The sequence below is a fragment of the Rhizobium sp. CECT 9324 genome (genome assembly GCF_918741265.1).
GTDB lineage: Bacteria > Pseudomonadota > Alphaproteobacteria > Rhizobiales > Rhizobiaceae > Allorhizobium.
This window is the reverse complement of the sequence record NZ_CAKKMZ010000001.1, coordinates 1225004-1279168: the sequence shown is the minus strand read 5'-3', so window position 1 is coordinate 1279168 and position 54165 is coordinate 1225004. Positions and strand designations below refer to the sequence as shown.

The 54165-nt window shown below is 61.3% G+C and carries 59 protein-coding genes, 1 tRNA gene and 1 riboswitch (1 of these 61 running past the window's edge); of the genes, 46 read left to right on the top strand and 14 right to left on the bottom strand.

Annotated elements, in window-relative coordinates; genetic code table 11:
• The 13 genes from LQ231_RS06170 to LQ231_RS06110 form a co-directional block, all read left to right on the top strand.
• Nucleotides 1-255, top strand: partial view of a hypothetical protein gene (locus LQ231_RS06170; protein ID WP_230170675.1) — the 3' portion only. The gene continues 144 nt to the left of window position 1, outside the view; 255 of the gene's 399 nt are visible here — the last part of the coding sequence; its start codon lies beyond the left edge, outside the window; it ends in the stop codon at nucleotides 253-255.
• Between the two features lie 83 nt (nucleotides 256-338).
• Nucleotides 339-1040 (top strand): N-acetylmuramoyl-L-alanine amidase, encoded by a 702-nt coding sequence (locus LQ231_RS06165; protein WP_230170674.1) that lies wholly within the window; start codon nucleotides 339-341, stop codon nucleotides 1038-1040.
• Nucleotides 1037-1216, top strand: a complete 180-nt coding sequence (locus LQ231_RS06160; protein WP_230170673.1) for a hypothetical protein — start codon at nucleotides 1037-1039, stop codon at nucleotides 1214-1216. Before LQ231_RS06165 ends, LQ231_RS06160 begins: the two co-directional genes overlap by 4 nt.
• Nucleotides 1209-1460: an NAD(P)+ transhydrogenase beta chain gene (locus tag LQ231_RS06155; RefSeq protein WP_230170672.1), complete on the top strand. Its 252-nt coding sequence runs from the start codon at nucleotides 1209-1211 to the stop codon at nucleotides 1458-1460. Before LQ231_RS06160 ends, LQ231_RS06155 begins: the two co-directional genes overlap by 8 nt.
• Entirely contained in the window at nucleotides 1457-1816 is a 360-nt protein-coding gene (locus LQ231_RS06150; RefSeq protein ID WP_230170671.1) for a hypothetical protein, read from the top strand. Before LQ231_RS06155 ends, LQ231_RS06150 begins: the two co-directional genes overlap by 4 nt.
• Before the next feature lie 10 nt (nucleotides 1817-1826).
• Nucleotides 1827-2015, top strand: coding sequence for a hypothetical protein (locus tag LQ231_RS06145; protein ID WP_230170670.1), 189 nt, complete (start codon nucleotides 1827-1829; stop codon nucleotides 2013-2015).
• On the top strand, nucleotides 2005-2223 hold the full coding sequence (locus tag LQ231_RS06140) for a TraR/DksA C4-type zinc finger protein (RefSeq protein WP_230170669.1): 219 nt from the start codon (nucleotides 2005-2007) through the stop codon (nucleotides 2221-2223). The genes LQ231_RS06145 and LQ231_RS06140 overlap by 11 nt, the downstream gene beginning before the upstream one ends.
• A complete protein-coding gene (locus LQ231_RS06135; protein WP_230170668.1) occupies nucleotides 2220-2567 on the top strand; it encodes a DUF2730 family protein in 348 nt (115 codons plus the stop codon). The genes LQ231_RS06140 and LQ231_RS06135 overlap by 4 nt, the downstream gene beginning before the upstream one ends.
• The gene (locus LQ231_RS06130; RefSeq protein ID WP_230170667.1) at nucleotides 2567-2881 is read left to right on the top strand and encodes a hypothetical protein; all 315 of its coding nucleotides are present in this window, start codon (nucleotides 2567-2569) and stop codon (nucleotides 2879-2881) included. Before LQ231_RS06135 ends, LQ231_RS06130 begins: the two co-directional genes overlap by 1 nt.
• 2 nt (nucleotides 2882-2883) lie before the next feature.
• Nucleotides 2884-3465: a phage protein Gp27 family protein gene (locus LQ231_RS06125; protein ID WP_230170666.1), complete on the top strand. Its 582-nt coding sequence runs from the start codon at nucleotides 2884-2886 to the stop codon at nucleotides 3463-3465.
• The gene (locus tag LQ231_RS06120) at nucleotides 3462-5105 is read left to right on the top strand and encodes a hypothetical protein (RefSeq protein WP_230170665.1); all 1644 of its coding nucleotides are present in this window, start codon (nucleotides 3462-3464) and stop codon (nucleotides 5103-5105) included. The genes LQ231_RS06125 and LQ231_RS06120 overlap by 4 nt, the downstream gene beginning before the upstream one ends.
• Nucleotides 5099-6769: a DUF935 domain-containing protein gene (locus LQ231_RS06115; RefSeq protein ID WP_230170664.1), complete on the top strand. Its 1671-nt coding sequence runs from the start codon at nucleotides 5099-5101 to the stop codon at nucleotides 6767-6769. Before LQ231_RS06120 ends, LQ231_RS06115 begins: the two co-directional genes overlap by 7 nt.
• 2 nt (nucleotides 6770-6771) lie before the next feature.
• A complete protein-coding gene (locus LQ231_RS06110) occupies nucleotides 6772-8001 on the top strand; it encodes a phage minor head protein (protein WP_230170663.1) in 1230 nt (409 codons plus the stop codon).
• A 113-nt stretch (nucleotides 8002-8114) separates the two neighbouring features.
• Here the strand turns inward: LQ231_RS06110 and LQ231_RS06105 are convergent, their stop codons facing one another.
• The gene (locus tag LQ231_RS06105) at nucleotides 8115-8540 is read right to left on the bottom strand and encodes a hypothetical protein (protein ID WP_230170662.1); all 426 of its coding nucleotides are present in this window, start codon (nucleotides 8538-8540) and stop codon (nucleotides 8115-8117) included.
• 256 nt (nucleotides 8541-8796) lie between these two features.
• Between LQ231_RS06105 and LQ231_RS06100 the strand changes: the two genes are divergently transcribed.
• The 25 genes from LQ231_RS06100 (at nucleotide 8797) to LQ231_RS05980 (ending at nucleotide 29863) form a co-directional block, all read left to right on the top strand.
• A complete protein-coding gene (locus LQ231_RS06100; RefSeq protein ID WP_230170661.1) occupies nucleotides 8797-9810 on the top strand; it encodes a phage protease in 1014 nt (337 codons plus the stop codon).
• Between the two features lie 25 nt (nucleotides 9811-9835).
• Nucleotides 9836-10237: a hypothetical protein gene (locus tag LQ231_RS06095; protein ID WP_230170660.1), complete on the top strand. Its 402-nt coding sequence runs from the start codon at nucleotides 9836-9838 to the stop codon at nucleotides 10235-10237.
• Nucleotides 10238-10263: 26 nt separating this feature from the next.
• Nucleotides 10264-11154, top strand: a complete 891-nt coding sequence (locus LQ231_RS06090) for a Mu-like prophage major head subunit gpT family protein (RefSeq protein ID WP_230170659.1) — start codon at nucleotides 10264-10266, stop codon at nucleotides 11152-11154.
• A 116-nt stretch (nucleotides 11155-11270) separates the two neighbouring features.
• A complete protein-coding gene (locus LQ231_RS06085; RefSeq protein WP_230170658.1) occupies nucleotides 11271-11522 on the top strand; it encodes a hypothetical protein in 252 nt (83 codons plus the stop codon).
• Nucleotides 11523-11623: 101 nt separating this feature from the next.
• Entirely contained in the window at nucleotides 11624-12187 is a 564-nt protein-coding gene (locus LQ231_RS06080) for a hypothetical protein (protein ID WP_230170657.1), read from the top strand.
• Between the two features lie 134 nt (nucleotides 12188-12321).
• The gene (locus tag LQ231_RS06075) at nucleotides 12322-12789 is read left to right on the top strand and encodes a phage protein Gp36 family protein (protein ID WP_230170656.1); all 468 of its coding nucleotides are present in this window, start codon (nucleotides 12322-12324) and stop codon (nucleotides 12787-12789) included.
• On the top strand, nucleotides 12786-13262 hold the full coding sequence (locus LQ231_RS06070) for a phage virion morphogenesis protein (protein ID WP_230170655.1): 477 nt from the start codon (nucleotides 12786-12788) through the stop codon (nucleotides 13260-13262). The genes LQ231_RS06075 and LQ231_RS06070 overlap by 4 nt, the downstream gene beginning before the upstream one ends.
• A complete protein-coding gene (locus tag LQ231_RS06065; protein ID WP_230170654.1) occupies nucleotides 13259-13900 on the top strand; it encodes a hypothetical protein in 642 nt (213 codons plus the stop codon). Before LQ231_RS06070 ends, LQ231_RS06065 begins: the two co-directional genes overlap by 4 nt.
• Nucleotides 13893-14447 carry a phage baseplate protein gene (locus LQ231_RS06060; RefSeq protein WP_230170653.1) on the top strand — a complete coding sequence of 185 codons (555 nt, stop codon included), beginning with the start codon at nucleotides 13893-13895 and terminating at the stop codon, nucleotides 14445-14447. The genes LQ231_RS06065 and LQ231_RS06060 overlap by 8 nt, the downstream gene beginning before the upstream one ends.
• Nucleotides 14448-14459: 12 nt before the next feature.
• Nucleotides 14460-14687, top strand: a complete 228-nt coding sequence (locus LQ231_RS06055) for a hypothetical protein (protein WP_230170652.1) — start codon at nucleotides 14460-14462, stop codon at nucleotides 14685-14687.
• 26 nt (nucleotides 14688-14713) lie between these two features.
• Nucleotides 14714-15112 carry a GPW/gp25 family protein gene (locus tag LQ231_RS06050; protein WP_230170651.1) on the top strand — a complete coding sequence of 133 codons (399 nt, stop codon included), beginning with the start codon at nucleotides 14714-14716 and terminating at the stop codon, nucleotides 15110-15112.
• Nucleotides 15112-15984, top strand: a complete 873-nt coding sequence (locus LQ231_RS06045; RefSeq protein WP_230170650.1) for a baseplate J/gp47 family protein — start codon at nucleotides 15112-15114, stop codon at nucleotides 15982-15984. Before LQ231_RS06050 ends, LQ231_RS06045 begins: the two co-directional genes overlap by 1 nt.
• Nucleotides 15981-17099: a phage tail protein gene (locus tag LQ231_RS06040; RefSeq protein WP_230170649.1), complete on the top strand. Its 1119-nt coding sequence runs from the start codon at nucleotides 15981-15983 to the stop codon at nucleotides 17097-17099. The genes LQ231_RS06045 and LQ231_RS06040 overlap by 4 nt, the downstream gene beginning before the upstream one ends.
• A complete protein-coding gene (locus LQ231_RS06035) occupies nucleotides 17099-20287 on the top strand; it encodes a DUF4815 domain-containing protein (protein ID WP_230170648.1) in 3189 nt (1062 codons plus the stop codon). The genes LQ231_RS06040 and LQ231_RS06035 overlap by 1 nt, the downstream gene beginning before the upstream one ends.
• Nucleotides 20288-20298: 11 nt before the next feature.
• A complete protein-coding gene (locus LQ231_RS06030) occupies nucleotides 20299-21510 on the top strand; it encodes a hypothetical protein (RefSeq protein ID WP_230170647.1) in 1212 nt (403 codons plus the stop codon).
• Between the two features lies 1 nt (nucleotide 21511).
• On the top strand, nucleotides 21512-21886 hold the full coding sequence (locus LQ231_RS06025) for a hypothetical protein (protein WP_230170646.1): 375 nt from the start codon (nucleotides 21512-21514) through the stop codon (nucleotides 21884-21886).
• Nucleotides 21887-22037: 151 nt separating this feature from the next.
• Nucleotides 22038-23294, top strand: coding sequence for a phage tail sheath family protein (locus LQ231_RS06020; protein WP_230170645.1), 1257 nt, complete (start codon nucleotides 22038-22040; stop codon nucleotides 23292-23294).
• 12 nt (nucleotides 23295-23306) lie between these two features.
• A complete protein-coding gene (locus tag LQ231_RS06015) occupies nucleotides 23307-23852 on the top strand; it encodes a phage major tail tube protein (protein ID WP_230170644.1) in 546 nt (181 codons plus the stop codon).
• A 140-nt stretch (nucleotides 23853-23992) separates the two neighbouring features.
• Nucleotides 23993-24430 (top strand): hypothetical protein, encoded by a 438-nt coding sequence (locus tag LQ231_RS06010; RefSeq protein WP_230170643.1) that lies wholly within the window; start codon nucleotides 23993-23995, stop codon nucleotides 24428-24430.
• A 178-nt stretch (nucleotides 24431-24608) separates the two neighbouring features.
• Complete coding sequence (locus LQ231_RS06005; protein WP_230170642.1) at nucleotides 24609-26708, top strand: phage tail tape measure protein; 2100 nt, start codon at nucleotides 24609-24611, stop codon at nucleotides 26706-26708.
• Nucleotides 26705-27172 (top strand): phage tail protein, encoded by a 468-nt coding sequence (locus LQ231_RS06000; RefSeq protein ID WP_230170641.1) that lies wholly within the window; start codon nucleotides 26705-26707, stop codon nucleotides 27170-27172. The genes LQ231_RS06005 and LQ231_RS06000 overlap by 4 nt, the downstream gene beginning before the upstream one ends.
• Nucleotides 27169-27387, top strand: a complete 219-nt coding sequence (locus LQ231_RS05995; protein ID WP_230170640.1) for a tail protein X — start codon at nucleotides 27169-27171, stop codon at nucleotides 27385-27387. Before LQ231_RS06000 ends, LQ231_RS05995 begins: the two co-directional genes overlap by 4 nt.
• 3 nt (nucleotides 27388-27390) lie before the next feature.
• Entirely contained in the window at nucleotides 27391-28401 is a 1011-nt protein-coding gene (locus tag LQ231_RS05990) for a contractile injection system protein, VgrG/Pvc8 family (RefSeq protein ID WP_230170639.1), read from the top strand.
• Between the two features lie 138 nt (nucleotides 28402-28539).
• The gene (locus tag LQ231_RS05985) at nucleotides 28540-29376 is read left to right on the top strand and encodes a DNA adenine methylase (RefSeq protein WP_230170638.1); all 837 of its coding nucleotides are present in this window, start codon (nucleotides 28540-28542) and stop codon (nucleotides 29374-29376) included.
• Nucleotides 29348-29863 carry a hypothetical protein gene (locus tag LQ231_RS05980; protein WP_230170637.1) on the top strand — a complete coding sequence of 172 codons (516 nt, stop codon included), beginning with the start codon at nucleotides 29348-29350 and terminating at the stop codon, nucleotides 29861-29863. Before LQ231_RS05985 ends, LQ231_RS05980 begins: the two co-directional genes overlap by 29 nt.
• 239 nt (nucleotides 29864-30102) lie before the next feature.
• On the opposite strand, the gene LQ231_RS05975 is transcribed toward LQ231_RS05980, so the two are convergent.
• From LQ231_RS05975 to LQ231_RS05965, 3 genes are all read right to left on the bottom strand, one after another.
• The gene (locus LQ231_RS05975; RefSeq protein ID WP_230170636.1) at nucleotides 30103-30324 is read right to left on the bottom strand and encodes a hypothetical protein; all 222 of its coding nucleotides are present in this window, start codon (nucleotides 30322-30324) and stop codon (nucleotides 30103-30105) included.
• A 240-nt stretch (nucleotides 30325-30564) separates the two neighbouring features.
• A tRNA-His gene (locus tag LQ231_RS05970) sits at nucleotides 30565-30641 on the bottom strand.
• Nucleotides 30642-30824: 183 nt separating this feature from the next.
• A complete protein-coding gene (locus LQ231_RS05965) occupies nucleotides 30825-31262 on the bottom strand; it encodes a phasin (RefSeq protein WP_113140368.1) in 438 nt (145 codons plus the stop codon).
• A gap of 227 nt (nucleotides 31263-31489) precedes the next feature.
• Here LQ231_RS05965 and LQ231_RS05960 point away from each other — a divergent pair, with 227 nt between their 5' ends.
• The 3 genes from LQ231_RS05960 (at nucleotide 31490) to LQ231_RS05950 (ending at nucleotide 38484) form a co-directional block, all read left to right on the top strand.
• A complete protein-coding gene (locus tag LQ231_RS05960) occupies nucleotides 31490-35911 on the top strand; it encodes an ATP-binding protein (RefSeq protein ID WP_230170635.1) in 4422 nt (1473 codons plus the stop codon).
• 42 nt (nucleotides 35912-35953) lie between these two features.
• Nucleotides 35954-36038, top strand: a riboswitch (ZMP/ZTP riboswitch).
• A gap of 20 nt (nucleotides 36039-36058) precedes the next feature.
• Nucleotides 36059-36706 (top strand): LysE family transporter, encoded by a 648-nt coding sequence (locus tag LQ231_RS05955; protein ID WP_230170634.1) that lies wholly within the window; start codon nucleotides 36059-36061, stop codon nucleotides 36704-36706.
• Between the two features lie 134 nt (nucleotides 36707-36840).
• Nucleotides 36841-38484 (top strand): iron ABC transporter permease, encoded by a 1644-nt coding sequence (locus tag LQ231_RS05950; RefSeq protein ID WP_230173250.1) that lies wholly within the window; start codon nucleotides 36841-36843, stop codon nucleotides 38482-38484.
• A 267-nt stretch (nucleotides 38485-38751) separates the two neighbouring features.
• On the opposite strand, the gene LQ231_RS05945 is transcribed toward LQ231_RS05950, so the two are convergent.
• On the bottom strand, nucleotides 38752-40704 hold the full coding sequence (locus LQ231_RS05945) for an acetoacetate--CoA ligase (protein ID WP_230170633.1): 1953 nt from the start codon (nucleotides 40702-40704) through the stop codon (nucleotides 38752-38754).
• Between the two features lie 150 nt (nucleotides 40705-40854).
• On the opposite strand from LQ231_RS05945, the gene LQ231_RS05940 reads away from it, so the two are divergent.
• Together LQ231_RS05940 and LQ231_RS05935 are read left to right on the top strand one after the other, a co-directional pair.
• Nucleotides 40855-42765, top strand: coding sequence for an AsmA family protein (locus LQ231_RS05940; RefSeq protein WP_230170632.1), 1911 nt, complete (start codon nucleotides 40855-40857; stop codon nucleotides 42763-42765).
• Nucleotides 42766-42843: 78 nt separating this feature from the next.
• Nucleotides 42844-43086, top strand: a complete 243-nt coding sequence (locus tag LQ231_RS05935; protein WP_230170631.1) for a DUF6460 domain-containing protein — start codon at nucleotides 42844-42846, stop codon at nucleotides 43084-43086.
• A gap of 39 nt (nucleotides 43087-43125) precedes the next feature.
• Here LQ231_RS05935 and LQ231_RS05930 read toward each other — a convergent pair whose 3' ends face one another.
• From LQ231_RS05930 to LQ231_RS05910, 5 genes are all read right to left on the bottom strand, one after another.
• The gene (locus tag LQ231_RS05930; protein WP_113140362.1) at nucleotides 43126-43944 is read right to left on the bottom strand and encodes an ABC transporter permease; all 819 of its coding nucleotides are present in this window, start codon (nucleotides 43942-43944) and stop codon (nucleotides 43126-43128) included.
• A 15-nt stretch (nucleotides 43945-43959) separates the two neighbouring features.
• Nucleotides 43960-44865, bottom strand: a complete 906-nt coding sequence (locus tag LQ231_RS05925; protein ID WP_230170630.1) for an ABC transporter permease subunit — start codon at nucleotides 44863-44865, stop codon at nucleotides 43960-43962.
• A 10-nt stretch (nucleotides 44866-44875) separates the two neighbouring features.
• Complete coding sequence (locus tag LQ231_RS05920; RefSeq protein WP_230170629.1) at nucleotides 44876-46030, bottom strand: ABC transporter ATP-binding protein; 1155 nt, start codon at nucleotides 46028-46030, stop codon at nucleotides 44876-44878.
• A gap of 135 nt (nucleotides 46031-46165) precedes the next feature.
• Nucleotides 46166-47266 carry a polyamine ABC transporter substrate-binding protein gene (locus LQ231_RS05915; protein WP_230170628.1) on the bottom strand — a complete coding sequence of 367 codons (1101 nt, stop codon included), beginning with the start codon at nucleotides 47264-47266 and terminating at the stop codon, nucleotides 46166-46168.
• Nucleotides 47267-47404: 138 nt separating this feature from the next.
• The gene (locus LQ231_RS05910) at nucleotides 47405-48832 is read right to left on the bottom strand and encodes an XRE family transcriptional regulator (RefSeq protein WP_230170627.1); all 1428 of its coding nucleotides are present in this window, start codon (nucleotides 48830-48832) and stop codon (nucleotides 47405-47407) included.
• Between the two features lie 228 nt (nucleotides 48833-49060).
• On the opposite strand from LQ231_RS05910, the gene aceA reads away from it, so the two are divergent.
• Together aceA and LQ231_RS05900 are read left to right on the top strand one after the other, a co-directional pair.
• Nucleotides 49061-50350: an isocitrate lyase gene (gene aceA / locus LQ231_RS05905; protein ID WP_007597205.1), complete on the top strand. Its 1290-nt coding sequence runs from the start codon at nucleotides 49061-49063 to the stop codon at nucleotides 50348-50350.
• Nucleotides 50351-50534: 184 nt separating this feature from the next.
• Nucleotides 50535-50780, top strand: coding sequence for a hypothetical protein (locus LQ231_RS05900; RefSeq protein WP_007597203.1), 246 nt, complete (start codon nucleotides 50535-50537; stop codon nucleotides 50778-50780).
• A gap of 116 nt (nucleotides 50781-50896) precedes the next feature.
• On the opposite strand, the gene LQ231_RS05895 is transcribed toward LQ231_RS05900, so the two are convergent.
• The gene (locus LQ231_RS05895) at nucleotides 50897-51769 is read right to left on the bottom strand and encodes a LysR family transcriptional regulator (protein WP_230170626.1); all 873 of its coding nucleotides are present in this window, start codon (nucleotides 51767-51769) and stop codon (nucleotides 50897-50899) included.
• 89 nt (nucleotides 51770-51858) lie between these two features.
• Between LQ231_RS05895 and LQ231_RS05890 the strand changes: the two genes are divergently transcribed.
• Nucleotides 51859-52065, top strand: a complete 207-nt coding sequence (locus tag LQ231_RS05890) for a hypothetical protein (RefSeq protein ID WP_230170625.1) — start codon at nucleotides 51859-51861, stop codon at nucleotides 52063-52065.
• A gap of 90 nt (nucleotides 52066-52155) precedes the next feature.
• On the opposite strand, the gene LQ231_RS05885 is transcribed toward LQ231_RS05890, so the two are convergent.
• The 3 genes from LQ231_RS05885 to LQ231_RS05875 all read right to left on the bottom strand — a co-directional run bounded on the left by LQ231_RS05885 (nucleotide 52156) and on the right by LQ231_RS05875 (nucleotide 53976).
• A complete protein-coding gene (locus LQ231_RS05885) occupies nucleotides 52156-52314 on the bottom strand; it encodes a hypothetical protein (protein ID WP_230170624.1) in 159 nt (52 codons plus the stop codon).
• Nucleotides 52315-52562: 248 nt separating this feature from the next.
• On the bottom strand, nucleotides 52563-53597 hold the full coding sequence (rsgA, locus tag LQ231_RS05880) for a ribosome small subunit-dependent GTPase A (RefSeq protein ID WP_230170623.1): 1035 nt from the start codon (nucleotides 53595-53597) through the stop codon (nucleotides 52563-52565).
• 169 nt (nucleotides 53598-53766) lie between these two features.
• Entirely contained in the window at nucleotides 53767-53976 is a 210-nt protein-coding gene (locus tag LQ231_RS05875; protein ID WP_007597196.1) for a cold-shock protein, read from the bottom strand.
• Nucleotides 53977-54165 lie beyond the last annotated feature (189 nt).

Here is a 54165-nt window from a genome sequence, read left to right as displayed (position 1 = left end):
CTCGGTTTCGAGAAGGCTGATAAGATCTGCCAGGGATTGGCAACGCTGGATCCCGATGGAAAGCTTCGCGGCGTCCAGAATGAGATGATCCCTCGCGGGCCTGCCTCCATGCAAGCAGCCGCTCGCCGCGTGGCCCAGGACGCTCTCGACAACGGCACCAGCGCCCGCGAAACCGCGAGACTTGCAGGCTTGCACGAGCGCACTATTTGGCGCATGAAAGCAAAAGGCGATCCCGACCAGGGAAGTCTCTTCTAGACGGCTGACACCTGTCAGCCTCTGAATTCTCCACCAGATTGCATAGTCGCTCCAACCGGTGATCACCGGATCAGGAGCACGTCATGCGACCCATCAATGAAATCATTGTCCATTGCACCGCGACCCCGGAAGGTCGGCAGGTCACGGTTGCCGAGATCGATCGCTGGCACCGCGAGCGTGGTTGGTCGGGCATTGGCTACCATCGTGTCATCGGCCTGAATGGCGAGCGCTGGGCGGGCCGGCCGCTCGACAAGATCGGGGCGCATTGCGAGGGTCACAATGAACGATCCCTCGGCGTCGTCTACGCCGGAGGCGTTGCCCGCGACGGCAAAACCCCAAAGGATACGCGCAACGCAGCCCAGGCAAACGCGCTCCTGGTCGAACTGACGGAGCTGCGCGACCGTTTCGGCATCAAGAAGCTATCCGGCCACAACGAGTATGCTAACAAAGCATGCCCGAGCTTCGATGCTTCGAAGGCCTATGACTACCTCTTTGAAGGTCGTTCGAAGGGCTTTAATCCGATCCTCGACGCGGTTCTGAAGCGCGGCGACTTCGGTCCTGAAGTTGCCGACTGGAAAGACCGGCTGAAAGCTTGGCGCAGCACGGTGGGCATGGGGTCGCCGTTGATGACCGGCGACGTGTTCGACCACAATGCCGAACTCGAAACCATCCTTTTCCAGAAGACCCGCAAGATCGTGGCAGACGGCAAGGTCGGCCCGCAGACGCGGTCTGAGATGGATCTGGCACTCGCAGGCAAGCCGCCGTTCCAGGCGCTTGACCGATGATCAGACTGTTTGTGTCCTGCCTGATCGTCCTCACCGTCGTGTTCCTCTTTGCCTTCCTGGTCTTTGAGACCTGGGAGCCAAAGCCACCGCACCTGTTGTTCTATTCGGAAGCCGCGTTGGGCATCAGCAGCGGCGCGTTGCTGGCGCTGGTCGCGACGGAGGTGCCCGGTGAATAAGCCCTCCTATTCCACCTCACGGCTGTACATCTGGGCATCCTTTGTACTGGCTTGGACCGTCATCCTGGTGTTGGCGATCGGGGCCATGCGCGGCTCCGAGCAGGCGGTAGCATTCGGTGCCACGGCCGTGCCTTCCATGGTGATGCTGATTGCCTCGACCCTCGGCATCCACCGGTTTTCAGGATCGATGGATTTCAGGAACGCCGCCCTGGCGAAATCGACTGATCCGGAGGGCGGAGTATGAACCGGGCCTATCTGCTGATCGCGGGCGTGCTTGCCGCTGTCGTTGCCATTGCCGCTCTTGGTTTCGGCACAGTGTCGAAGATCGAAGGCATGGTGACCGATGCGACCACGCTCGCCCGCTCCGAGCGTGACCACTACTGGCGTGCCCAGGTCGAGACCCTGAATGCGCAGGCGCAGGCCAAGATCGCGACCAACCTCAGAGAAACCATGGCAGCGCAGAACGCAGCCCGCGACCAGATCGCGGACGCTGAAGCGCGTGCCGTTGAACTGGAGAAACAGAATGCGGCTTTGCCGAATAGCAGCGGTCCTGGCCGTGGTCTTGATCGCGAGCGGGTCCGCCTGCTCAACAAGCGATAGGGAGCCGATCTTGGTTCAGACCGTTGTGGAAAGAGAATTGCCGGCTGAGGCAAAAAAGCCGTGCCCCGATCCCGTCGTCCTCCCTGATCGCGATCTCACCGAAGCCGAGATCGCGACCAATTGGGGCGCCGATCGCACCGCGCTGCGCGTTTGCGAAACCCGCCGCTCGGCAAGCGTCGGAGGCTCGAATGTACAGTGAGTTTGACCGGGAAATCGGCGAGGAGCGCGTGGAGCAGGAGAAGGCTGCTCAGGTCGATGCCGCCCGCAAGGCGCTGAAGCAGATGGGCACGGAGGAGTGTGTCGATTGCGGCTGCACGATCTCGATCGCTCGCCGGCACGTCTATCCATCAGCCACCCGTTGCCTGGAATGCCAAGAGATCGCCGAGAAGGAAGCATACCTAAGATGACGACGTCCGAAATCTATCAATATCTCGGGCTCGCGCTCGCAGTGATCGCGCTCCTCGGCCACGCCAAGGGGTACTTCTCAAGTGGCGAAAAGACGTTGCTCGCCCGCATCGATAAGGCTGAGGCCAAGGTCGAGAAAGTTGAAACCAAGCTGGTCGAGTACGATCGCCGCATCCAGTCGATCGAAGGCGAGATCAAGCATCTGCCTGATCGCGAGACAACCCATCGCATGGAACTGGCGATGACGGAAATCAGCGGCAAGCTGAATGTCATGGCCGAGCGCCTCAAGCCGATCGAAGCGATAGGCGAACGGCTACAAGAGACTTTAATGGAGCGAGCACGCTGATGAGCGACCTGGCAACCGACTTTGCACAGATCACACGGGAAGAAGCCCGCTTGATCATTTTGAAAGCGCTCGGCGAGCAGACGAACGAGAGCCTCAACTCTTCGATCATGGAGCCGGTGCTGGCGCGCTTCGCGATCCATATGCCACGCGCCTGGATCCACCAGCAGATCGACTATCTGGAATCGATGAACGCTGTGACGGTCGTCAGCGCCGGCACGGTGAAGATTGCCACCCTGACGGATCTCGGCCGTCGCCACATTGATCGCCACTATGCGATCGAAGGTGTCAAACGTCCTTCTCGGCCGGGAGCTTGACGATGGCGGGACGCGGCCGGCTAAACCATATCGACCTGTTGCCCGAAGAGTGCGGCCCGATCGTATCCTGGGCGGCGGACCAATTGCAGGACCGCGACCGCACGCAAACCGAGATCTATTCGGAGTTCGTCACCCAGTTGCAGGCGCTCGATCGAGAGTATCGTGGCGAGCTGGAGATCAAGATCCCGAGCTTCAGTGCCTTCAACCGCTATTCCATCAAGCTTGCCAACCTGACCCGCCGGCTTGACGAGACGCGCGAGATCGCCAACGCCATTGCCGGCAAGTTCGATCCTCAGGCTTCCGACAATCTGACCCTGATCGCGGCCGAGGCGATCAAGTCCCTCGTCTTCGAAATGATGACCAACCCCAAGGGCATCGACCCGAAGGGCGCGATGGCGCTCGCCCAGGCACTGCGATCGGCCACCCAGGCGCAGACCGTCTCCAGCGATCGACGCAAGAAAATCGAAGCCGAGTTCAAAGCCCAGGCCGAGGATGCCGTTGCCAAGGTCGCCAAGGCCAAGGGCCTGACCACTGAGACAACGCAGGAAATTCTCTCCCAGATCCTTGGTGTCAAAACGACATGAGCGCTCCGATCACAGAAGCACAATGGGCCGAGGCCCGGCGGACTGCCACCGAAGTCCTGCCGGGCCTTGTCGATCAGGTCGGCCTGCCAAAGGCTTTGATCTCCTATCAGGCGACCACGCTGCAGCTGCTCGAAAGCGCTGGCTGCCGCGTGCTGTTCATCGAGAAGAGCCGGCGTATCGGTCTGACCTTCGGCTTTGCGTCCTACGCCGCTTTGCGCGCCGGCCGCGCCAAGGAAGCCGGCGGCATGGACGTGATGTATATCTCCTATTCCCAGGAGATGACCCGCGAGTTCATCGACGCCTGCGCCATGTGGGCACGCGCCTTCTCGAATGCAGCACTTGCGGTTGACGAGTTCCTGTTCGACGACAGCGACAAGACCGGTGACCGATCCATCCAGGCATTCCGGATCCGGTTTGCTTCCGGCTTCGAAATCCTTGCCTTGTCATCTGCACCGCGCACACTGCGCGGCAAGCAGGGCGTCGTCATGATCGACGAAGCGGCCTTCGTTGATAGCCTGCCGGAACTGCTGAAGGCGGCGCTCGCGTTCCTGATGTGGGGCGGCCAGGTCGTGGTCTGCTCGACCCACAACGGCACCGAAAACGAGTTCAACAAGCAAATCCAGAACATTCTGGCCGGCCGCTCGAAGTATCAGCACCTGCGGATCGATTTCGACCAGGCACTGAAGGAAGGTCTCTACGAGCGCATCTGCCTGGTCAACGGCCTCACCTGGACGGCCGAGGCCGAGGCCAAGTGGCGGCAGGAGATCATCGACTTCTATGGCGATGGCGCGGACGAAGAGCTGTTCTGCATTCCGACCGCCGGTACCGGTGCCTGGTTGCCGGCACCGCTGATCGAAGCGCGCATGACCGTTTCCAACCCGATCATCCGTATCGAGCTGCCGGCGAACTTCCTGCATATTTCCCGCCTCGAGCGCGCCATGCTGATGGCCGAGCCAATCCGCCTGGTGCTGGAGGCCGTGGCGAAGCTCAACAAGGATCGCCGCCATGCATTCGGTTTCGACTTCGCCCGCGTGGCCGACTTGTCGGTCGGCACGCTGCTGGCGATCGACAACCTCCTGAAGCGCGAGGAGGTGCTGACGATCGAGATGCGCAACGTGCCGGGTGACGAACAGAAGCAGCTTGTCGGCATGATCCTCAAAGGTGCACCGCGTCTGGTCGGTGCCGCCTTCGACGCCACCGGCATGGGCTGGACCGTCGCCGAAGACATGGGCCGCATCTTCGGTTTCCGCACCGAGGAAAACGACGGCGGTCTGATCGCGCCGGTGAAGTTCTCGACCGACTGGTACCGTTTCAACATGCCGCCCCTGAAGCTTGCCTTCGAAGACGAGGGCATGATCGCCCTGACCAAGGATGACGACCACCTGGCCGACGTGCGCCTGGTGCGCGTCGTCAACGGCGTGCCGAAGGTGCCGGACGTGCGGACAGGCGATGGTTCCAAGAAGCGCCACGGCGACTTTGCCATTGCCCTGGCGCTCGCCCATTGGGCCAGCCGCCAGCAGTGGTTCCAATACGAATATACGTCGATCCGCGACCTCTATCAGCAGATGGCCGGCCACAACGGCGGACCCTCGCTCGATGATGATGACGGCGACGGTCACTACGGGAGACAGCATTGGTAGAGCGCACATCATCCATTCTCGGACCGGATGGCCGGCCGATCATCATCAAGACGCTGTCGGAAGAGGTCGCGACACCGACGATCGCTGGCGTTCGACGCACCCATGAAGACCGCGTTGCATCCGGCCTGACACCGGAGCGCCTAGGAACCATCCTGCGCGATGCAGCCGAGGGCAATGCCCGGTCATACCTTACGCTCGCCGAGGAGATGGAAGAGCGCTATCTGCATTATGCTTCCCAGCTACAGACGCGGCGGCTGGCGATCGAGGGCATTGATGTCACGATCGAGGCCGGCCAAGCCGACACCAAGATCGTTGATGCCGTCACCGAGCTGGTCAACGACGCGGAGTTTTCCGAGGCACTCGGCAACCTGACCGATGGTATCTCGAAGGGCTATGCCGCCGTCGAGATGATGTGGGAATATGAGCGCAAGATGCTCCGCCCTGTCGAATACAAGGCGCGTGATCCTCGGTTCTTCCAGTTGGACCGGCTGACCCTTTCTTCACTTCGTCTGGCCGTGGACGGCTCGATCGAGGGGGAAGAACTGCCCCCGGCAAAGTTCCTGCGGCATATGCCGCGCACCAAGATGGGTCTGCCCCTGCGTCGCGGCATGGCGCGTCCTGCTGCGTGGGGCTATCTCATTCAGCAGTTTACCCTGCAGGACTGGGCGGCGTTCTCCGAGGTCTACGGCATGCCGCTGCGGGTTGGTAAATACAACGCCAGCGCCAGCGCCTCCGACAAGCGTACCCTGCTGAAGGCCGTGGCCTCGATCGCAAATGATGCTGCGGCAATCATCCCGGCCGGCATGGAGATCGAGTTTCATGAGGTCAATGGGGCCAACGGCGCTGCCGTGTTCGGTGGCCTGCTGGACTACGTCGACAAGCAGGTGTCGAAACTGGTCGTTGGTCAGACAATGACGAGCGACAATGGTTCTTCACTCGGTCAGGCCAAGATCCATAACGAAGTGCGCCTGGACATCCTTCGTGCCGATGGGAAGCAGCTTGCCCGGACGGCAAATCGCGACTTGATCAAAGCCTTCGTGGATCTGAATTTCGGGCCGCAGGACCACTATCCGCAAGTGCAATTGCTAGTCGCGGATCCCGAAGACGTTGATGCACTGACGCAGGCGGTGGAACGTATGGTCCCGCTTGGCCTGCGAGTAAAACAGTCGGAGATCCGGGAGAAGATCGGTCTGTCCGATCCGGGTGACGATGACGAGCTGTTGAGGCCTGCGGCATCGCCGATCGCTGACGCGGCGACCACGAAACCCAACGAAAAGCCAAATGCCAAACCTGAGGTCAAGCCTGCCGCCGGAAAGGACTCACAGTCCGAGGACGTGAAGACTAAGGTCGCGGCCCTGTCGGCGATGGTATCGGACCACAAGCGCGCCTGCCGCTGCGTTGTCTGCACGTCGCTTCTCGCGGCCGAGGCCGGCGAGCCGGATGCACTTGACCAGGTCGAGGCGCTGTTTGCCAATGCGCTCGATGACTGGGAGGCCATGGCCAATCCGATCGTCATGCCGATCGCCGAGATCATCGACAAGGCCGGTTCATTTGAAGAGGCTTTGAGCATGCTTCAAACCCGGTTCCCCGATGCCTCCAAACTGGCAACCAGCCTCGGCAATCTGACGGCGATCGCGCGTGGCATCGGCGATATCGCAGACTGACCATGGCCAAGATCGCAACCAAGACCTTCAAGGTGCCGAGCGAGGTCACCAGCTACTTCAACGGCAAGGCCAGCACGCCTGCCTTCTCCTGGCTTGATGTCTGGGCCGAGGAGCATGCCTACAAGTTCACCGTGGCGAAGACGCTTGAGCTGGACGTGCTGAATTCGTTTCGCTCGACGATCTCCCAGGCGATCACAGAGGGCAAAGGTTTCGAGAGCTGGAAGCCGCTGATCGAAAAGGAGCTGGTCAAGCAGGGCTGGTGGGGACCACGCCTGGTCGAAGACCCAACGGGCCTTCAGCCGGCGCGCATGGTCAACTTCTCCAGCGATCGGCGGCTGAAGACCATCTTCTGGTCGAACATGAACTCGGCACGCTCGGCCGGTCAGTGGGAACGCGCCCAGCGATCGAAGAGGGCGCTGCCCTATGCCCTCTATCTGAGGACCACCTCGGGCGATCCACGGCCGGAGCATCTTGCCTGGGTCGGCACCATCCTGCCGATCGACCATCCGTTCTGGAAGACGCACTGGCCGCCGAATGGATGGCTGTGCAAATGCCAGGTGCGGATGATTTCGGCGCGCGAGGCCAACACACTGATCGGCACCAAGCGGGTAGTCGGCAAAAACCCGGACGGCACGGATATCGAGGTCTGGTACACGGACCAACTCCCGGAGCTTGGGCCGGACATCACCCACAGAAACAGACGCACCGGAGAGATCACCACCGTGCCTCCGGGCATCGATCCCGGCTGGCATACAAACCCCGGTCAGGCGCGCGCCTCGACCCTGATCCAGAACCTTGAGACCAAGCTTCAGGTCGCAGCACCGGAAGACGCCAACCGTGTGCTGAAGGAACTGTGGCAGGATCCATACCTGAAGATCGCGCCACGCCTGGCCGAGAAGGTCTGGTTGCCGGCAGCACACAGCGCACCACTCGCGGCCGAGCTGGGCGCGATCTCGCCGGTCGTCTCGATCACCAGCGAGGCCATTGCCGAACGCCTGGTCAAGCACAAGCTGTCGGTGGATGACTTCGCGTTGCTGCCGCAGATCCTGTCCGAAGGCGCGGTGTTCGCAGATCCACGCGGCAACGCTTCAGTGCGTGCCGTGCTGCTCAAACTTGGGAAGGCATGGTGGCGGTCGTTCGTCACCGTCTCAGGCAACGGCTATCTGCGCGCGACATCGCTGCATCAGATCCGGGAAGTCCAGGCGAAGGCCATTCGTGAAGGAAAGAAGTGAGCGCGGCAGGGAGGGCGACATTCCCGGACTTTACCGGGCATCCTCCAACGGGCATCGGGGCCAATCGATTTCACTGCCGCGCTTAAATCCTATAGTACATGAAGGCGTTCAGTTCAATTATTGTCGGCCAGAAGCTTTCTGATTTGATCTGCCTGCGCGCGAGCAGCAGTCACCCCGGCGCTGTCGACGAATTGCGGTCCGCAATAGAGGTTGAAGTTCGCCACGTCGGTGTCGTCCATCGTCAGGTGGCCACTTTCCAAGATCACCATTCTCCATGCGCAGCCCAGCACCTTGTTTTGGCGAATGGCGAGATCACAGCCCGTGGTGAGGCAGAACGAAACGTTTCGTTGCTCCTGGTAGTCACCCTTGATCGCCGAACCGTAGGTACTTTCCCAGGTCTGCAGAGTGTAAGCGCACGAACTCTTGGGATCGTTGCAGCCCATCGCGTTGGTGTAAGTGTCGGCCGGCGGCCATCCTGCCGCCAAGGACGAGCCTGCGGCCAAGACCGACGAAAAAATGAACGCTAAAAGTGTCTTCAAGGTATCCTCCGATAAAATTGCTGGAGCCACAATAGGAGGGCCACAGACGCGCGCAAGGCCCTTTGGACGGACCGTGAGGCGCACCTGACCCCCGAAGCGCACCCAAGGGCTTCAAAACGGCTTCAAAAATCGAACGGGGCTTGATCCTCGGACCGGGTAGCGGTTAGATGCGCGTGTAGGCGCGTTACGACCGCAAGTTCAGTGGCTGACAGGTGTCAGCCGTCTGCCGGGTTCAGGCAGTGGCACAACTGCTGCCATGATGACGAACCGCCAAACACTCACCCTTTCCTGCCTTGCGCCAGACGCCGGCCTGTCCGACACAATGACGGGCCTGACCGTTCTCGACGCCTACCTGGCAGATCCGGCTGCAGCCGCCACCAAGACTGGTCCGGAGTGGATCAAGGTCGCGCCGCGCGGCAAATTTACTGCCCGCGACGGTCGCCAGTTCGACGTTGATCCCGAGCTGCTCGCTGCTCGCTTCGTCACCGATGGCGTAGATCTTCCGATCGATGTCGATCACGCGACCGTCAAGAAGGCGATGTTCGGCGAAAGCGCTCCGGCGGTTGGCTGGATTTCCAAGCTGGAAGCCCGCGCCGATGGTCTCTACGCCAAGGTCGAATGGCTGCAGGCCGGTCTCGATGTCCTGACGGCGCGCACGCATCGCTACATTTCCCCAACCCTGAAGCATGACGACAACGGCAAGGCCTACTGGATCCACTCCGCTGCCCTCGTTGCAGCGCCTGCGGCATCCATGCCGGCCGTCGCTTCGGCCGATCTCACCTCACAAACCACCCAACTCCGGGAGAAACCCATGCTGAAAGCAATTGCTGCCGCCCTCGGCCTGTCCGAGGACGCTTCCGAGGCTTCGTGCCTGTCTGCCCTTACCGGCCTGAAATCCCGCATCGATCCTGCCATTCACCAGGAGGCGCTGACCAAGGTCCAGACACTCTCCTCCGAGCTGGAGGCCCGCAACAAGGCGGATCACCAGGGCAAGGTTGAAGTGCTGCTCGAAAGCGCACTCGCAGCGAAGAAGATCGTGCCGGCACAGCGAGACCAGTATGCGGCGCTTTGTGCCACGAATGATGGCCTTGCTCAGGTAACGGCGCTGTTCGGCACGATGACTGCCACGCTCGCCGCTTCTGGACTCGACGGCAAGAAGGATCCGGCCGGCCAGTTGGCCACGCTCTCGGCCGAGGACCGTGAGGTCATGAAGATGATGGGCCAGACGGAGGAAGAATTCCGCAAGGCTAATGGCCTGACCGCCGCCTAATCCCACGCCAACTCTGGAGATTGACATGACTGCAATGAGCCAGGCCCGCTCGATCATCGAGACCGAAGGCCATCGTTCGAACCCGCCTATGAAAGGCGCAACCACCATCTTTCAGGGCGCGCTCGTCGTCATGGATGCTGGCGTCGCCATCCCTGGCAAGACAGGGCTGAACCTGATCGCTGTCGGCGTGTCCGAGCAGACTGTGGTCAATTCGGGCGCTGATGGCGCGAAAACCGTCCCGGTTAAGCGCACCACGCTGAAGCTGTTCAATCATGGCGCCGACGCGGTCACCGCCGCCGATATCGGCAAGGATTGCTACATCGTCGATGACCAGACCGTGGCCAAGACCTCCGGCACCAACACTCGCTCAGTTGCCGGCAAGGTCATGTCCGTCGAAGCGGATGGTGTCTTCGTCCGCATTCCCTAACCCCCTCACCAAAAGAAGGATCGACCATGGCAAGGGTCATCACACCAGAACTGATCGCTGCAGCCCAGCGCGGTTTCAAGACTTCATTCCAACTGGGTCTGGCCGAGACGACCAGCCTGTACACTCAGGTCGCCACGGTCATCAATTCCAACTCATCCGAGGAAACTTACGGCTGGCTCGGCGATTTTCCGAAGCTTCGCAAGTGGATTGGCGACCGCCAGATCAAATCGCTTCAGTCGCACGGCTATTCGATCAAGAACGAAAAGTTCGAATCGACGATCGGTGTGGAGCGCGACGACATCGAGGACGACAAGCTCGGTCTCTATGCGCCTCGCTTCAAGATGATGGGCAACTCTGCTGCCGCCCACCCGGACGAAATCGCGTTCGAACTGATGGCAGCGGGCGCGTCGTCCGCGTGCTTCGACGGCCAGAACTTCTTCGATACGGACCATCCAGTCGGCATGCCCGGTGCAGTAACATCGGTTTCCAACTATGCAGCCGGCTCTGGCAGTTTGTGGATGTTGGCTGACCTGTCCAAGCCGCTGAAGCCCTGGATTTTCCAGAAGCGCCGCGACTACAGCTTCGTCAGCAAGGACGATCCGAACACGTCGGATACGGTCTTCCTGCGCGATCAGTATCTCTACGGTGTTGACGCACGTGTCGCTGCCGGCTTTGGCTTCTGGCAGATGGCCTTCGGCTCGACCGATACGCTTGACGCACAGAACCTCCGCGAAGCGTTCACGGCCATGACCTCGCTTACTGATGACGAAGGTCGCAAGCTTAAGATCCGGCCGACCCATCTGATCGTCGGCAGCACGGATCTTTTCAAGGCGCGCGACATCCTGATGTCCGAGAACATTGACGGTTCGACCAATACCGACCGCAACCTCGTCCAGATCCTCGAAGCTCCACTGTAACGCGTCGGAGCCTGGCACCGGCGGCCCGATCCTCTCCGGGTCGCCGGGGCACTCCGGCAAGCTGTCTGCGACCGTTTCCCGGAATGCCCCAACGTCAACAGCCAAAGGAAACCGGAATGTCCCGTTCTTACTTCTACCGCACGATTTCTGGCCTGATCGCTTTCGTCATCCTCTGCATCGAGCGCAGCCTCGGTTTCTTCGTTTCGGTTGCATCCTTCGCGATCCACAAGACGGCCGTCGCGCCGGCCTGGGCATGGCAGACGCTGCAGCGCTTCGGCGTTGAAGCCTACCGGATCATCAAGCGCCTGAAGCCGATCTACCGCGAGAGCTACGAGACCCACGGCATGAACTTCTACCTTCGCTGCTGATGTGCGGATCAGCAGCCGACCTCGGCCGCTGCCTCCCGGCGGCCGGGGTTTTCCGGAAAGCGGCAGCTTGCCTCTTTCCCGAGAACCCAAAGGAGCAACCCATGGCAAAGCAGTCCACCCCAAAGCCAACCACGAAGCCTGTCGAGGCGCTTTCCGAGAACGAAACGCTGAACGGTTCGAACACGCTGCCGGCGTCGATCGAGATCGCGGAAGGCCACACCGTCCAGCTCGGCGATGTCGTCATGGCGGCGCACCAGAAATCCGGCCTTTCGGTCGATGCCTGGAATGCTCTGTCCGAGGAAGAACGCGACGGACTGCTGAACAAGGTGATCGCCGACTTCAAGGCTGAGGTGGCCCTTGCCTCCCTGCCGGCTGACTTCAAGGCCGATCTCGCCGATGCGGCAACAGCCATTGCCCAGGGAACTGCCGAGGCGCTCCAGGAGCGCCCTGTCGAGGGCCAGTGGATGATTGCCTCGCCCGTGTTGCTTGTCTCGGCTCCTGGTGGCCCTCGCCGTCGCGCCGGTCTCGCCTTCGGTCCCGTCGCAATCGAGCTTCGCTATGAGGAGCTCGGCCCGGATCCGGACGCAACGTTGGAAGCGTTGCGCGCCGACCCGTTCCTGAAAATCGACAGTCGCTACGAAGATCGCCCGGCCGACAACGACTGACCATTCCAAAGGGGAGCGCCGCGAGGAAGCGGATGGCCTGATCAGCGCGCAGGCCTGATCCTTCCGAAGCCCATGGACGCAGCAGAAACCCAAAACGGGGCGTCTGAACAGCGGCACTATTTGAAGAGGACACCATGCAGCCCTACGCCACCATCGCAGACATCGAAGCCCGGTTCCGCGAACAGCTCACGCTGGTGGCGGCGGACGAACAGACCGGCCTGCGCGACGACACCCGCATCGAAGCCGGCCTCGGCGATGCCTCGATCGAGATCCGCGCCATCCTTGCCGCCCGCTATTCAGCCGCGGACCTGAGCGCCCTCGATGCCGACAGCCTCGCTCTCCTGAAGATTTACGCGATCGACATCGCCTTCTACCGCATCGCGCTCGATTTCAGCCGATCGACCGAAAACATAAAGGAACGCTACGACCAGGCCGTGAAGCGCCTGGAGGCAATCGCCGCCGGCAAGGGTGCCTTGACGACGACGGTGCCAGCACCTGGTGGCGATGATGCCAACGTCGATGTCGGCGATATCGGCCAGAACGAAGTTGTGCTGACTGCGCCCGAGCGCGTGTTCACGCGCGAGAGGCTCGGCCGCATATGAGCACCTCGATCACCATTGACGTATCCGACCTCGACAGCGCGCTCCTGAAGCTGCGCCCGATCTTCGAATTCGAGGCCGGAGAACTGATGACGGCGATTGCCGCACTCGGCGACAGCCAGACGCGCCGGCGCATCGAAGAGGAAAAGACCGCTCCGGACGGCACGGCCTGGCAACCGAACAGCAAGGGCACGTCGATCCTGATGGAAACCGGCCAGCACCTGCTGTCGTCGCTCGCCTGGACCTCCTCGGCCGAAGAGGCCGAATGGGGTGCCACATGGGAATATGCGCACGTCCACCAGGACGGCATGGTCATCGTGCCGAAGTCGGCCGAGGCGCTCGTCTTCCAAATCGGCGGCCAGACCATTCACGCCAAGAAGGTCACGGTGCCGGCGCGTCCGTTCGTCGGGATCTCGTCCGACAATGAACGCGAAATCATCGACCTGGTCACCGACATATTCGGAGTGGCGCAATGATCGCTCCCAAGACCATCGAGCAGCTGCTCGCCTTCGATCCGCTGGCACCACTGCAGTCCGCGATCGTTGCCACCATCACCACGCTCAATCCCGGCCTCAATGTCGTGAAGCATCCGGGCAAGGTCGATCTGTCGGAGCTGATCGGCAAGACCGTTGTCAAAGCTCCGGGCGTTGGCATTGGCTGGAGCCGTATCCGTGAAGCCCAGATGGCGGACGGCCACTTCAACCTCCTGGTCGACTGGGTCGCCTACATCGTCTGCGAAGCGAAGTCGGTGAACAATCGTAGGGTCGAGAAAGAAGCCATGGCGCTCGCGATCGGCGCGCGCCTGCTGACCATCCTCGCCGATGACATAGCCGCCACCTGGAACCGGACGGGCGTCTATCCTCCGGAGAGCACGCCGCCTGCCGAGATGAAGCCGCTGTTCACCGTGCGCGACCAGGCGCAGGGCATGGCCTATTACACCGTGACCTGGACACAGATCGTCGCGGACCTCGGCGAAAGCGTCTTCCCGGAGCATGTCGGCCGCTACACCGAAGAAGGCGGCGTGACCGGTGTCATCGGTTACGATGACGCTGCCGATATCGACGATCTCGCGCCCTGGATCCCCGCGCAGGAGGAGGAGCCGGACAATGGCTGATCCCGTTTCGCGCGAACTGAGCCGGCAGGCCGCCCGGATCGAAGCGGCCGAGCGCCGCCTCGCGATGATGGTCATGTCCGGCAAGGTCGGCCCGGTTTCCGCCGATCGCCGCCGGCTGCGTCTGAAGCTCGGCACCAATTCCAAGGGCGAGGACGTGCTTGGTCCGTGGATCCGCTGGCAGGAAGCCGGCGTCGGCGCACTGTCGATCCACAGTGAGCCGGAAGAAGGCGAGCAGATGATCATGGTGTCGATGTCCGGCACGATCGGCGCTGGCTCGATCGCGGTGCCAGGATCTTTCGACCAGGACCACGCGGCCCCTTCCACATCGAGCGACACCACGTTCATCGCACGCGGCAATACCCGCATCGAGATGAAGGACGGGCAGCTTGTGCTGTCGTCGAATGGCGTCTCGGCAACGTTGACCGGCGACGGCTTTGACTTCCAAGGCGGCAAGCTGTCCCACGACGGCAAGAACATCGGCTCCGGCCACACACACGGCGGCATCGAGCGCGGCGGCGAAGACACCTACGGACCCAACCCAGCCTGAACAGGAGACACTATGGCCAAGGCAACAAAGACCACCACCAAATCCGAAGAGCAGGCAGCGCCGATCGACGACGGCAAGCTCGACTATGTGGTCACTGATCGCGCACCCATGAAGGTCGCCGGCCGGCGCGTGAAGGCGGGCGAAACACTTCGCCTTTCCGAAGACGAGGCACGCGGCGAGCTGCTCGCGCTCCACATCACGCCGAAGGTCGCCACCAGCGAACCTTCAACCGCCGAATAAGCGTCACTTAAAGGGCCTTTGAAACCATGGCAGGCGAGATCCGATATCGGACTGGAATAGATGCACGGACCGGCAAGCTGCTTGTCGGCCCGAAGCACCTTGCCCAGTCGCTGACCAAGATCTGGCACACCCGGATCGAGACCCGCGTCATGCGCCTGTCCTTCGGTTCGGACTTGCGGTCGCTGCTGTCGGAAGATCTGACTCCGTCGATCGCGCTGCTGATTTACAATGAGATGGTGGCCAGCGCTGCCCGTTGGGAGCCGGAATACGCCATCACCCAACTGCAGCTCGTGACGCTGAAGGACACCGGCAAGCTCGGCATTCGCTATGGCGGCCTCTACTTCCCGGAAGGCCGCTTCGGCAATTACAACATCGCCGTCGATCTCGGCCTGCGCGCCACCACTCCAGCAGCACTTGGTGTCTAATGACCACGATTGACCTCAACACTTTACCGAAGCCGCAGGTCATCCAGGAGATTGACTACGAGGCGATTGTCGAGCGGCAGAAGCAGACCTTCCTGGGCAAGTGGGCCGCAAAGCGCGTCCTCTATCCGGATCTGCCGATGTACAGCGTCGAGGATCTGCTGACCGATCCCTTCACGATCGACAATGAAGCCGAGAGCACGCGCGAGATGATCCTGCGCGCCGAGATCAATGACGTTTTCCGGGCAACGCTTCTGTATTTCGCAAGGGGTGGCAACCTCGACCATCTCGCAGCCCAGAACGATGTGGTGCGTTTGCCAGGCGAACTGGACGATCGGCTGCTCACCCGCGTCCTGCTCGCCATCACCGGTCGGTCGACCGGCGGGCCAAAGGAACGCTATCAATATCTCGCCATGACGGCCGACCTTCGCGTCGAATGGGCCGAACCCTACCGCATCGGCCGCAGCCCGGTCATCTATGTGGCGATCTTTTCGACCGAGGTGGACGGCGTAGCCAGTCCGGATCTGCTGACCAAAGTCCGCGCCGCGCTGAATGCTGCCGGTGCGCAGCTCGTCAACGACACGATCATCGTCCAGGCCGCAGTGCGCAAGGTTGCCAACCTAGCCGCCGATATCTGGTTGCTGCCGGATGCAGACGAGGCGACGGTTGCCCGCGCCGAGGCAAATCTTCGCAGTGCCTGGGAGATCGAGCAGAAGCTCGGCCGGGACTTGGTTACGGCCTGGTGGGTGTCCAGGCTGATGATTTCCGGCGTGCACAAGGTCACGCCCACTTCGACGGCCGATGAGACCGCCCAGCCAACAGAAGCGATCTCGATCGGCACCGTCGCGCTGACGCTGAAGGGGAGAGCCTATTGACCTCCCTGCAGCCTGAGAGCGCCGACATCTACGAACTGGTTGCCGAGGAAAGCCGCACGGAACGGTGGGCAGCGCTGAAGGCTGCTGTGCCCGCGATCCGCACCGGCAAGCGCATTTCGCCGGCCCCTGATGTCCTGCCGTTCCTCGTCTTCGAAGACGGCCTCGGCATGCTCACGCCCTATGTCTCGAATGTCTATGAGCTGCTCGACGGTCGCGGCCGTCGCTGGCTGTCGGTGCGTGGCACCTATGAGGCCATTGCCCGAGGCTTGGCCTTTCTCGATCTGGCTGGCACTGTCGAGTCGGCGTGGCATGGCCGCGTCTGGTGGAACTCCAGCCAGATCCGCTTTGCGGCACTTCCCGCCAACGACAATCCTCTCCTCGATCGCATCGAAGGCATCACACGCCTATCGCTTGCCCAGCGGTCGGATCTGCGTCGTGGCGTGTTCGACTATGATGTCGGGCCGCTTCTGGCTGACGGGGCCCGCCTGGACAATAGTCTCCTCGAGCACGAGAGCGGCACGCGGCTTCGGGCTGACGGCACGCTCTGGTCATTCGGCCGAACGACGGAAGTCGAGCACACCCTGACCGAGGCCGAGGGCCTGGCGATCGGCAACTGGATCGAGCTTCCGGACGAAGACGGCCTGCCGTGGATCGAGATGACCTATCCGTGGGTGACCGCAGACTTTGCCTGGGGCGACAGTCCGGCGATCCAGCGCCGCGCCCTGATGGCCGCCTGGTTCGCTGCCCGCACCTTTTATCTGCGCCTGAAAGATGGTGCCGGCGACGTGGTCGGATATCGGCGCTGCCGCGCCTGCCATCCGGTTTCCCCGGTTCTCGGTGGTCCATACCAGATCGACGGACAGGGTTATCAGCCGGCCTCCGGTGGCCAGCAGGTCTATATCGAGGCGATGACCGGCTTCAACGACGCCGATGGCATCCAGGCCGAAACCGCCGAGCTGATTTCAGGCGCAACGCTTGCGGCCGGCATCCCGTCTGGGCAGCTCTGGCTGGAGCCGGACGACATGATCGCCGGCACGGCCTTCGCCACCACCGCCATCTCCATCCCACTGCGGAAGACAGTCCGCGACCGCTTCAAATTCCTTGTGAGGTTCTAATGGCTTTCGAACATCCGAGCGCCCTTCCTAATTGCTATGACCGCGCGCTCTCGCAGGTGTCTTGGCAGGGCGTCGTTCACTACGGCGCAAACTCCTATGTCCAGGCGGCCGAGCTGAACGAGGCGCAGCGCATCATCCGCAATCGCGCGGCCCGTGTCGGCCGCATCTATGCCAATGACGGCGACCGCATTGAGCATGGTGCTGCGATCGTCGATATCGAGGCCGAAACCGTCATCATTGAGGCCGGCAAGGTTTACGCCGCCGGTGACCTCTGGAGCGTGCCCGAAGCGATCCTGACCGACGTGCCGATGTCTGGCCGCGTGGAAGTCGGTATTCGCTTGGTAACCAGCTACATCACCCACGAGGACGATGCGACCTTGCTCGGTCTCGTTGCCGGTTCGGATTCGGAAGGAGAGCCAGGCGCTGCTCGTGAAGTTGGCACTGTCACCTGGGCTTGGGAGGGCGATGACGGTGACGGCACGTTCTTCACGAGCTACATCCTTCAGGACGGCACAATCCTTGACCAAGTTGGCCCCAACATTCTCGCACCTGCGCTACAGGCGATAGGTGAATATGACAAGCCGAACGGCAACTACGTCGTCAAGGGCAACCGGGTGACGGCTCTCGGCGCCAATGCTGGCGCGCAGATTTTCTCGATCAGCGAAGGTGAGGCGAACATTAACGGCTCCAAGCGCACTCGGCTTGCAGCCCTTCGCCATTCTGAACCGGAAGACTGGGACGAGCTGGCAATCCCAGGCGAAACCCACACCTATCCCGGCGGCGCATCCTACACCTTCACCGTTGCCCAGGGTCCGATCGGCGTCATCAACTCGATCCTCCTGACCAAGGAAAAGACCGTCACCGTCACCCGTGGCGCGATCGCCAATGGCGCTGACGGCCTTCCCGACACCAGCGTCATCGAGCTGGTCGAGGTCAAGCAAGGTGCAACGACCTACGTGGCCGGAACTGCCTTTAACCGCGTCAACAACACGGTTGACTGGTCGCCGGCTGGCCCTGAACCGACCGCCGGCTCAACCTACACAGTTAAGTATCGCTACCGCGCATCCGTCGCGGCCGACGCTTTCACCGATTACACGATCACGGTCTCCGGCGGCGCGACGGGTGGCGATATTATCGCCGCCTATACGTCGAAGCTGCAGCGCATCGATCTGCTCTGCCTGGCTGAAGACGGTTCGCCGGTTTACATCAAGGGTATCTCGGCGTTGAGCAATCCAAGAGCGCCGATCGTGCCGTCGAATGTGCTCAAGCTTGCCCGCATCGAGAACGCCTGGGTGGGAACGCCGTCTGTCGTGAACGATGCCACATACTTCCACTCCCAGGACGAAATCCAGCGGGTGATCGACAGGCTGGTTGACCTTGATCGCCTGCTGCAGCTGGAGCGCCTGAAGAGCGGTATTGACGCCCGCGAACCGGTGGCCAAGCTGAACACGTTCGTCGACCCGTTCATCGACGATACCTATCGCGACCAGGGCGTTGCCCAGAGCGGTTCGATTGTCGACGGCATGCTGACGCTCTCGATCGAGCCGACCTTCTTTGTCGCCGACCTGACGGCACCCGTCATGCTCGACTACACTGAGGAAGTTCTGATCTCGCAGCCGCTGAAAACATTCTGCGAGAAGATCAATCCCTATGCCAATTTCACCCTGCTGCCCGGCTCTCTGAAGTTGTCGCCGGCTGTGGACTTCTGGACCGTGAGCGCAAACCAGTGGCTTTCGTCTGTCACTCAGGAGTTCAATCGCGGTACCACCACGGCGAACGGCCCGCTGCAGGCCAGCTCGTCCGAGACCCGCATCGAAGACCGTCGCGTCGAGCAGCTGCAGTTCCTGCGCCAGATCTCGCTTGCCTTCACCATCTCCGGCTTTGGCCCTGGCGAGATCCTGTCCGAGCTGACTTTCGACGGCGTGAACGTGAAGCCGGCCGGCGTCCAGGCCGCCAACGGTGCCGGCGTGATCTCCGGCAGCTTCACGATCCCGGCCAATGTGACCGCCGGAACCAAGGCCGTCTTTGCCAAGGGCATGGGTGGTACCGAGGCGACCTCGCTTTTCGTCGGTCAGGGCACGATCGAGATCAATGTCATGCGGCAGGTGACGACAATCGACACCTGGACGCGGGCGCGTACGACGGCGGCCAGGGAGAGCAGCCGTGACCGCAGTTCGGACCCGCAGGCGCAATTGTTCGCAGTCTCCGAGACCCGTCAGATCCTCGGCATCGACTTCCATCTCTGCGCGATCGGCGATACCGCGAAGGATATCGTCGTCAATCAGGTGACCACGGACAACGGCTACCCGACCTCCGATATTGTCGCTGAAGGCTTCGTATCGATGATTGGCGCGACCGTCGGCTGGAAGGCGGCGCGCTACAGCCTGCCGATCACCACGTCGCCGGAGACCCGGCATGCGCATGTCATCAAGACCGATGACAACAACCATTCGATTTCGTTTGCCAAGCTGAGCGGCTTCGACGCCGATTTGCAGCGCTATGTCACGTCGCATCCTTATGTCGTCGGGCCGCGCTTCTCCTCGGTCAACGCCGAGACCTGGTCGGCACACCAGGACGAGGCAATGGTCTGGCGCACGATCGCCGCCGAATATCCGGTGACGACGAAGACGGTCGCGCTTGGCAGCTTCGACCTGGTCGATTGCTCCGACCTTCAGGTTCGCGCCTCGGTCGAGCTGCCGTCAGCCGGCTGCTCTGTCGAGTTCGAGATCGAGCGTACGAACGGCACGATCTATCGTCTGGCACCATACCAGGTGCTGCAGCTCACCGAATACATCACCGAGACCGTCGAGCTTCGCGCCGTCCTCAAAGGCACTTCAAAGCTGTCTCCAATCCTCTTTGCGCCGGTTGAGCTGATTGCCGGCGAGATCGCCCAGGAACTGGTCTACGTCACCCGCGCCTTCAAGCTCGGCACGGCGGTGCGGATCGCGAACTGGCTGAAGGCCTATCTGCCAGGTGGTTCCACATTGGCGGTCGCCATCTCCAAGGATGGCGGTGCCTGGACGAACATGCCGCTCGAAGAGAACGAGGCCCTGGCATACCCGCTCTGGACCGAGCGGAAATACGAACTGTCCGGGCAGACCGCCGATCTGGTCCGGTTGAAAGTCACGGGCACCGGTGGACCTGCCTCGCGCCTGGTCGTCGGTGACTTCGGCGCAAGTGTAATGTGAGGGATTGAACGATGAACGAGACAGAACACCTCAATATCCCGATCCCCAATCCGGCCGCCGACCCGCCAACGCACGTCAACGCCGAATTCGAGCGTCTGCGCCTGGCATGGCAGATGGTCGATCTGATCCTCTATAATCTGCAAATCGCGCTGGCGGACAAGGCTGATGTCGATCACATCCAAGCCATGGAGACGGTAACGGGCCTGGTGGACGCGCTTGCTGGAAAGATGGCCGCGAGCCGGACATTCAAGCTTGACGACCTGACCGACGTTGCCGGCGCTGACGAGGCGGCACCAAACTATGTGCTGGTGAAAACACCAGGGGGCTGGGTGCCATCAACGGCGATCGCGGCACTCGGTCTGCACAACCACCTGATCGACGAAGTCTCGGGACTGGTGGAAGCGCTGCTTGCAAAGGCTGATCAGGCAACGACGTACACGAAGACTGAAGTCAGCAATCTGCTCTCCCTGCAGGTGCCAAGCTACGTCAAGGGCCTCATCACATCCAAATCCTCCGCCTACGTCATCAGCGTGGCAGCGGGCGATATCAAGGGGAATGGCATACGGGTAGTGAATGCGGGGGCCTTTACCAAGACCCTCAATGCTGTTTGGGCAGCGGGCTCTGGGAATGGTGGTAGGCTAGATGCAGCGGCCGTCACGGCGAACACCACTTACCATCTACAGGCCCTCCGCAAGGACAGCGACGGCTCCTTCGATTGGGGCTATTCGTTACTTCCGATCCCGGCAAGCGTGCCTGCTGGTTACACTTGGGTAGGGCGCTTCGACTGGTGTTACACCAACGCCACACCGAACGCGATCTGGGATTACACGCAGACTGACAGCATAAAAGCGTTTCCGCCTACAGCGTGGATTAATACGACAGGCGCAGTCGCGGATGCCTTGTATACTATCCCCGCCGTGATCCCTGCACCGAATGGCGTTAAATCACTCATAACTTGTCTTGTGAGTATGTCGTCCAACGCCAATGGCTCTGTATCGGCAGCATTCAATGATGCTGATGCACAGGCCGCAAATTCCGGGCCGATCTACGTACAGGCCTATGTGGGTGGTGTAGTTGCAAGTGCAGCTACTGGTGGCGGTGGCAAATTGAAAACCAATACATCAAGACAGTTACGCGCCGTCGCGAACTTTGCGGCTAGCGGTGGTAGCGTAGTTGCCTATTTGAGCTCCGTTGAAGACTTCACCTTGAACAGGATCTACTGACATGTACGTAAACAGAACAGGTGGCAAAATCACTACTGTATGCCCCGGTTTCGTGGCGGGAATGGCAGAAGAGCAAATCGCAGATGATGATCCTGAACTGCTTGCATACCTTCATCCGCCAGTTCCTATCCCGCCACTCCCCCGCCTGACCTTCTGGCTGGCAGCGGCCGAGATCGGGGTCACGAAAGCCGCCATCCGCGCCCATATCGATGCGATGCCCGAAGGTCTCGCAAAGATCCAAGCGCAGGCCTACCTTGATGACGCCTTGGTCTACCGTCGGGAGGATCCTTTGTTGATTGCCATGGCGGCGGCGGAAGGGATCACCGAACCCGAACTCGATGCACTCTGGGCGTGGGCATCTGCGGCCTATCCTTGATGGGTCTTGATTTTACAGTCGAGAGCGATCATCTTCGCCAAGACCTCCAATAAACTGACACCTAATCCAGGGCTGACAACTGTCAGCCCTTTCTTTATGCGCGTGACGCCTAGTCTCATTTCAGCTTTGAAACCCACTGCAGGAATGACCGATGTCAGGCACCACGGACTTCGTCGGCGTACGCCGGTTTTCCAACCTCACCAGCACCGTCGCCAAGATCGACACCCGCGACAGCACTGTCGTCGGGCTTTGCGTTCCCGCGCCGACCGCTGACAATACCGCGTTTCCGCTCGATGAGCCGGTGAAGCTGTCTATCGACGATCCGGCGCAGGTCGCGCTCCTTGGCACCGGCATCGCACGCGACACCGTCGACCAGCTGCTGTCCGAAGGCATTGTGACCGATGTCGCCTTCGTTCGTGTTGCGCATTCACCTTCGACCGACCCGGCACTGAAGCTTGCGGCCGAAATCAACAACATCGTTGGTAACGCCGGCTCCAAGACCGGCGTCTGGGCGCTGCTCGACGCCAAGAGCCACATCAAGCTGGAACCCGGCCTGATCATCGCGCCTGGCTACATGGCGCATCGCCTCGACAATGCGGCTAACGCCGTCGTAGCCGCTGCCCGCACCATTGCCGATCAGATCATCGACTGCATGGTCATTGCCGACACGCCATCGACCTCGATCGAGAACGCGATCGAATGGGCGGAAGATTTCGCGACCGCTCTCAACGTCATCGGCATGTATCCGGCCGGTGTCGTCAATCTTGGTGGCGGCAATGTCACCCGGCCGCTGTCTGCCAACGTCGCCGGTGCCATGATCCGCCGCGACAAGGAAACCGGCGGTCCTTACAAGGCCTTCTGGAATCGCCCGCTGCAGGGCGTCCTCGGTCCGTCTGTCCCGGTCAATTACCGCGACGGCGACATCAGCACCGAAGGCAACCAGCTCGCCCAGGCGGGCGTCGGCACCATCATCGAAGGCAACTTGCTCTGGGCACCCTTCACCACGGCGTCGGACCCAACGGTCAACGCCTGGCGCTCGATCAAGAAGATCCGGACACGCCGCGCCGTCGAGAAGGCAATGCTGCGCCCGCTGCGCCAGTATCTGTCGGAAGACATGACCGGGCATATGGTTTCACTGGTCTATCGCGCTGCCGACCAGTTCCTGTCCGACCTCGTCACCCTCGGTGCGATCATCGACTACGAACTGATCTGGTCGAAGGCGATGAACCCGGCCACCCTGCTCGAAGCGGGTGGCCTGCGGGTCAAGATGCGCTGGGCGGAAACGCCCGACCTGGTCGATCTGCAGCTTTACGACGAACCCATGCCGGAAGCCTTTGACGTGCTGGAAGCCGCGATCGCGTCATCGCTCTCGCAGCTCGGCCTCTCGAACGTCCGCGTCACGGCTTAAAGGAGACTACCGATGGATCGCATCATTCGAGGCTCGAACTGGTACTGCAATGAAATCAATCAGCGCATGCGCATTGACGAGACCACACTTCCGGCGCTGACCCGTGAAATGTCGTCTTTTGTCATGGGCGGCGGCTATTTTGCGATGGAGCTGCCGGCGGAAATTCAACCGCTGACCTGCGAGCAGACCGTCAACGGCGTGCATGAAGATCTCAAGACCCGCTTCGGCCGCGAGCCGGGCGACTGGACCACGATCACCTACTACGAGAACCTGCTGAACGTGTTCCCGAAGGATTCGACCGGCGAAGTTCCCAGCACCGGTTCGCCCCAGCTCACCGGCCGCGTTGTCTTCTTGAAGGGCTTGCTGAATGGCTATGCCCAGTCAGGGGTTAAGGGCATGAAGTCCAGCGGTGCGACCCGGCTGACCTGGTCGTCGATCGTGCTCTACCACGACATCTTCGACGGCAAGACAGTCCACAAGTTCGATGTCCAGAACAACACCCTGATCATCGACGGCGTGAACTACACCGCCGAGCACAATCGCCTCATCGCCGCCTGATCCCGGCCGCGCGTCTGATCGTCTCTGCGCCGGCCGCTCCAAGCGGCTGGCCTTCCTTTTGAAGGGTCATCACAATGTCTTCAAACACGTCTCAAACCGCCAAAATCCTGACACCGCAATCCAAGAATGACCCGACCGACGTGAAGGTCGAGGAAATCCCTTTGCCGCCCGCTGAACTTTGGGCAGCCTTGGATAACGGCGCTTCGACCGCTGAGGCGCCTGCGACTTCCGCCCCGGCGGCGGAACCTGAGGCGGAGCGAGAACAGATTGCAGACGTTCTGGATTTTGTGGACCAGGGCCACAAGCGCGTCATTACCCTGAAGCATCCGTTCCGTCTCAACGGTCAGGTCGTTTCCTCCATCACCGTGCGCCGGCTGCTCATGGGAGAGGTGGACAATGTCGTCAAGAAAAGCGCCAAGGGCGGCATGACCACATTTGATATCTACGCCGAGATGACAGGTTTCAAAGCATCTGTCCTGCGCGGCCTGATCGATGAGGACGGCGACGCGGTCGTTGACGCGGCCTACGATTTTTTGCCCCGCATGCTTCGTCAGGACAGCGCGTCTTCGGAGAGCTGAAGGTCTGGAGATCCTACGCCGCCCGCGTTGCCGCCTATCTCCACACCCCGATCCCGGTGGTGATGACCATGTGGTGGGACGAGGTTCTGCTCTGGCACGAAGAGGCCCGGTTGATCCATCGGGAAAGCTTTGGATTGCTTGATCCGTCATTCCGAACCCAGCCCGGAGCATAGTTACCATGGACGTCTCGCTTCGTCTCAGACTGCAAAACCAGCTTTCACGCGAGGCCAAAGTTGCCGAGCGTGATCTGAAGGATCTTCGCAACGAGGCAAAACGCCTCGGCTCGGCCAACGGTCCGGACAAGCTCGGGAAGGACATCCGCGACATTGGCCGCGAGGCCGATCGTGCTGAAAAGCCCGTCCGCGATCTTGAGCGCCAGGCGCGCAAGCTCAACCAGGTCACCACCAACACAGCCTCGAAAGAGATCCGCGCGCTCGGTCAAGCGGCAAAGCAGGCGACTAGAGATCTCGAAGCCACCCGGAAGAAGCTTGCAGATATCGGCAAGATCGACGGCGGGAAGTTGGACAGGATCCACGCGCCCGCTACCAAATTGAATGGTATGCTGGGGTTAGTCGCATCATCTGCCGGCAGCGCCATGCTCGGCCTCGCTGCCTTCGCCTCCGCTGACAACGTCATTCGCGGTTTGGAACAGATGAGCGAAAAGTTCCGGCAGTTGAATCGAGACGTTGCTTCCGTCGCCGTGACGGCCGAAATGCGGACGCCTGAAGCGATCGCCAATATCACCCAGTCCAACGAACGGCTGGCGATCCGGTATGGATATGGACAAGGTCAGGTCAATGACGCGCGCAAGACTTATGCGGCGGCCGGCATCGGATTGACGTCGCAGGAGGCCATACTTGATCCGACCTTGAAGGCCGCAAAAGCTGGCGATGCCTCCGGCGAAACCGCAGCTTCGGCGATGATCGCGGCGAAACAGAACCTCGGTGTGAAAGACGCGGAGATCCCGGCCGCCCTCGACATGATGGCGAAGGGTGCAAAGCTTGGCTCCTTCGAATTCGAGGCCATGGCAAAGAACTTTCCCGCTCTCGGCACCATGCTCGCCGGCACCGGCCGCCAGGGCCTTGCTGGCTGGGCCGAACTCGTCGCCCTTTCCCAGGTCGTGCGAATGGGATCTGGTAGCCAGGAAGAGGCGGCCACCAACCTACAGAACCTCCTTTCGAAGGTGACCTCCAAAGACACGGTCAAGAACTTCGCAGATGCTGGCGTTAGCCTGCCCGATCTCAGTGCCAAGGCTGAGAAGGAGGGCAAGCCCTACCTGACGGCTGTCATGGACGAAGTCATGCGGTTGACCGGCGGAGACACGTTCAAGATTGGCGAGCTTTTTGGAGATCAGCAAGCCGGCCTGGCACTCAAGCCCCTGCTGTCAAACCGCGCGACCTATGACACTTTCCTGCAGGAAATCCTGAACAACAGCGCCGGCACTGTCGACCAAGACTACAACTTCCTGAAAACCCTTCCGAAGGAAAAGGCCGACCGTCGTGCTGCCGCCGTCGAGGCAACCGCGTCAAAGGTTGGAGAGGGGCACGACCGTCTGATTTCTCCTTTCGCCGATCGCGCGGTTCGACTGATCAACCCGGAATACAATCGGCAGCGCACGATTGAAGAAGAGCCGGAGCTTCTTCGCGAAACTGGCATGCGTCGTCTTGGTGTTGAAAACGAACTCCTGCGCCTGGAGGGAATGAGACGCGAAATGGGCAGCGGCGGTGGCGGCTCTATGCTCGGTCCTCAAATCGAACGTCTGAAAGCGCAGTTGCAGGGACTGATCGAGGAAGAGGCGGCGATCATCGATCGCGCTCGACAGGCGGAGAGCGCCAACCCAGCGGCGACGGTTCCGGACAATGGCGATCTCGGCGTGAGCACCGGCAAGATCCCGATTCCTTTGATGCGGCCGGCCGAACAGAAGCTGGGAGCCGATCTTTCGGGCGCAGCTGGTCAGGCTATGGAAGGATACAATGCCCGGCTTGCCGCTGAGGGCGACCGGGCAGTGTCGATCGCAGCGGACAAGGCCGCAGAGATGCAGCGCGTTCTGAACTTCACCGCGCAGCCGACGATCCAGCCCAACTTCATGCCGCCGGTAGGTGCATCGCCAGCGCCTGGTCAACAGTCTTCGGTCCATCCGACATCGAACCGGATCAACCAGACGATCATCTCGCCGAACCCGCAGCACGCTGCCCTCCGAGCAAATCGCATGCAGGAGCGGGGTATCCGTCAGGCCCACGCGCGGTCTTTCTCTGACACCGGTCGGAGGCTCGCATGAGTGCTTTCCAGCCAAACGGCGCGCTGATCTCGATCGGCGGAGCGATCCTCTACACAATCGGCTTGAACCCGCAGCGGATCAGCTATGCCTCGACGGCGCGCTTTCCCGTCCACGCCGTTCAGTCCGGCATAACCATTCAGGCAACGGGAGCGGACGCCGAAAGGGTGACGATCGAGGCCCAGACCTATCCGCATGTCGTCGGCGGGCTAGATGCCTACGCCATCATCAAGGCCTATCACCGCAGCCAGTCGATCGTTCCCTACATCCGGCTGCGTGGCAACTATCTGGGCGATGCCGGCGGTCTCTGTGTCATCGAGACTCTGGATAGCGATGAAGAGCGTTTGCATCCGTTCGACGGCGTCGGCCGCAAGGTCGATGTCACACTCGGCATGCTGCTCTTTCCGCAGTCGGCCGGCCTTGGCGGTGGGCTGAATATTGCCAGCATTGGAGGGCTGTTCAGATGAGTTACACGGTGGCCTTTGGTGGCGAGCGTCTCGATCGCATCGCCAAGAAACTCATGCAGACAGAGGCACAGGGAACCGTCGAGGCGCTTCTGGATTCCAACCCCGGCCTGGCGGCGATCGCCGTCTCCGGCCTCGTGCCAGCCGGCACCGTCATCCAGTTGCCCAGCGCCTTCAGCCCGAAGGTGACGAACACCTTCACCCTGGCGTGGGAGTAGCCGATGAAGCGCCCCGTCGTCCGCGTCATCGGCCAGTCCGGAAACGATCTGATACCAAGCTGGAGCGAGCGACTGCTCGCCGTCCGCTTCACCGACAATGAGGGCGGAGAGGCCGATGAAATCGAGATTGATCTGTCGGTCACGCCTGCCGAGGCTGACCCACCGGCCGAGGGAACAGAGTACCGTCTTTTCTACGGCTGGGAGGCGTCGGCCCTGAAAGATGCCGGCACGTTCACCTACCAGAATGCCGGCCTGACGTTCGATGCCGAAGGCGGTGGCTGGGTACTGACGATCGTCGCCCGATCGGCGGATTTCGTCGACGCGGAAAAGTCGGCCGACAGCGAACATTTCGAAGAAACCACGGCCGGCGAGATCTTCAAGAAGCTGGCGTCCGATGTCGGTAAGGCGGCCAAGATCCATCCGTCGCTTGCCGCGATCACCATTCCCTATCGGCTGCGCATGCAGCAGTCGGCCGTTGGTTTCGCCCAGGCGCTGGCCGAAGAGCTGGGCGGCACGCTGAAACTGGCGAAAGGGCAATGGCTGCTGACGATGAAGAACAGCGGCGAGACTGCCGGCGGCTCGGCTATCCCGCCGATCTTCCTCTCGGCCGACAATGTCAGCGCCTGCGATCTGAACACCGAAGCCAGCCCTAAACACGGCAAGGTCGAAGTTTCCCACTTTGACGAGGAGAAGGGCTTTTCCCTCCTGGAGGCAGTCACCGGTCTGGGGAAGGCTGCGCGCTTCGTTTCCCTCCATCCAGCGCCGTCGCTCGATGAGGCGAAGGTGCGCAGCAAGGCCCAGGCGCTTGAGCTGTCGCGCGAAACGATCACCGGCAGTGTCACGGTCGATGGCGATCCAGCGGCGATGGCCGGCGCGGCAGTCATGCTTACAGGTTTCGGCTCCTGGAACGGTCACGACCTGGTCGCGCCGTCGATCCAGCATGAATTCACATTTGACGACAGCGGAGGGTGGCAGATGACTGTCGAGTGCGCGGCACGAACGCAGTCAGGTTGACGGATGCCGGGGACAAGTCCCCGAAGGCGGGCCAAAGTTTGGGGCCGTAACCCGCCCGACAGCACACAAAGATAACTGTCACATCCGACCTCGGCAGAGCCGAGGAGGCCTCTGTGACTGAGTCTCTGGATATTTGAAATGGTGAATCTTGAAGAGCTTCGCGAAGTCCCCAACACGCAGCCGCCGGCCGCATGGATTGGGGGCAAGCGGACGCTAGCGCCGCGCCTAGTATCTATGATCGAAAGCATCCCGCATCAACGGTATGCGGAGCCGTTCGTCGGCATGGGTGGTGTCTTCTTTCGTCGGCGGCGTGTGCCTCGATCGGAGGTGATCAACGATCGGTCTGGCGATGTCATCAACCTGTTCCGGATCCTGCAGCGGCATTATCCGCAGTTCATGGACACGCTCAAATTCCAGATCACGAGCCGCCGGGAATTCGAGCGCCTGAAGGCTTGCGATCCAGCCACGTTGACCGATCTCGAACGCGCAGCTCGATTCATCTACCTGCAGAAGCTTGCCTTCGGAGGAAAGGTGTCGGGCCGCAACTTCGGCGTCCAGACGGACGGCGGTGCGCGGTTCAATCTGACCCGGCTAGCGCCGCTCCTGGAGGATGTTCATGAGCGCTTGGCCGGCGTCGTGATCGAGAATCTGGACTGGCTGCAGTTCATCGACCGCTACGATCGCCCAGGCGTGCTGTTTTATCTCGACCCGCCGTATTGGGGGAATGAAGGCGACTACGGCTCAGGCCTATTCGGTAGAGAGCAATTTGAAATGATGGCCGACCGTTTGAAGAGGCTTCAAGGCGGCTTTATTCTGTCGATAAACGATCGACCCGAGATTAGGGAGTTGTTCCGAGACTGCCAAATTCAGCCGGTCGATTTGGCCTATACGGTGTCTGGGGGGAAGGGTACGAAGGTGAGCGAGCTGATTGTCTCAGGGGCAGCGAATGGACAAGCAATATCAACTTTTCGATAGTCTCTCTAAGCAGCTCGCCGCCACTGCCGGCGAGCTGGACGGAGAGAGTAAAGATCGTGCACGAATCCTTCTGAGCGCAGCCCTGCTTGAAGAGGTACTCACAACTACGCTTACAAATTTTCTTGCCGATTGTTCTGAGACCAGAAAGTTGCTCAACCCCATGACTAACGGGGCGATCTCACAGTTCGGCGCGAAAATCGATATGTGCGTGGCTCTAGGTCTTTTGCCGGTTGATGAAGCGAAAAGGTGCCGCGAGCTTGCAAGTATGCGAAATGTCTTCGCTCACAAGGTCAATGCGCAGTTGGATGAAAAGCAGATTGCTCTACTGACTGCGATGGAAGACGCCAGGAGCTATCCATTTCCCCCCGGCCTGTCACTTGGTATGCGCTATCAGAACGCGTGCAGCTACCTGCTTCAGTGGATCGTATTGCGCTGGAGCGAGGACCGGCTCAATGAAAAGCGACTGGTCCACCCTCCACAGCCGTGAGCTACCGAGGTGTGGGCATAGGCCGGTGGCGCGGCACCGTCCTAAGTGCACTCTTATGCGAGACAATACTCTGGCCAGGTTGACCACACTGCCTACACCTAAACGTAACATTGATGGCGTTTCCATCTGGCGGTAGCTGCGCTAGGTCGACCTCTGCCAAACGATCGCAGCGCCCGCAGTGAACGTGGTAGGTCAAGTTGAGGGCAATCATCCCGCCCCAAGTAGAACTGGACGTGGTGTCAGTCATTGAAAGAAGGGTCATCAGCCGGGTCGGGATCCTCGGCATACGCCAGTCGGAAATTCCGAACCAGTTCCTCGATTGCATCAAACGCCTCGGGACGGTTCCATCCCGACCCTTGTGCATCTTCAATAATCGATAGCAACGCTCCCTCGATCGACTGCTGACAGTCGATGGCCCGATCGGAATAATCGCTGTCTAATTTCGGCTGGCTGATGGGCATGGTGATCACCTCTCTGTCTGCGATAAATGGAGAAGTGAGAGCTAATGTTCCCGTCCACGTTCGAAGGGGATTTTAAATGGCTTTGAAGACCGTTTGACACCTAACTGCAAAAACCACTTTTTGCAGTTTGAGCTGTCAAAATTGCAAATTCGCGCGGCAAGCTACAATCACAATCCGATTGCGCGGCGCAATACACACAGCAAGCTCAACGGAAACACTCGAATTCATCGTGGAGAAAAATGGTACGGTTGGGGGGTCTCGAACCTCCGACCTCAGGTGCCACAAACCTGCGCTCTAACCAACTGAGCTACAACCGCACATGACTGCGTCGCTGACGCCGTCGAGGGGTCACATACGAGCAGACGGAATCTTTTTCAAGCCTTTTCTGCATGGAATGCGAAAAGGCTGAGTATGCAAAAATAGGCTGGGATGTGAAAAGGGCCGGGCATAAGCGCCCGGCCCTTCCGTCTTGAGAGTATCGTTGGTGCCGATCGGCTGGATCAGGCGGCCTTGAAGGTCGACATGACCTTTTCGGCGGCGTCCTTGCCTGGCTTGGTCACGGTTTCGGCGACCTTCTTGGCGGTTTCCTGGATCGACTTGGCCTGTTCGACCGTCACTTCAGCCTGCTTGCGGATGAAGGAGGTCTGCAGTTCGACGAGTTCGGCAACCGACTTGACGCCGAGCAGCGCTTCCATGTGGGCGAGCGACATTTCGGCATTGGTGCGCAGCGCGTCGATGGCCTTGAGGCCGATCTCGACAGTGCCGGCCTGGGCGGTCTGCACGGTGGCTTCGACGGTCTTAGTCGCTTCTTCGGTCGCGGTCTTCAGCTTGGCGTAAGCGTCCTTCGACTGGGCAGCGCCCTTTTCGGCGAAGTCACGCAGGCTTTCCTGCATCTTGGACGGATCGAAGGCGGTGAAAGAGAAGATATCCTTGGTCATAATCGCATTTCCTCATCTGGTGGGGTTTTTGCGGACCCCTCTTTTGCACTGATATTGCTTATATAGCACTGCCGATGGTGCATTGCAATATTATTGTGCAGTGCAATATGAGTTTTTCCAGCCGAACATGCTTGCGGATTAACCTTACCTTCCGAAACAAAACCGCATTGCTGGACCCCGAGGGTCTCGCTAGCTATTAAAAATCTGTTAATTTGTGCCTGAAGGCAATGGAAACGACAGGTCCGCTGATGCCAGCCCAATACCCATTCATCGATGTCGCCGTAAACGACAAGATCCGCCCGCGGCTTTCGCGCGGCGAAGCGCTGATGGTGTTTTCGCCAAAGCTGGAACGGGTATTGTGGACCAATGGCGCCGGCGCACGCTTTTTCGGCAGCGCCTCGATCTATGATTTTCTCGAGGAAGGGCCGAACCGCAGCGATGTGACGTTTCGCCAGATCGAGGCGGCAGCACGGCAACTGGCAAAGACCGGCGACAGCCGCAACCTGATGCTGCGCATCACGTCGGGCTTCCAGAAGGTGCCGGTGACGGCGGTGGCCGAACTCGTCGAGATCCGGCGCGGCGAACCGGTCGTGCTGGTGGCGATCCCGCCGATCGGCAAGCCGGCCAGCCTCGTGGAACTGGCGCAGGAACTGATGGCCGGCTTCGACGATCCCGACACGCATATGGCGGTGTTCGACGGCGACGGCCAGGTGGTCGCCTCGTCCGGCCAGTTCGCCGCCCTCGGCATTACCGCGCATACGGCCAGAACCCTGGTCAAGCTGACATCGGGCGAGAGCGACCGGCTGGTCAAGCGGCCGATCCCGACGGGCCGTGGCTATCTGCCGGCGGCGATCGGCAAGATCTCGGACGCGCCGGCGCTGCATCTGCTGTTTGCCGTCGAAACCATTCTCGGCCAGATGGACCCGAGCGCCGATTTTGCCGAGCCTGCCAGCCTGACAGATGTGGGGCAGGCAGAAGCGGTACAGACCGAGGCGGTACAGGCAACTGTCGTCGAAGAGACCGCAGCGGTTGAGGTCGAAGCACCCGAGCCCGCCACGGCGGAGCCGGCCATCGCAGTGCTTGCCGTCGAAGTGACTGTCAGCGCCCTTGATGTGACCGGCGAACCCGCAGCGGATCGTGCTGTAGCGATCACCGAAGATGTCGTGAACCAGGATCTGGCAAACGCAGCGACTTTCGAACCGGTTGACGCAGCGCCGTTCGTCGATGCCGACAGGCCGGCTGAGGAGATTGCCACGGACTTTGCAACCGACCTGGCCGAAGAGGCCGCCCGGGCCGAGGCCATCGACGCCCTGCCCCCGGCAACCGATACCGGTGGCTTTGCCTCTGCGCCCTTCGACAGCGTGATTGCCGCAATCGGCACGATCGAGGAAATCGAAGTCTCGGCCGAACAGATCGAGGCCGATGCACTCGGCCCGATCGAAGAGTTTGGCGCGGAACCGGCAAATGATCAGCCGGTTGCCGACGACCCGGCCGGCGCGGAAACGGCCGTCGCACAACCGGCAAATGACGAAGCCGCAGACGAACAGCTGGCAGACGATGGCGTGACGGGCGAAGGCGTGACGGGCGAGCTGGTTTCCGCCGAAGCCGCGGCCGATGCCATCGCGCCAATCGATGAGATCGACGTCCAGGCCGAGATCGGTTCCGTCGATGTGGTTGAGGCTGAAGAACCGGCGCAGGCGACCGACACGGACCTTGCGGCCAGTGCGTCCGCGGACACGGCCAACGGCGACGATGCATCGCGCGAAGAGGCAGCCTTTGCCGAAGCCGTGGAAACAGCCGAGCATTCAGGCGTGCGCGCACCTGTCGGGGACGCGTTCATGCCGGCCCCCGCAGACCTGCCGGGGGAGCCGATCGCCATCGATTCACTGCCCGCGGGTTCGCTGCAAGCGGATTCACTGCCCGCACAACAGTCCGATGACGACAGCGTTGCGGATGACAGCGTTTCGGATGACCGTGCCTTTGTCTTCTCGCGTGACCGTCGCGCCTCGCGCTTTGTCTGGAAGATCGATGCGGAGGGCCGTTTCAGCGAGGTCTCCGGCGAATTTGCCGAGGCCGTCGGCCCGCATGCGGCCGATATCAATGGCGTTGCCTTTTCCGATCTCGCCGCCCTGTTCAATCTCGACCCCGACGGCAAGATCGGCGAATTGCTGAAAAAGCGCGACACCTGGTCCGGCAAGACGATCTACTGGCCGGCCGAAGGCACCAGCCTGATGGTTCCCGTCGATCTGGCCGCCCTGCCGACCTATACGCGCAACCGCGATTTCGACGGCTTTCGCGGCTTCGGCATCGTGCGGGTCGGCGACGCGGTTGAAGATCCGCATGCCACCGGCCTGACCTTCGTGCCGCAAGCGCCCGAGGCCGCAGTGCTGCAGGACGAGCCGGCGGTTTTCGCCGGTGCTGCGCCCGAGACGGTCGTTGAGGAAGACGAGGACGAATTCCGCGCCTACCGGTTCGCCGACGAGACGCCCGAACTCCTCGATGCCCAGGCCGAAGCGCTGGATGAGGCGCCCGAGGAATTCGGTGAAGCCGAGGCGGCCGAGACTGCGGTCGAGGATCTGGCGGAGCTTGGTGTTGAAAACGGCGAGATGGATATCGTTGTCGCCGCCAGCGATGACAGTCAATCCGAGCCTGCGGACGGGCCGGAGACCGACAATGACGCGGCGGAGCCGATCGCGGATGACGTCGATCCGAAGGACCAGACAAATGACCAGACGAGGCCGCTCAGCCTGATCCCGTCGACGCCGTTCCGCTCGGTCGAACCGCCGGTGCTGCGCATCATGGAGCCGGTTCGCCCGGTCGTTCGGCCGGAAAAGATCGTGCAACTGGAAGAGCATCGCAACCGTAGCCGCGAGGGCCTGACCCCCGGCGAGCAGGCCGCATTCCGCGAGATCGCCCGCAAGCTTGATCCGATGGGCCTGCGTGCCAAGGTCGAGGAATCGCTGGGCGAAAGCCTGCAGGCAAAGACAAGCGAAAGCGCGCCGGCGCCGGTGACGTCTGAAACGCCGGCAGCCACCCCGCCAGACATGCCGGAAGCATCGTCGACGCCGGCGGATCAATTCGACGCGCCGCGCATCGAGCGCGAACAGCCGGCCGCGCCGCTGCTTGAAGGCCTGCCGCTGAAGAAGGAAAAGAGCCTGACGGCCGAGATCGTCGACCTGATGCCGGTCGCCCTTCTCGTGCATGTCGGCGACAGGCTGATCCATGCCAATCCGGAGTTCTTCTCGCTGACCGGCTACACCTCGCTGGAGGAACTTGAGCAATCAGGCGGTCTCGACGCGCTGATCCAGCGCCAGGATCTCGACGCCAGCGGCGACCAGGCCGGCCGGGTCGTGGCTGTGCGGGCCGACGACACGCTGGCGCCGGTCACCGCCCGGTTGCAGTCGGTACGCTTCGAAGATGCCAGCGCCCTGATGCTGGCGCTGATCGTGCAGCCGGAAGCCACGCGCCCGGCGCCTGTCCAGGCGCCGCCGGAAATGACCGCGGCCCAGGCCGGAGAGGCTGCGCGCCTCAGGGTCGAGGTCGAGGAAATGCGCTCGATCCTCGAGACCGCGACCGATGGCGTGGTGATCCTCGATGCCGATGGCGATATCCGCTCGATGAACCGGGCCGCCAGCGCCCTGTTCAATTTCGACGACCTGGAAACGCGCGGCAAACCGTTTGTCATGTTGTTTGCCCATGAAAGCCAGAAATCGATCCTCGACTATCTGAGCGGCCTTGCCGGCCATGGTGTTGCGAGCGTTCTGAACGACGGCCGCGAAGTGATCGGCCGTGAGGCCTCCGGCGGCTTCCTGCCGCTGTTCATGACGATCGGCAAGCTGACCTCGTCGAATGGTTTCTGCGTGGTCATCCGCGACATTACCCAATGGAAACGCACGGAAGAAGAGCTGCGTAACGCCAAGCGGGCGGCCGAAACCGCCAATGCGCACAAGACCGACTTCCTCGCCCGGGTCAGCCACGAGATCCGCACGCCGCTGAATGCGATCATCGGTTTTGCCGACATGATGGCCAACGAACATTTCGGCCCGGTCGGCCATCCGCGCTACGGCGAATATGCCCATGACATCGTGCGTTCGGGCCGCCATGTGCTCGACATCGTCAACGACCTGCTCGACATATCCAAGATCGAAGCCGGCGAAATGGATCTCGATTTTGCCGCCGTCGGCCTGAACGAGACCGTGCAGGCCGCCGTCTCGATCATCCAGCCACAGGCCAATAGCCAGCGGGTGATCATTCGCACCGCCCTGTCGCAGGCGGTGCCGAGCGTCGTGGCCGACAGCCGCTCGATCAAGCAGATCGTGCTCAACATCCTGGCCAATGCCATCCGGTTCACGCCGTCCGGCGGCCAGATCATCGTCTCGACGGCCTATGAAGCCAATGGCAGCGTGGCGCTGCGGATCCGCGACACCGGCATCGGCATGTCGCGCACCGAGCTGGAACAGGCGATGAAGCCCTTCCGGCAGGTCTCGACCGGCAGCCCGCGCAATCGCGGTGACGGCACAGGCCTCGGCCTGCCGCTGACCAAGGCGATGGTCGACGCCAACCGCGCCAGCTTTGCCATCTCGTCTGCGCCGAACGAGGGCACGCTGGTCGAGGTGAGCTTCCCCTCGCCGCGCGTGCTGGCCGACTGAGACGGCGCATCTTGCAATCCCGGCGGAATCAAAGGACTGTTGCGCTGTCCGCGTGACTGGCGCAGCAAGATGGGTCACCATCGGGGAGCGCGGGCCGATCCGACCGCCGCGCGCCTGGGCACTTCCTCCGACAGAAGGACTGCGCCCATGAGCCTCACGCTCACTGCCACGCTTTTCAGCATTCTCACCGCCATCGCGATCGGCGCGATGAGCCCCGGGCCGAGTTTCATCCTCGTGTCACGCCTCTCCGTCTCGCGCTCTCGCCTGCACGGTCTTGCCGCCGCGATCGGCATGGGCCTGGGCGGTGCGCTTTTCGCCACGCTTGCGCTCGCAGGCCTGACCGCCCTCATACAGCAGGTGGCATGGCTCTATCTGACGCTCAAGGTTTTCGGCGGCGTCTATCTCGTCTATTTCGGCATCCGGATCTGGCAGGGAGCCAGCCAGCCGCTCGCCGATGTCGGCACCGGCGCCCATGACGGCCGCTCGGCGCTCGGCTGCCTGGCGATCGCATTCCTCGCCCAGATCAGCAATCCGAAAACCGCCGTGGTCTATGCCAGCATCTTTGCCGCCTTGATGCCGGCCAATCCACCGACCTCCGTGCTGTTGATCCTGCCGCCCGCGATCTTCCTCGTCGAAGCCGGCTGGTATGCGATCGTCGCGCTGGCGTTTTCCGCGAGGCGCTCACAGGCCGTCTATCTGCGCTTCAAGATGTGGATCGACCGTGCGGCCGGCGCAGTCATGGGTGTACTCGGTGTTCGGCTGATCAGCGAAAGCCTGGCCTCCGCCAAAAACTGAAGACTGGGCGGGATGGCCGTGCGCCAAGGTGCCCGTTTCCTTTGCGCGGCCTTTCGGCTAGGAGAAAACCCAGTTTCGCTTTCGCAAGGACAGACAGATTGGTCTCTGACGTGCGCCCGCTCGCCACCCCTCGGATGAAACCCGCCCGCGGCGGGATTGGCGCCGCCACCAGGGCGGCCATGGTCGTTGCTGCCGTGGTGTTCATGCCGATCGCTGCCATTTTTGTCATCGGCTTTTCCGGCGATGTCGAAAACTGGCAGCATATGCTGATGAATGTGGTGCCGCGGGCCGGTCTGCAGACCCTGTGGCTGCTGGTCCTGACCGGCGCCGTGACCGCGCTTTTCGGCATCGGCACCGCCTGGCTGGTCGCGGCTTGCGACTTTCCCCTTCGCCGCTGGCTGTCTCCGGCGCTTGTGCTGCCGCTCGCCATCCCGTCCTATCTGGCGGCCTATGCCTTCGGGGAGTTTCTCGATTTCACCGGGCCGGTACAGACGCTCTACCGCGCAATCTTCGGCTTCAAGACGGCGCGGGACTACAGTTTCTTCGACGTTCGCTCGCTGGGCGGCGCCGTGCTGGTCATGTCGGCCGTGCTCTACCCGTATGTCTATCTGGCCTGCCGATCGATGTTCCTGATGCAGGGGCGTGCCGCAGCCGATGTCGCCCGGACGCTGGGTGCCGGGCCTTTGCGGGTGTTTGCCAAGGTGCAGATCCCGATGGCGCGGCCGGCGATCATGATCGGGCTGACCCTGGTGATGATGGAAACGCTGAACGATATCGGGGCTGTGGAATATCTCGGCGTGCAGACGCTGACATTTTCGATCTTCGACACCTGGCTCAACCGCGGCAGCCTGGCGGGTGCGGCGCAGATCGCCTGCGTCATGCTGATCTTCGTGGCGCTGCTGCTGCTGGTCGAACGCCATGCGCGCAAACGCCAGCGTTTTGCCAGCCACAAGACCACCGCCGTCGTTGCCGATGCGGTGCGGCTGAGGCTGGTGGGCGTGCGCGGCGTCATCGCCGCACTGTTCTGTGCCATACCGATCCTCGTCGGCTTCATCATTCCGCTTGTCGTCATGGGCGGCTTTGCGCTGCGCCGCCTCGACGGCTTCCTGGAACCGCGGTTGATCAAGGCTCTGTGGAACTCCGCGCTGGTCTCCTCGTCTGCCGCCATCCTGACGGTGATCCTGGCCTTCGTCTTGTCCTATGCCGCCCGCAGCGACCGCTCACGGCTTGCGACCGGTGCGAGCCGGCTTGCCTCGCTCGGCTATGGCATCCCCGGCACCGTGCTCGGCATCGGCGTGCTGATCCCGCTTGCCGCGTTCGACAATGCGGTCGATGGTTTCCTGCGCGCGCATCTTGGTATTTCGACCGGTCTGCTGCTGTCGGGCACCGGTTTTGCCATCGTCTATGCCTATACCGTGCGCTTCCTGACCATGGCGGAAGGCACGATCGATGCCGGCTTCCAGAAGCTCTCGCCGCATCTCGACATGGCATCGCGCACGCTGGGACGCTCCGGACTGCAGACCCTGCGCGAAGTGCTTTTGCCCAATCTCAGGCCCGCGGTGCTGACCGCCGCGCTTCTGGTGTTCATCGAGACCCTGAAGGAATTGTCGGCGACGATCCTGCTTCGACCGTTCAACTTCAACACGCTGGCGACGCTTGTCTACGAGGATGCCTCGCGCGGCATGGCGCAGGACAGCTCCGTCGCCGCCCTGATCATCATCCTGGCGGGCCTGATCCCGGTCATCCTGGTGTCTCGCTCGCTCGACGCGCGCACTTGACGGATCGAATATCCGGTCGTGCGGACATAAAAAAAGGGCGGCAAACGCCGCCCTGAAATTGATGCTGTTGAACCGGAGTTAGAAGGCGATCAACATCATGTTTTCAAAACCCGATTTGGGTTTACACCGCACAGTCATCGTGCGTCTCCAAGTTGACCTCATCTATGCCGACTGCCTGTTAACAGATCCCTAACGGGCGGCACCCCGCCACTACCCTAAAAATAGGGGGTACACCCCGGTCAGATGCCCCGATCCGGATCAGATGTGTCAGGTCTTCAGGTCCGGCAGGTCGGCAAACAGATCCAGAGCCTCGGGGTTGGCCAGTGCTTCCTTGTTTTTCACCGGTCGGTTATGCACAACTTCGCGCACGGCAAGCTCGACGATCTTGCCCGACTTGGTGCGCGGGATATCGGCGACCTGGATGATCTTTGCCGGGACATGCCTTGGCGATGCGCCGGTGCGGATCTTGGTCTTGATCTTCTTGTCGAGTGCCTCGTCAAGGATGAGACCCGCCGCCAGCCGGACAAAGAGGATGACACGCACGTCGTCGTCCCAGTCCTGGCCGATGCAGATCGCCTCGGCGACTTCATCCAGTTGCTCGACCTGATTGTAGATCTCGGCAGTGCCGATGCGCACGCCGCCCGGATTGAGCGTGGCATCGGAGCGACCGTGAATGACCAATCCGCCATGCTCGGTCCATTCGGCGAAATCGCCGTGGCACCAGATATTGTCGAAGCGGTCGAAATAGGCCGCATGATACTTGGCGCCGTCCGGGTCGTTCCAGAACATCACCGGCATCGAGGGAAAGGCCTTCGTGCAGACCAGTTCGCCCTTTTCACCACGCACGGGCTTGCCCTCGTCATCCCAGACATCGACGGCGAGGCCAAGGCCGGGGCCCTGGATTTCGCCGCGCCAGACGGGTTTCAGCGGATTGCCGAGCACGAAGCAGGAGACGATATCGGTGCCGCCGGAGATCGAGGCGAGCTGCACGTCGTCGCGAATGCCCTCGTAGACGAAGGAGAAACCTTCCGGCGACAGCGGCGAACCGGTGGATGTCATCAGGCGCAGGCTGGAGAGGTCATGGGTCGTCTTCGGGGTGAAGCCGCCCTTGCGCACAGCGTCGATATATTTCGCCGAGGTGCCGAAGATGGCGAATTTCTCGTCCTGGGCATAGTCGAACAGGACATTGCCATTCGGATGAAAGGGCGAGCCGTCATACAGGCAGAGCGTCGCGCCGCTGGCGAGGCCGGACACCAGCCAGTTCCACATCATCCAGCCGCAGGTGGTGAAATAGAACAGCCTGTCGCCGGCAGAAAGCCCGCAATGGAAGCGCTGCTCCTTCAGGTGCTGGAGCAGCGTGCCACCGGCGGAATGCACGATGCATTTGGGCACGCCCGTCGTTCCCGAGGAAAACAGGATGTAGAGCGGATGCGCAAATGGCAGAGGCACATAGTCGATATCCTTCACCGCATAGGGCGCGATGAACTGATCGAACGTGCGGCCATCGGCAAGGGATGCCGCAAGCACGGGTGCATCGCCGGCATATGGGACGATCAGGACGGGAACGGCCAGCTTTTCCGACACGGCTCTGACCTTGTCGGCCACGTCCTGGCGCTTGCCATTATACCAGTAGCCGTCACAGGCGATGAACAGTTTCGGCTCGATCTGGCCGAAACGGTCCAGCACGCCCAGCTCACCGAAATCCGGCGAACAGGATGACCAGATCGCCCCGATCGACGCCGCGGCCAGCATCAGCGCAATCGTCTCCGGCATGTTCGGCATCATGGCCGCGATCCGGTCGCCTTCGGAAATGCCGAGATCGCGCAGGGCCTGCTGCAGGCGGGACACTGTCGCGGTCAGGCGCTGCCAGCTCCAGCGCTCGGAAACTTTGTCTTCCCCGCGGAAAATCAGGGCGTCCCCCTCGCCCGCCTTTGCCAGCAGGTTCTCGGCGAAGTTCAGGCGGGCTTCGGGAAAGAACCGTGCCTTGAGCATGACTTCGCCATCGACAAGATCGAGTGCGCCTTTCTCTCCCTTGACCTCGCAATAGTCCCAGACCGCCGACCAAAACGGGCCGCGCTCGCTGATCGACCACTCATGGAAGTCGTCATAACCATCGAAGGCCTGGCCACGGCGCTTGCCGCACCAGCCGATAAAATCGGTCATGGGAGCAGACGCCTTGAAGGCTTCCGACGGCGTCCAAAGGGGCATAGTGTCTGTCATGCATTCCTCCTCGCATGGTCGATGTGTATATCATACCGCATCGCAATATAAAGGATGACAGGGCCTGCTGTTTGCGTGGCTCCGCCAATTCCTGTATCGGGCGAGACTAGGCAATCATGTTGAGACTTGTCACTGCCTCAAGGATCGAGAATGTCCGAAAATCGGGTGCGTAATACGCCAAACAACGGAAGAAAGCGTGGACGCCGGACACTGCGCGTCATGCTCGTCGTTTCGGCTGTCGTCCTGCTTTCCTCTGTCTTGTTGCGGATCGCCGCTCCGCACCTGATATCCAGCAGCCTGGTGCGATCGGCGATCGGATCTGCGGTCAGCGGCTGGACAGGGCATGAGGTGACGATCGATGGCCCTCCCGTTATCACCTTCTGGCCGGAGCCACGGGTCACGCTCACCGATATCAGCGTGCATAAAAGCCAAGGCGCGGATGCTCAGTTGCTGGCCGAGGTCGATGAGCTGTCGGCCTCGTTCGGCTTCTATACTGCGATCCGCGGTCAGCCTCAGTTTTCAGAGTTTTGCTTTGTCCGTCCCCGGATCAGGATCGAGCGTGACAAGGATGGCAAGCTCGACTGGAGCAACGAGGGTCGACTGACGGCTGCCGTGCGCGACGCGCATCGCAATGAAACCGGCACGCAGGAAATCGATCCGAGCCTGGATGCCGCCGTCGACAGCGTACAAGTGGTCGATGGCGAGGTGACGCTCGTCGACGAGGCGTCGGGGCGGGAATTTCTCGCCCAAGGCCTGCAGGCGGACATCGACTGGGCTAAGCTGTCGAGCCCACTCGGTGCCAAGGCATCCTTGAGTTTCGAAGGCCGACCGCTGACCCTGCAGATACAAACCAACTCTCCCCTGCTGTTGATCGGCGGCGAGGTTGCAGATGTCGCGCTCGGTCTCGAGGTCAAGGGCCTCTCCGGCCAATTCCAGGGCAAGGCCAATCTGATGAAAGCCGAGATTGGCGATGGTAGCCTCGAACTGAATTCGGCGGACGTACCGGCTTTTGCCGCCTTCAGTGGTCTGCGTCTGGCTGGCAGCGAGGATTGGCAGACCGCAGGATTGAAGACAAACCTCGTGACAACCGCCAATGAACTGCGTTTCGAAGACCTGTCCTTCCAGGTCAACAGCACCAGTGGTGACGGCTTCCTGGCGCTGACGCATCCGCCGCAGGCCCGTCCGAACCTCAGCGGCACCCTGGCACTTGAAAGGCTCGATCTCGCGGGATTGCTGCGCAGTCTCGAAATCGACATCGGCAACAAGGCCGAGGCCCGGCTGCCGAGCGTGATCGACTGGGTCGATTTCGATGTGACGGTCTCGGCCGGCACGGCGACATTCGCGCCATTCGAACTCTCCGGTCTCGGCGCGAGCCTGATCGGCAAGGGCGACAGTCTGAAACTCGTGATCGGCGACGCGGCATTTCTCGGCGGCTCCCTGAGCGCCCGTTTTTCCCGCCCGGATGCCGCTGTCGATCAGGACGCAGATCTCAGCCTTTCACTTGAGGATATCAATGTCGAACGCTTGATCGACGGCCTTCAGCTGGACGGCACCCTGCCGACGGGGCGGGGTTCGATCCATCTGGCGGCGCGTCTGCCCAATGGTGGACCGGATGGCAATTTCGTCCAAAACATTGAGGCCATGTCCGGCACGCTGCGGTTTCGCGCCGATGACGGGGTGCTGCGCAACTTTGATGCCGATGGCCTGCGGGCAATGGCGAAGGGACACGCCTATTTTCAGCTGAGCGCTGCTGGTGATGAGGATTTCGCCTTCAACCAGTTGGACCTGACAGCGCGTTTCGATCATGGATCGGCTGACATCGAAAGAGCCGAGATCTCCGGCAGCCGCGATACGCTGACCCTGAGTGGCATCGCACCCTTCACCCGACAGGCGCTCGCGCTGAGGGCGGAGTTGATGCCGAATGGCGATCCGGATGCCGAAGAGGGCGGTCCGCTCTCCTTCTTCATCGGCGGCGTCTGGACCGATCCGGTCATCTCTCCGGTGCCAACTGTCCCTCCTCCATCCGCCGCTCCGCGCCTGCCGACAGGTCTGGTGCCGTAAACGCTCAAGCCTGCCGTTTCGCAATGTTTCGGCAGTCGCTAAGATAGCCCGAATCAAGCGTGTCTGGGGGAACGGACGTTGCGGGGAATTCTATCGGGACTGATCAAGATCGCGCTGGCCTCGCTGATTGCCGGCTCGTTTCTGGCGTTTTTCGGGCTCTCACCCAAAGTCATACTCGACTATTTCGGCCTGACGCCGGACGAGATCTACACGGCACTTCTCGCCGGTTTCGGCTGGGCCGCGCCGCGCATGCTGCTCGGTGCGATGATCGTGCTGCCGCTGTGGCTGATCACCTACATCCTGCTGCCGCCACGCGAATAGGCATGGCGGTGCTTTCCAGAGCGGCGTTTTCCAAGGCGGCTAAGAGGACGTTCGTGCCGCGACATGCTCGTCGCGCTGGCGCTGCAATTCCCGCTGCTTCGTCGTCAGGGAGGCGATGATGACGCCAATGGTGACGATGCCGATCAGGATGGTGCAGACCGCATTGATTTCCGGCGTGACGCCGAGGCGCACCTGCGAATAGATCTTGATCGGCAGCGTCGTGGCACCCGGCCCGGTGGTGAAGCTCGCGATCACAAGATCATCGAGCGACAGGGTGAAGGCCAGCATCCAGCCGGACACAACCGCCGGCAGGATCAGCGGAAGGGTGATCTTGAAGAAGGTCTTGACCGGCGGGCAGCCGAGATCCTGGGCTGCTTCCTCCAGGCTGGTGTCGAAGGTCAGCAGGCGTGACTGCACGACGATCGCCACGTAACACATGGTGAATGTGGTATGGGCGATGATCACCGTCATCAGGCCACGATCAACACCGACGGCGACAAACAACAGCAGCAGCGACAGGCCGGTGATGACTTCCGGCATGACCAGCGGCGCATAGACCATGCCGGAAAACAGCAGGCGGCCGGGGAAGCGGCCATAGCGCACGAGGGCCAATGCCGTCAGCGTGCCGAGCACCGTTCCGAGCGAGGCACTGAGCAGGCCGACCCTGAGCGTCACCCAGGCGGCATCCATCAGGCCGGCGTTCGACCACATCTCGCGATACCATTTCAGCGAGAAACCGCCCCAGACGGTGACGAGCTTGGAATCGTTGAACGAGTAGATCACCAGGATCAGGATCGGAATGTAGAGAAAGGCAAAACCGATGGAGAGGATGGTCGCGTCGAACTTACCGGATTTCATCTGGGCGCCCTCCCCTCACACTTTCTGTTGCTGGTTCTGGAAGATCGCGATCGGCACGACCAGCATCAGAAGCAGCAGCACGGCGACGGCAGAGGCCAGCGGCCAGTCGCGGTTGCCGAAGAATTCCGTCCACAGCGTCTTGCCGATCATCAGCGTCTCGGCGCCGCCCAAGAGGTCGGGAATGACAAATTCGCCGGTGATCGGGATGAAGCAGATCATCGAGCCTGCGATCACGCCCGGGATGGACAGCGGGAAGGTGATCTTCCAGAAGGCCTTCCACGGTGGGCAGCCGAGATCGCTTGCGGCTTCCAGCAGCGTGCCGTCGAGCTTTTCCAGCGCCGAATAGAGCGGCAGGACCATGAAGGGCAGATAGGAATAGACGATGCCGATGAAAACGGCCGTCTCGGTGCGGAAGATCTGCACCTGATCATTCGGATCCATCAGGCCCAGTGAGTGCAGCGCAATGGTCAGCAGGCCCTCGGGCTTGAGGATGCCGATCCAGGCATAGACGCGGATCAGGAAGGACGTCCAGAACGGCAGGATGACCAGCATCAGCAGCGTCGGGCGGATGGTGACCGAGGCGCGCGCCATGGCCAGCGCCATCGGATAGCCGATCAGCAGCAGCAGAAGCGTCGAGATCGCCGCGATCCGGAGCGACGACAGATAGGCGTTCATGTAGAGCGAGTCTTCGAGCAGGAAGAAGTAGTTCTCGAAATCGAGCTGGGAGAAGTAATCGCGGATCGAGGCCAGGCCTTCGAAGACCGGCGTATAGGGTGGCATGGCGATCGCCGTATCCGACAGCGAGATCTTCACGATGATCAGGAAGGGTGCGACGAAGAACAGCACCATCCAGAGATACGGAATGAGCACCACCAGCCAACGGGCCGGATCGGATTTCGGTGTCGAGACGGGTTCGGCCATGGTCGCCTCCTCAGCGCGTCAGGACAAGGCCGGCATCTGCCGACCAGGATAGCCAGACCATGTCGCCAAAGGTGATCGGCCTGTCGACCAGACGAGAGACATTGGCCTGAGCCGCACGGAACATGCGGCCATCATCCAGCTTGACGATGAAGACCGAGAAGTCGCCGAGATAGCCAATGTCCCAGACTTCGCCGTGCAGGGCATTGACGGAAACGTCGGCCGGCTGGTCCAGCGATATACGGACCTTTTCCGGCCGGATGGCAAAGGCGACCGCATCGCCGGGCGCGGCTGCACATGTCTGCTCAACCGTGACGTTGATGCCATCGCAATCCACTTTCACCGTATCGCTGGCTGTTGCTGCATCGCGGCTGATCAGCTTGCCCTCGAGCAGGTTGATGTCGCCGATGAAATCCGCGACATAACGGCTGTTGGGCGCCTCGTAGATCTCGGCCGGCGTGGCCACCTGGATCAGGATGCCCTTGTCCATGACGGCGATGCGGTCGGACACGGTCATCGCCTCTTCCTGGTCGTGGGTGACGATCAGGAAGGTCAGACCGAGCTTGGTCTGGATATCCATCAGCTCGAACTGGGTTTCCTCGCGCAGCTTGCGGTCGAGCGCGCCGAGCGGTTCGTCGAGCAGCAGCACCTTGGGGCGCTTGGCAAGCGAACGGGCGAGCGCCACACGCTGGCGCTGGCCGCCGGACAGCTGGTTCGGCTTGCGCTTGGCAAACTGGTCGAGCTTGACGAGCTTGAGCATTTCCTGGACGCGTGCGTCGATTTCGCCCCGGGGCAGGCTGTCCTGTTCGAGCCCGAAGGCGATGTTCTTTTCGACCGTCATATGCGGGAACAGCGCGTAGGACTGGAACATCATATTGGTCGGCCGCTTGTAGGGCGGCGTGCCGGACAGGTCCTTGCCCTGCAACAGGATGCGGCCCGATGTCGGCTGCTCGAAGCCTGCCAGCATGCGCATCAGCGTGGTCTTGCCACATCCGGAGGGACCGAGCAGCGAGAAGAATTCGCGCTCATAGATATCCAGCGTCAGATTGTCGACCGCGACGAAGTCGCCGAAACGTTTCGTGACATTTTCAAAACGGATGAAGGGAACCGCATCCGGATCGGTCCATGGTGAGAATTTACGCTTAACTGGCCCCAGAGATTTCGCCATCGCCCGACCCCGACTGTCTTGTTGTTCTTTGCTTTTTGTTCTTGCTTTTTGTTCTTGCTTTTTGTTCTGGTTTTTTGTTTTGGCCCCACAAGAAAAAGCCGGGCGATTGAGGCGCCCGGCTGATGTCCTTGACCGTTAGCTGCCGGTCTTGATCTGGGTCCAGACCCGGTTGAGCACCCGCTGTTCCTTCGGGCCATAGGGCGAGATCGTGAAGAGCTTCTTGACCGTCTCCTCGGTCGGATAGACGGACGGATTCTTGATCACCGCCTCATCGAGCATTGCCTGAGAGGCAAGATTGCCATTGGCATACTGGACATAGTTCGAGGCCTTGGCGATGACCTCCGGCTTCATCAGAAAGTTGATGAATTCATGCGCTTCGGCGACATTCTTGGAATCCGCCGGGATCGCCAGGTTGTCGAACCACATGTAGGTGCCTTCCTTCGGGATCACATATTCGATCTCGACGCCGTTCTTGGCTTCTTCCGCACGCGCCTTGGCCTGCAGGATGTCGCCCGACCAGCCGATCGTGGCGCAGATGTCGCCATTAGCGAGATCATCGATATAGGAGGACGAATTGAAGGTCTTCACGAAGGGGCGGATCTGCGAATAGACGGCGCCACCGGCTTCGAGGTCGGCCGTCGCCTTGCTATCCGGATCCTTGCCGATGTAATTCATCGAAATCGCGAAGGTCTCGTCCGATGCATCGAGAATGTTGATGCCACAGGCCTTCAGCTTTTCCGCGTTTTCCGGCTTGAAGATCGCATCCCAGCTGTCGACCTTGAAGTCGGCGCCGAGCGCTTCCTTCAGCTTGGCCGAGTTATAGCCGATGCCGGTCGTGCCCCACATGTAGTTGACGGCATATTCGTTGCCGGGATCGTATTTTGCCAGGCGCTCGGAAATATCCGGCCACATGTTTGCGATGTTCGGCAGCTTGGACTTGTCGAGCTTCTGGAACACACCTGCGGTGATCTGGCGGGCCAGGAAAGGGCCGGTCGGCACGACGACATCGTAGCCGGAGCCGCCGGCGAGCAGCTTGGTCTCCAGCAATTCGTTCGAATCGAAGACGTCATAGACGACCTTGATGCCGGTCTCCTTGGTGAACTCCTCGAGAACGGACTCATCGATATAGTCAGACCAGTTGTAGACATGGACGACGCGCTCCTGCGCCTGAACGGCCGATGCGATGAAGATTGTCGCCAGGGCCACGGACGCGGTGCGAATGAATTGAGACTTCATTTTTTCTCCTGTTCCAGCTTCGAGACCGAGGGTCCCACAATGCCATTCCCGTTGTTTTTTAAGAGACTAGAAAGGAATTGGACGGGCGACAAGCGAAATTCTTCGCAGGTGCAAAGGCAAATTTTGGTCCGCCGGGAATTACTGGAAGTCGAATGCACTTAATCCCGTGACCATTTCATCAAGGCCGAGCGGACGCGTCAGGGGCGGCTCGGCGCGCGACAGACAGCCCGAACGCTCGCACAGCCGACAGGCGGTGCCGATCGGAACGGGGTCGACAGCCGGGGCACGCACGACATCCGCATAAACCACATCGTCCGCCTGGGCGATGTCGCAGCCGATGAGCAATGCCGTGCGCCTCACCCGTTCCCCAAAGCCCGCCTGAGGGCCTTCCAGCGTGCGCGAGACCGTCAGGAAACCGGCGCCATCGGGCATCTGGACATGATCGACAAGAATCTGGGCCGGCTGGGCGAAGGCCACATGAATGTTGAGCTTGGGACAGAGGCCGCCGAATTTTGCCTGTGGAAAGCCTTGCGCGCCGCTGCGACGGAAGCGATTGCCGGCATTGTCGACTTCCAGAAGGAAAAACGGCACGCCCTGCGCACCCGGCCGCTGCAGCATGGTCAGGCGATTGGCCGCCTGTTCGAACGAGACATTGAAGCGGGCGCGCAGCACGTCGACATCATAACGGGCGCGCTGGGCCGCCGCCAGGAAGGCGCTGTAAGGCATCATCAACGCATGGGCGGCATAACGCGCCAGTTCGAACCGCCCGAGCCGCCGCGCCTCGCCGGACGTCAGGGCCAGATCCTCCAGCGCCGCCTGGATCTCGTCATTCAACGCCAGCAGACAGACCTCCATCGCCACTTCGCGCAACTGGTCGAAGACAGACAGCCGCTCGGACAGAAACAGGCGCATGGAATGGCGGTCGTAGCGGCGACGTAATGACGGCATGGTCTGCACCGGCAGGGCCCGCACGACGATGCCGTGCTTGGTTCTCAGCCAAGACTTCAGGGCAACGGCGAGATCATCGCCGGCGACCAATCCGAGGGCGGCGTGGAACGCCTCTGCGGCATCCTCGATACGGGCGTGGAAATTGGACCGCCTCTCGATCACCTCGCGCACCTCGTCGATCGGCAGCCTGGCACCCGAGAGGGACGTCTCATGGCCTTCGCGGGCGAGAAGGTCGGCGAGATCGGTCAGGCGTGCGGCCTGCTCGCGATATGCGCGGTAAAGCTTGACGATGCCGTTTGCCGCATTGGGTGCGGCTTCGGCAATCTCGATCAGTTCCTGATCGCCCGGCAGTTCGCCGGACAGAAGCGGATCGGCAAAGACCTCGCGCAACAGGCTCGCCGTGCCGCCGGCCTCGCCCTGCAGCTCGTCGAGATCGACCTTGTAGACCGATGCCAATTTCAGCAGCAGCTGGACCGTCAGCGGACGCTGGTTGCGCTCGATCAGATTGAGATAGGAGGGCGAAATTTCCAGCGCCTCGGCCATGGCCGTCTGGGTCAGGCCCAGACCATTGCGGATGCGCCGGACACGCGGGCCGGCAAAGATCTTGTTTTCAGCCATTCGACAGCCTTTTTTACAAATTCCGACAACATTCGCGCTCGTCGTAACTTTACAGAATTTACAATTTTACACTGCGACCCTGTCAAAGACAAGACAGCCTAACCTCTTTCAAAACGTTGATTTCATGTTTTTTCTAGCCGATTTGTGCGGCGCGATGTAAATCTAGTCACATCAAAGGCGAGCAAAATTAACGACGAGCTCGTATCAAGGAGTGAAAGGGAGACTATAATGACTGATTTTTACAATCTCGTTCCGAACGCACCGAAGGGCCGCTATGACGGCATCCAGCGCAGCTACACCGCCGAAGACGTCAAGCGTCTGCGCGGCTCGGTCGAGATCAAGCATTCGCTCGCCGAAATGGGCGCCAACCGGTTGTGGAAGCTGATCCACGAGGAAGATTTCGTCAACGCGCTCGGCGCGCTTTCCGGCAACCAGGCGATGCAGATGGTGCGCGCCGGTCTGAAGGCGATCTATCTCTCCGGCTGGCAGGTTGCCGCCGACGCCAATACCGCCTCATCGATGTATCCCGACCAGTCGCTCTATCCGGCCAATGCCGCACCGGAGCTTGCCAAGCGGATCAACAAGACGCTGCAGCGCGCCGACCAGATCGAGACCCAGGAAGGCAACGGCCTTTCGGTCGAAACCTGGTTCGCGCCGATCGTTGCCGATGCGGAAGCCGGTTTCGGCGGGCCACTCAACTCTTTCGAGATCATGAAGGCGTTCATCGAGGCGGGTGCTGCCGGCGTTCACTATGAAGATCAGCTGGCCTCGGAAAAGAAATGCGGCCATCTCGGCGGCAAGGTGCTGATCCCGACGCAGGCACATATCCGCAACCTGTCTGCGGCACGCCTGGCTGCCGACGTCATGGGCACGCCGACGCTGATCATCGCCCGCACCGATGCTGAAGCGGCAAAGCTGCTGACCTCGGATATCGACGAGCGCGACCGGCCCTTCGTCGACTACGATGCCGGCCGCACGGCGGAAGGCTTCTACCAGGTGAAGAACGGCATCGAGCCGTGTATTGCCCGCGCGATCGCCTATGCGCCGCATTGCGACATGATCTGGATGGAAACCTCCAAGCCGGATCTCGAGCAGGCGCGCAGATTTGCCGAAGCGGTACACAAGGTGCATCCGGGCAAGAAGCTCGCCTACAATTGCTCGCCGTCGTTCAACTGGAAGAAGAACCTCGATGACGCGACGATCGCCAAGTACCAGAAGGAACTCGGGGCGATGGGCTACAAGTTCCAGTTCATCACGCTCGCCGGCTTCCACCAGCTGAACTACGGCATGTTCGAACTGGCACGCGGCTACAAGGATCGCCAGATGTCGGCCTATTCGGAGCTGCAGCAGGCGGAGTTTGCCGCCGAAGCCAACGGCTATACCGCGACCAAGCACCAGCGCGAAGTCGGCACCGGCTATTTCGATGCCGTGTCGCTGGCGATCTCCGGCGGCCAGTCGTCGACCACGGCGATGGGCGAATCCACCGAGCACGACCAGTTCCGCCCTGCGGCGGAGTGATGCCGGGCAATTGCCCCTCACCCTACCCTCTCCCCGCAAGCGGGGAGAGGGGGAGCCCTGCAATGGAGGCATCGACATGCGTCTTCTCCCCGCCTGCGGGGAGAAGGTGGCGGCAGCCGGATGAGGGGCCAAGCGTTACCGAAAGCCACATTTCAACAACCCCTAATACAAGAGGAGAAATACCATGACCCCGCAGACCCGAGTCAAAGAACGCGCAGAAGAACAGTCATCTGCGATGAGCACCGATCAGCAGGCGATGATCCGCATGCTGGCCAATGACCTGCACCGCCTGAACCATTCGATCATGAAGGCCGTCGATGCCGGCGTGTCCGTCGAGCTGGTCCGCTCCGCCCGCCACCATGGTGGCGACGGTAACTGGGGCGATCTCTTGATCCCGGTCATCGTGACCCAGGGCGCCCACGCCGCCTGATCCGAACACCGTCTACCGTCCGGCCCTGACCTCCGGAACGGCTGCCCGCACAAGGATCGCCTCGGGGGAGGAGCGACGGTCGTTGTGCGGGCTTTTTCGTCAGAGCCGGAACCAGTTCACGCGCGGTTGGCGCGGTGGCCGGCAAACAGGTCGGAATGCGCGCGCAGCAGTTTTGTCATGCGGTCGACCACCGTGCGGATCTCCGGGCGATGCCGGTCGTCATTGTTCATCACGATCCACTGGCGGTGACGCAGGTCGACGATCTCCCCGCCTGCCCTTTGCAGCCTTGGCTCCTGGTCGCCGACAAAACAGGGCAGTACCGCAATGCCCGCACCCGCCAGCGCCAGATCTCTCAGCGAGCGCGGTCGATTGACGGTGGCAACGATCCGGTCCGCCACCTGTTCATGCGGCCAGCGCAGATAGGCGGAAATGGCGTTGTCCCGATCGACGGCCAACCAGCGCTCCGGCCCGGCATCGACGGTGTTGCGGGCCCGGAAAGGCGCATAGGCGACCTCCCCGACGAGGGACGTGGCGAGGTTGAGTTCATCCGGCTCGAAGGCGCGCATGCCGATGTCGCTTTCCCGGTGGGCGAGACTTGCGCGCTGTTCACCGATGAAAAGATTGATGCGAAAGGCATCACGCTCCTGGCGAATGGCCGGGAAATTTTCCGCCAGCAGCCAGCCGATCCAGGTGCCGACCGCAATCCGCACAAGGGCATCGGACGCTGTCCCGCGTCGCCAGATATCGACCTTGCGCGAGGCGGATTCCAGCTCGCCCAGATGATCGAGCAGGGCCCTGCCGTCGCCGGTCAGCGTGTAGCCGGTCTGGCTGCGGTGAAACAGCGGCCGCCCCAGATCCTCCTCCAGCACCAGCATGCGGCGACCGATGGTGGCCGGGCTCAATCCACTGGCGGACGCCGCACCCGTCAGGCCACCCAGACGGGCGACCTGGAGAAAAAGCTGATAGGAATCCCATGCTATGTTTTTCATGAGTGAAAGACATAGCGCAATATCTCGTGTTTATGGAGCGAAATTTAGCCGATAGATGGGGTGATGGATTGAAAAAGAGGAGATCCGTCATGGTGGAGATCTATGCGGCGATGGCTTTTGAGCTCATGCGGGAGCGGCATGCCGCAAGCCCGCGCCTGCGCGAAGAGGCGTTTTATCAGGCTTACCGGGAAGGCTGGTGGGGGCGGTTGAGGAAGACGTGGTTCGCCAAGAGGCAGACAGACGAGTTAGCGCAGGCTGAGTGTGGCTGGTGCCGTGACGGGCAACCGGCCGAGTGAGGCGATCGGTATCATTGGCCGTCAACCGCCTGCTTTATAGTCTGGATCGTCTCCGCGCCGGCAAGGCTGGCGCGGAGATGGTTACTCGGGTCAGACGCTGACGCGTCGACCTTCCTTGTCGGCCGACTTACGATCGGCGCCGTGTTTTCCGATGATCGCCTTGGCGTCCTCGACCGAGATACGATGCTTCTTGGCAAACGCGATCGGCTCGTAGGGCTTGGCTTCAGCGCTTGTGTTTTTATCGGACATGAAAGTCTCCGTTCGTGCGGGATCCGGCGGGGCGCCGAAACCTGTGGAATTCGTGTTGGCTGGTAAGGATTGGGTCGGCCTAGTCTGCCCGCGATCTTTTCGCAGGCGGCCGCCTCGACGTGTTCTCTATGTGGGAAGAGGCTGCGTCTTTACAAGGATGAGCTCCGGACTGGCGCATCGGCATGCCTGTCTGTCCGTGCCATCCGCCATGCTGCCCTGTAAAGAAAGGCAGCATGCAAAGAGGGTGGTCAGTATTTTTTCTTGCGCACGGTCTTGTTGCCGCGCGGTCCCGATGTGATCGGCGTGCGGCTGCGGCTTTCCTCCAGCAGACCACGCCAACGCTCCACACGTTCGGCATCGAGCGTGCCCGTCTTGACCGCGGCCTGGACCGCGCAGCCCGGCTCATGCACATGGGTGCAATCGCGAAAGCGGCACTGCTCGGCGAGATCGGTAATATCGCTGAACAGGGCTTCGATACCGTCGGCGATGTCGCTGACATAAAGCGTGCGGATGCCGGGCGTATCAACCACCCAGCCACCGCCGGCAATCGCGTGCAGCGAGCGCGCCGTCGTGGTGTGGCGGCCCTGCGCATCATATTCGCGGATGTCGCCGGTCTTCTGCAGGCTTGCGGATCCGGATAGCGTATTGACCAGCGTCGACTTGCCGACGCCGGACGAGCCGACCAGCGCAACCGTCTGGCCTGCGCCGCACCAGGGTTTCAATGCTGCAATCGCATCTGCCGACTTGGCGTTGAGGACAACGACCGACAGATCGCGCTGCAAGGCCCTTGCCTGCTGCGCATAGGTGTCCGCATCGGCGACGGTGTCGGCCTTGGTCAGCACGATCACCGGTGTCGCTCCAGCCTGATGCGCCATGATCAGATAGCGCTCCAGCCGTGCCGGATTGAAATCGGCGTTGCAAGACGTGGCAATGAACAGCGTATCGACATTGGCTGCGGCCAGCTGCTGGCCGTGCTTCAGTTCGGTGCGCCGCTGCAGGACCGTCTTGCGGTCAAGCCGGCGAACCAGCATCTGCGTGAACGGGTCGGCCAGAACCCAGTCGCCGACGGCAAAGTCTGCGGTGTTGACGTTCGAGCCGATCTCGAGCGCCACCGGGCCACGGGCATCGATCGCCTCGAGGCGCGCACGATGAACGGAAGAAATGCGCCGGGGCGCGAGGTCCATTTCGTCGGGCGTGACCTGCGTGCTGAAATATTCAGACCAGCCCAGCGGCTCCAGCGATGATGGATTGTTCGAACCAGTCACAGTCTTCGCATCATTCATGGCTTCTCCCGATGTTTTGGCCCGGCCTTGCCAGCCAGCATCAAGATAGGCCTAACGGCGATCCGATGGATTGCAACAAAAAAAGGCCAGGCAATCAGCCTGACCTCCCTGGGTAAACTTGCTTTCGACAGTGCCGGTACATCCGCGGTCAAAGGAAAGCAGTTTCCGATTATACAGCCTGCAGGTTGCAAGCAGACATCTTGCCCGACTTCTTGTCGCGCTCGAGGTCGAAGCCGATCTTCTGGCCTTCGACGATTTCGCGCATTCCGGCGCGCTCGACGGCAGAGATATGAACGAACGCGTCAGCGTCGCCATTGTCAGGCTGGATGAAGCCGAAGCCCTTGGTGGAGTTAAACCATTTTACTGTGCCGGTGATCATGATGAACCCTTTCATAGCAGTATTGAGTAACCACAGTGCCGAAGCGCTGCGGATGGTGGTAGCGAATTTTGAAATGAAGGTTCGTTCAGGGCGCGATTGAAAAAAGCGCGGTAACCAAAGCTCAGCAAGCAAAATATCGACAAACCCGATATAGGCAAGCGTACCGGTATTGTCAACTTTTAGTTTTTG

Bases quoted from the DNA above. Each gene is read 5' to 3' on its own strand.
- LQ231_RS06165 (WP_230170674.1), top strand. From the start codon at position 339: ATGCGACCCATCAATGAAATCATTGTCCATTGCACCGCGACCCCGGAA.
- LQ231_RS06160 (WP_230170673.1), top strand. From the start codon at position 1,037: ATGATCAGACTGTTTGTGTCCTGCCTGATCGTCCTCACCGTCGTGTTC.
- LQ231_RS06150 (WP_230170671.1), top strand. From the start codon at position 1,457: ATGAACCGGGCCTATCTGCTGATCGCGGGCGTGCTTGCCGCTGTCGTT.
- LQ231_RS06140 (WP_230170669.1), top strand. From the start codon at position 2,005: ATGTACAGTGAGTTTGACCGGGAAATCGGCGAGGAGCGCGTGGAGCAG.
- LQ231_RS06135 (WP_230170668.1), top strand. From the start codon at position 2,220: ATGACGACGTCCGAAATCTATCAATATCTCGGGCTCGCGCTCGCAGTG.
- LQ231_RS06130 (WP_230170667.1), top strand. From the start codon at position 2,567: ATGAGCGACCTGGCAACCGACTTTGCACAGATCACACGGGAAGAAGCC.
- LQ231_RS06125 (WP_230170666.1), top strand. From the start codon at position 2,884: ATGGCGGGACGCGGCCGGCTAAACCATATCGACCTGTTGCCCGAAGAG.
- LQ231_RS06120 (WP_230170665.1), top strand. From the start codon at position 3,462: ATGAGCGCTCCGATCACAGAAGCACAATGGGCCGAGGCCCGGCGGACT.
- LQ231_RS06110 (WP_230170663.1), top strand. From the start codon at position 6,772: ATGGCCAAGATCGCAACCAAGACCTTCAAGGTGCCGAGCGAGGTCACC.
- LQ231_RS06100 (WP_230170661.1), top strand. From the start codon at position 8,797: ATGATGACGAACCGCCAAACACTCACCCTTTCCTGCCTTGCGCCAGAC.
- LQ231_RS06095 (WP_230170660.1), top strand. From the start codon at position 9,836: ATGACTGCAATGAGCCAGGCCCGCTCGATCATCGAGACCGAAGGCCAT.
- LQ231_RS06090 (WP_230170659.1), top strand. From the start codon at position 10,264: ATGGCAAGGGTCATCACACCAGAACTGATCGCTGCAGCCCAGCGCGGT.
- LQ231_RS06085 (WP_230170658.1), top strand. From the start codon at position 11,271: ATGTCCCGTTCTTACTTCTACCGCACGATTTCTGGCCTGATCGCTTTC.
- LQ231_RS06080 (WP_230170657.1), top strand. From the start codon at position 11,624: ATGGCAAAGCAGTCCACCCCAAAGCCAACCACGAAGCCTGTCGAGGCG.
- LQ231_RS06075 (WP_230170656.1), top strand. From the start codon at position 12,322: ATGCAGCCCTACGCCACCATCGCAGACATCGAAGCCCGGTTCCGCGAA.
- LQ231_RS06070 (WP_230170655.1), top strand. From the start codon at position 12,786: ATGAGCACCTCGATCACCATTGACGTATCCGACCTCGACAGCGCGCTC.
- LQ231_RS06065 (WP_230170654.1), top strand. From the start codon at position 13,259: ATGATCGCTCCCAAGACCATCGAGCAGCTGCTCGCCTTCGATCCGCTG.
- LQ231_RS06060 (WP_230170653.1), top strand. From the start codon at position 13,893: ATGGCTGATCCCGTTTCGCGCGAACTGAGCCGGCAGGCCGCCCGGATC.
- LQ231_RS06055 (WP_230170652.1), top strand. From the start codon at position 14,460: ATGGCCAAGGCAACAAAGACCACCACCAAATCCGAAGAGCAGGCAGCG.
- LQ231_RS06050 (WP_230170651.1), top strand. From the start codon at position 14,714: ATGGCAGGCGAGATCCGATATCGGACTGGAATAGATGCACGGACCGGC.
- LQ231_RS06045 (WP_230170650.1), top strand. From the start codon at position 15,112: ATGACCACGATTGACCTCAACACTTTACCGAAGCCGCAGGTCATCCAG.
- LQ231_RS06035 (WP_230170648.1), top strand. From the start codon at position 17,099: ATGGCTTTCGAACATCCGAGCGCCCTTCCTAATTGCTATGACCGCGCG.
- LQ231_RS06030 (WP_230170647.1), top strand. From the start codon at position 20,299: ATGAACGAGACAGAACACCTCAATATCCCGATCCCCAATCCGGCCGCC.
- LQ231_RS06025 (WP_230170646.1), top strand. From the start codon at position 21,512: ATGTACGTAAACAGAACAGGTGGCAAAATCACTACTGTATGCCCCGGT.
- LQ231_RS06020 (WP_230170645.1), top strand. From the start codon at position 22,038: ATGTCAGGCACCACGGACTTCGTCGGCGTACGCCGGTTTTCCAACCTC.
- LQ231_RS06015 (WP_230170644.1), top strand. From the start codon at position 23,307: ATGGATCGCATCATTCGAGGCTCGAACTGGTACTGCAATGAAATCAAT.
- LQ231_RS06005 (WP_230170642.1), top strand. From the start codon at position 24,609: ATGGACGTCTCGCTTCGTCTCAGACTGCAAAACCAGCTTTCACGCGAG.
- LQ231_RS06000 (WP_230170641.1), top strand. From the start codon at position 26,705: ATGAGTGCTTTCCAGCCAAACGGCGCGCTGATCTCGATCGGCGGAGCG.
- LQ231_RS05995 (WP_230170640.1), top strand. From the start codon at position 27,169: ATGAGTTACACGGTGGCCTTTGGTGGCGAGCGTCTCGATCGCATCGCC.
- LQ231_RS05990 (WP_230170639.1), top strand. From the start codon at position 27,391: ATGAAGCGCCCCGTCGTCCGCGTCATCGGCCAGTCCGGAAACGATCTG.
- LQ231_RS05985 (WP_230170638.1), top strand. From the start codon at position 28,540: ATGGTGAATCTTGAAGAGCTTCGCGAAGTCCCCAACACGCAGCCGCCG.
- LQ231_RS05980 (WP_230170637.1), top strand. From the start codon at position 29,348: ATGGACAAGCAATATCAACTTTTCGATAGTCTCTCTAAGCAGCTCGCC.
- LQ231_RS05975 (WP_230170636.1), bottom strand. From the start codon at position 30,324: ATGCCCATCAGCCAGCCGAAATTAGACAGCGATTATTCCGATCGGGCC.
- LQ231_RS05965 (WP_113140368.1), bottom strand. From the start codon at position 31,262: ATGACCAAGGATATCTTCTCTTTCACCGCCTTCGATCCGTCCAAGATG.
- LQ231_RS05960 (WP_230170635.1), top strand. From the start codon at position 31,490: ATGGAAACGACAGGTCCGCTGATGCCAGCCCAATACCCATTCATCGAT.
- LQ231_RS05955 (WP_230170634.1), top strand. From the start codon at position 36,059: ATGAGCCTCACGCTCACTGCCACGCTTTTCAGCATTCTCACCGCCATC.
- LQ231_RS05950 (WP_230173250.1), top strand. From the start codon at position 36,841: ATGAAACCCGCCCGCGGCGGGATTGGCGCCGCCACCAGGGCGGCCATG.
- LQ231_RS05945 (WP_230170633.1), bottom strand. From the start codon at position 40,704: ATGACAGACACTATGCCCCTTTGGACGCCGTCGGAAGCCTTCAAGGCG.
- LQ231_RS05940 (WP_230170632.1), top strand. From the start codon at position 40,855: ATGTCCGAAAATCGGGTGCGTAATACGCCAAACAACGGAAGAAAGCGT.
- LQ231_RS05930 (WP_113140362.1), bottom strand. From the start codon at position 43,944: ATGAAATCCGGTAAGTTCGACGCGACCATCCTCTCCATCGGTTTTGCC.
- LQ231_RS05925 (WP_230170630.1), bottom strand. From the start codon at position 44,865: ATGGCCGAACCCGTCTCGACACCGAAATCCGATCCGGCCCGTTGGCTG.
- LQ231_RS05920 (WP_230170629.1), bottom strand. From the start codon at position 46,030: ATGGCGAAATCTCTGGGGCCAGTTAAGCGTAAATTCTCACCATGGACC.
- LQ231_RS05915 (WP_230170628.1), bottom strand. From the start codon at position 47,266: ATGAAGTCTCAATTCATTCGCACCGCGTCCGTGGCCCTGGCGACAATC.
- LQ231_RS05910 (WP_230170627.1), bottom strand. From the start codon at position 48,832: ATGGCTGAAAACAAGATCTTTGCCGGCCCGCGTGTCCGGCGCATCCGC.
- aceA (WP_007597205.1), top strand. From the start codon at position 49,061: ATGACTGATTTTTACAATCTCGTTCCGAACGCACCGAAGGGCCGCTAT.
- LQ231_RS05900 (WP_007597203.1), top strand. From the start codon at position 50,535: ATGACCCCGCAGACCCGAGTCAAAGAACGCGCAGAAGAACAGTCATCT.
- LQ231_RS05895 (WP_230170626.1), bottom strand. From the start codon at position 51,769: ATGAAAAACATAGCATGGGATTCCTATCAGCTTTTTCTCCAGGTCGCC.
- LQ231_RS05890 (WP_230170625.1), top strand. From the start codon at position 51,859: ATGGTGGAGATCTATGCGGCGATGGCTTTTGAGCTCATGCGGGAGCGG.
- LQ231_RS05885 (WP_230170624.1), bottom strand. From the start codon at position 52,314: ATGTCCGATAAAAACACAAGCGCTGAAGCCAAGCCCTACGAGCCGATC.
- rsgA (WP_230170623.1), bottom strand. From the start codon at position 53,597: ATGAATGATGCGAAGACTGTGACTGGTTCGAACAATCCATCATCGCTG.
- LQ231_RS05875 (WP_007597196.1), bottom strand. From the start codon at position 53,976: ATGATCACCGGCACAGTAAAATGGTTTAACTCCACCAAGGGCTTCGGC.